Source organism: Chloroflexota bacterium (assembly GCA_016875535.1).
Lineage (GTDB): Bacteria > Chloroflexota > Dehalococcoidia > SHYB01 > SHYB01 > VGPF01.
In genome coordinates, this window is the sequence record VGPF01000013.1 from 1 (window position 1) to 47,778 (window position 47,778).

The window sequence follows — 47,778 nt, forward strand, 5'->3', positions numbered from 1 at the left end:
GAGGTGCTCCTCGGACAGTGGAGGCGAATCTACAACGAGGTCCGGCCCCACAGCGCCCTCGGCTACCGCCCGCCAGCGCCTGAGGCGATGTTGCCACGACTGGCGTTCAGCAGTTCCGCCGGACTAACATAGCGAGTGGTACAAAGTCTGGGGGCAGGTCAGAGGAGAGCGATGGCAGCACAACAAGCGCCATCGCGGTGACCAGAAGGCCTCCGACGACAATGGCCACGCCTATCAAACGCAGGCCAAGCGATCCTTCACCCGACCTCTGGGCTACCTCCACTGGCTGTGCCATTTTCCCTTTCGCCTACGGCCAACCGAAGTCGCCCCCTGCGACATAAGGCAAGCCGTTGAAATACCGTAGATCCCTGTCGGTTTTACTTTCCTAACGTACCGCCATCGCCCGGAAATGAATAGCCGCCGCCGGTAGCGGAAGCGATACGCTTCGGTAACGGGTTAGTAACAAGTAGAGATACGTCAACTTCCTCTCCTGTCACCGGTAGCTCCTCCCTGGCTGCCGTGGTATCCTCCCCTCCATGCGCTCCATCTCGCTGCATCCCTGGAACCTCTCACTTGAGCAGGCCGTCGCCGTTCAGCGCGATCTCGCTTCCAAAGTGCGCAAGGTCAACCGCCTGCCCGCGCACATCACCCACATCGCCGGGACCGATGTCTCCGGCGTGGACAAAGACGGCGAAGTCCGTGCCGTCGTCGTCGTGCTGGCCTATCCAGGGCTGAAAGTCGTCGAGGTCGCAAGCGCTCGCGAACGTCCCGCCTTTCCCTACGTTCCCGGATTTCTCTCCTTCCGGGAGACACCCATCCTCCTCAAAGCCTTCGAGCAGCTCAAGCTCACGCCGGACCTCATCATCGTTGACGGCCAGGGGACTGCCCACCCTCGAAGGTTCGGCATCGCCTGCCACCTAGGACTGCTCCTGGATGCGCCAACCATCGTTTGCGCGGAGTCCATCCTCACGGGGCGCTATGGAAGACTGAGCAACGCCAAAGGCTCCACAGCGCCGCTCATGGATAAAGGCGAGGTCATCGGCTCGGCTGTTCGCACCCGCGATGGCATCTCTCCCGTCTACGTCTCACCGGGCCACCATATAGATATGCCCACAGCCGTCGAATGGGTCCTCAACTGCGGCAAAGGCTACCGACTACCAGAGCCGACGCGCCTTGCCCATCACACCGCCACAACACTCCTGAAGGATGGCGCCTCCCGCCTGCTCTAGCGCCGCGCCCTCAGGCCGTTGAGAAACAGCCGCGAAAGCTGCTCGCCCAGCTCCTGCGGCGTCAGCGAGCCGCCGGGGTCATACCACTCATAGACCCAGTTCGTCATCCCCATGATTGAATGCGTCGCGACTCCGGGGTTCGTGGGCGCGAATGCCCTCCTCGTGATACCCACGACAATCGCCTCACGGATCAACCTGCGAAACCTGCGGTGCAACGTCGTCACCGCCTGGAGCTGTCCAGGAGCAAGGTGATGTCTGTCCTTCGTGAGCACGGCAATCACATCAGCATGCTCGCAAGCAAACTCGACTCGTCGCCTGATGCCGTGAGCGATAAGTCGCTCTGGGTCGGTCGCCCCGATCGCCTGCATCTCGCCCGTCGTCCTTTTCAGATAGGCAATAGCGATCCCTGCAACGTGCTCGAGTATCTCCTGCTTGCTGGAGATGTGGTTGTACAGGCCGCCCTTCCGCATGCCGACGACGGCGGCGATGTCCGCCATGCTCGTCGCCGCATAGCTCTTCTCCCGGAACTGCCGTGCGGCCTTCTCGAAAATTTCCACGCGTCGGCCGTTCGATGAATGGCCGTTCATAGCAACAGCTTGGCGCTTCATGGCCCTTCCCCGCAGTGACGACGTTGTGCGCATCGTGAAGGTACAGCAGTATAGCGCACGGCTGTGCCTCTCCGTCACTCCGGGGGTTCGCCTTAGGTACTGAAGTGGTCCAGCTTCAGATTCGGGGCCGTCCGGCATTGACACATCCCAAGGGTGACGCTATAACTACCTCGCTGCAGATGAACGATTGTTCACATAGAGGGGCGTATGACCAAACTGTTCAAGAGAGGCTTCGGCTTTGTGCTCCTTGCGCTCGTTGCCATTCTGGTCATCACCGCCTGCGGCGGCGATGAAGCCCCCACCGCCACGCCGAACCCCCAGGTTCCCAAGCGCCTCGATGGCAAGCGCGGCGGAACGTTGAACCTCCGCGTGCTCAACCTCCCGCGCTCTTGGGACACTTATGACACCGTCGGCCAGGTGGACCTCCACAACCTCGGCCCCATGCTCAACAACCTCGTCTGGCCCGATCCCTATGGCGATGGCTTCAGCCTTACCGGCGACCTTGCCCAAAGCTGGCAGGTCAGCAGCGCAGGCGATACCGTCACCTTCCGTCTGCGCCAGGGTGTGAAGTTCCACGATGGCTCCGCCCTCACCTCAAAGGACGTCGCCTATAACCTCACCCGTGCCTGGAAGCCGCGCGCCCCCACTATGACCTACTACCAGGCCCGCGTCGCCGCCGTCCAGGCTATTGACACCCCGGACGACCTCACCATCGTCGTGAAGCTCAATGCTCCCAGCAACGCCTTCCTCCAGGGCATCGGCATGGCTGGCGTCCTCATCTATCCTGCGGCCATTCCCTTCCCCGAACAGTTGGAGACCTGGAAAAAGTCACCCATCGGCACTGGGCCATACAAATACAAGGGCTCCACCGCCACCACGATGGAGTTCGTCCGCAACGATGCCTACCACGTCTCCGGCCTGCCCTACGCCGATGCCATCCAGTTCGCCGTCATCGCCGATACCACCCTCTCCGTCGCCGCCTTCCGCGCCGGGCGTCTCGATGCTTCGAACTTCGATACCAGCGCCATTGAGATTTCCTACCAAGACCTCCAGCGCGAGCAGAGGTTCGTCACCAAAAAGGTAAACATCGGCCTCTACTTCCTGCACCCTGCGCAAAAGGCTCCCTGGTCATATCCCTCCGTCCGCCAGGCTATCTCCCTCGCCATCAATCGCCAGGAAATCATTGACGGCTGGCTCAAGGGCCTCGGTGATCGCGCCGCATCCCCCCTCATGCCTCCCGAGCTCGGCGGCCAGTGGGGCCTCGCCTCCAGGGACATCCTTGCCAGGCCCGGCTTCTCGGAAGACAAGACAGCCGATCGCGCCCGCGCCCGTCAGCTCCTTACCCAGGCCGGCGTCGTCCCCGGCGATATCACCGTCAGCATCCTCGCGGCTCAGGGCGGCGATGGGCTCTACGGCGAGATCGTCGAGCGCAGCTTCGCCGCCATGGGCTTCAAGACCAAGCTCGACCTTGTTGATCGCGCCAATCTCGTGCCCAAGCTCCTTCGCGGCGAGTTCGACTTCGCCGCCCGCGCCCAGGCCATCAGCTTTGATGACCCTTCGGACTACCCTTCGCTCTGGGTCCTCACCGGCGGCGGCCAGAACTACGGCAAATGGTCCAATCCCAGGCTGGACGCCCTTTACACCGAACAGGACCGCACCCTGGACACCTCGCGCCGGAGACAGCTCCTCGCCGAGTTCCAGGAAATCATCCTGCAAGATAACTTCATCATCCCCGAGTTCTACCGCTTCGGCTATATGGGCCACATGCCCTGGGTGAAGAACTACCCCTCGCTCCCCTTCCTCTTCTCCCCCTGGTATCGTTGGGAGCAAGTCTACGTGGAGCGCTAGCCGAACAAGGCCGATACCACCGTATAGAAAAGGCACACATGGCTTATTCCACCTACGAAACACTCCTCCTTGAGCGCGATGGGAATGGCATTACCACCCTCACCCTCAACCGTCCCGATCGCCTCAACGCCGCCAGCCACAAGATGGTCGCCGAAGTTCCCAAGGCTATCTTGGAAGTCGGCGAAGATTTGGACTCCCGCGTCCTCGTCATCACGGGCGCCGGCCGCGGCTTCTCTTCCGGCCAGGACATGAAAGGCACGCCGCAAGACGTCCCCGGTCTCCGCAAACGCTTCATGCCCCGCACCCCGGAAGACAGCTTCACCTTCGCCATCCGCAAGATCCCCCAGCCCGTCATCGCCTCCGTCAACGGCCCTGCCGTCGGCTGGGGCCTCTCCCTGGCGGCGGCGGCCCAGATCCGCATCGCCTCAGAGCAGGCCCGCTTCGGCGCCCTCTGGGTCGCTCGCGGCCTCCCGCCGGAGGCCCAGGGCGGCTATCTCCTGCCGCAGATCATGCCTCTGCCCAAGGTCTTCGAGATGGTCTTCCTCGGGAAGATCTTCGACGCTAAAGAGGCGAAAGAGGCCGGCCTCATCAACATCCTCGTGCCCCACAGCGAACTGAAAGCCAAAACCCACGAGATCGCCCTCCAGCTTGCCAAGGGTCCGCCCATCGCCCTCGCCATGGCCAAGCGCGCCATCTATATGGGCCTGCGCCAAGACCTCGACTCTTTCGTCCAGTACGAATCGCTCACCTTGCGCGTCGCCTTCCAGAGCGAAGACCGCCTCGAAGGCATCCGCTCCTTCGTGGAGAAGCGCGAGCCGCGCTTCAAGGGCGAGTGAGCCGGACGATTGCGCCCTCGCGCAACGCAGACGCGCGGGTCTCGTAGGAGGAACGTGTGGAATTTTCCCTGCCTCAAGATGTAAAGGCATTGCAGACCCTCACCAGGGACGTCGTCCGCAAAGAGTGCATGCCCCTCGAATCCAAGTACCTTCCCCTGGACATGTACGAAGAGTACTTCCCGGAGGATGAGGCGCACCTTACCAAGATCGCCAAAGAGTCCGGGCTGTGGGACGCCCATATCCCCAAGAACTTCGGCGGCGGCGGCCAGGGCTACCTCGCCAACCTGGTCGTCCGCGAAGAGCTCTACTATTCCGCCGTCATCCTTCCCCAAGCCGAAATCATCCCCAGCCTCTTCGAAGCTAATGCCTACCAGCAGGAGCGCTTCCTCTACCCCGTCCTGCGCGGCGAAAAGCTCAGCGCCTTCGCCCAGACGGAGCCCGATTCCGGCTCCGATCCCGGGAACTCCATGAAAACCCATGCCGTGAAGCGCGGCGATACGTGGGTCATCAACGGCCGCAAGATGTTCACCAGCTACTCCGGCGCCTGCGACTTCTGGCAGCTTCCCGCCGTCACGGATAGGGCCAAACGCCAGCACGGCATCACCATGTTCCTCGTGGAGAAAGGCACGCCCGGCATCTCCTACCGCGAGATCCCCACCTGGCAGTACCGCCGCACGCCCAAGCGCGCCACCTACGAGCTCTTCCTGGAGAACGTCGAAGTGCCGGAGAAGCACATCCTCGGCGGCATCGGCCGCGGCTTCCAACTCGGCCAGAAATGGCTCACCGATTATCGCCTCATCCGTGGCGGCACCTCCCTGGGCCAGATGCAGCGCGCCTTCGATATCTGCGTGGACTGGGCCAAGCGCCGCCACAGCTTCGGCAAGCCCATCGCCACGCGCCAGGCCATCCAGCACAAGCTCGTGGAGATGCACATTGATATCCTCGCCCTGCGCTCCCTCTCCTACCAGGCCGCCAAGGATGCCGACGAGGGAAAAGACCTCCGCGAGGATGCCTCCCTCATCAAGCTCATCGCCGCCCGCTGGGGCCACCACTGCCTGGATCACGCCATGCAGATCATGGGCGGCATCGGCCTTACCCTGGAACTGCCCATCGCCCGCTTCTACCGCTGGGTGCGCACTGCCCGCATCGTCGGCGGCACCGATGAAATGCATACAATGGTGCTGGCGCGCGATATCCTCGGCCGCGAGTACGTAGACCCGTACACCAACACCTAGCCCCGTGCGCCGCCAGGGGACCATGCAGCCCTTCGCAGCCGCGCGCATCCTCGATCTCACCAGGGGCGTCACCGGGCCGTACGCCGCCAAGCTCCTCGCCGATCTTGGCGCGCCCGTCATCAAGGTCGAATCGCCGCCGGACGGCGATCCTGCCCGAGCCATCGGCCCATTCCCCGGCGACACGCCCGATGCCGAAACAGGAGCGCTCTTCCACTACCTCAATAGCAACAAGCGCGGCATCACTGCGGATCTGGAAAGCGCCACAGGCCGCTCACTCGTCGCCGCCCTCGCGCGCTGGGCCCACGTCATCATCGAAGACTTCTCCCCAGGCCGACTGGCCGATCTCGGTCTCGGCTTTCACCGTCTCTCCTCCCTGAACCCCTCCGTCATCCTCGTCTCCATCACACCCTTCGGCCAGGTGGGGCCGTACGCCTCCTACGCCGCCACGGAAGGCGTCCTGGAAGCTATGGGCGGCCCTGTCATCGGCAACGGTACTTCGGATAGGGAGCCGTACAAATACCCCGAGCACGTCATGGAGCTCTACGCAGGCTCCGCCGCGGCCGTCGCCATCGCCGCGCCTCTCTTCGGCGTGCTCTTCGTCCAGCCCGGAGGCGGTCAGCCACTTCATCTCGATCTCTCCGTCATGGAGACCTACCTCGCCAGTGCCGATCGCCGCTCCGCAGCCCTCCTCGCCTACCAATACACCGGCGAACTCATGATGAAACGCCGCGCCTTGGGGGAACTCCGCGTCGGCCACGGCATCCGTCGCTGCAAGGATGGCTACGTCAGCATCCATGCCGGCGGCCCCCGCCTTCCCAGGCTGCTTGCCATGCTTGGCGAGGGCTCCAGCGCCCCGATCCCAAGCGCCGCCGAAGCGAAGACCGAAGCGAGCCGCTCCCGGATAGAAGAGGCCCTCTGGCAGTGGCTTAGCATGCGCACCCGTGGTCAGGTCTGGGACGCCGCCCTGCGCCACAAAGTCCCCTTCGCGCCCGTTCGCACTCCGGTGGACATCGCCCGCGCTCTGAGCGCATCGTTTTCGGACTCGATCCTTTGCACGCCGCCCTTCGAAGCGCCCAAGGGCTACTGGCGGCACACCCGCGCGCCGCGCCTCGGCGAACACAATCAGGAAATCTACACTGGGCTCCTCGGGCTTTCCGCCTACCAGCTGGCTCGCCTTCGCCAGGCGGGAGCCGTCTGATGTCTACACAACCCTACGCGCTCCCCTTGCGAAACATCCGCGTCGTCGAGCTCACCACCGTTTGGGCCGGCCCCTTCACCAGCGCCCTCCTCGCCGATTGGGGCGCCGAAGTCGTCCGCGTCGAATCCACGCGCAACCTCCTGGGCGGCCGCGGCCCCGTCATCGCTCCAAACCCGGCTCTCGTCAACAGCCTCCGCGCCGGAGGCGAGTTCTACTTCGCCTACCCCAACTGGGAGGCTGGCGAGCGGCCCTGGAACCGCTGCGTCGTCTTCCAGGTCCACGGCAAAGATAAGCGCAGCGTCACGCTGGAGCTCACCGAGCCTGAAGGCCGCGACGCATTTGATGCCCTCCTTCGCGCCAGCGACGTTCTCATCGTCAACCTCGCCCCCGACTCTCTAGATGCGCTCGGCCTCACCTTTGAACGACTCCGCAGGGTGAAGCCCGATCTCGTCGTCGTCCGCATCGCCGCCTTCGGCCACACGGGAAAGGCCAAGCATGCCCGTGGCCTCGGGGCGGAGGCGGAAGCTCATGCCAGCTTCACCGCCCTGCGCGGCCATCCCGGCGTGGACCTGATGTTCAAAGACAACGTCGCCTTCGCCGATGCCGCAGGCTCCATGGCCGCCGCCCTCGGTGCCATCTCTGCCTTGGCCCAGCGCGCCCAAACCGGTAAAGGCCGGCTCATAGACGTCTCCCTCAGCGATGCCGTCGTGAGCCTGCTCACCCCAAGCTTCCTCGATGCTCTGCTGAACGCCCGCGAGCGCACGCCCCAAGGCAACGCCCACGCTTCGATGGCTCCCCACGGCTGCTACCCCTGCAGCGGCGACGACCGCTGGATCGTCATCACCATCCGCCACGATGCCGATTGGCGAAACCTTCGCCAAGCTATGGGCGATCCCGCCTGGGCGCAAGACCCGTCGCTGCAGAGCGCCTTCGGCAGACTGCGCAGCCGCGAGTCCCTCGATCGCCTCCTCGCCTCGTGGACCGCAACCCGTGACGCCCATGAAACGATGGCTCTGCTCCAGCAGCACGGCATCCCGGCCGGCGTCGTCATGAACGAGCGTGACGTCATCGAAAGCGCACACATCAAGGAACGCGGCTTCCTCCTCCCGCTTCGCCACCGCGATACCGGCTCACACCTCTACCCCGGCTACTACTGGAAAACCTCGCCCGCGCCCTCACGGACCGTCCGCGCTCCATGCGAGCTGGGTCAGGAGAACGCCTGGACCTATCGGGATCTCCTCGGCCTTTCCGCGCCGGCATTCAACGACCTCGTCAATCGAAGGCTCATCGGGACCACGCCCCACGGGTAGCATTGAAGGCTGGGTCGAAGGCAATTCGTTCTTGCTGGCCTCCTCGGCGACATTTTCTTGCACAGCGACAGCAAAACTTCTCTGGAATGACGAAAAGCGGGTAGTGTTGACTTGTGCTTCAACCAGGTATATAACGTGGCTACTCAGCGAAGTGCTCATAGCTGCAGGATAGTTGGAGGAGGAGGCAATGGGATTGAAGCTAAAGACACTTACAGTTGCCGCGGGACTCTTCATTCTTCTCACCCTGATTGTGGCTGCTTGTGGCGGTGACGAGCCCCAGCCAACCACATCGCCAACCCAGACTCCCAGCCAGCCAGCCCGGACGGCTGCCATCGCACCCACCCAGTCGCCCGCCGTGGCCTCAACGCCCACTCCCGTCCCATCGCCGACGCCTACCTCTGTGCCGACGCCTACACCACGGCTGGCGAAATACGGCGGCACTCTTACCATGCGCGTCTCAACAACTTCACTTCTGGACACCTCCGATAGTAACAACACATCCGGCGCTGCTGCAGTGATATGGCTCCAAAATGCGCTGAACAATCTCATACACCTCAACTCCAAGACGCCGCGTATCGTCGAGCCTGACCTGGCGGAGCGGTGGGAATACTCCGATGGCGGTCGTGTGCTGACCCTTGCTCTGCGGCGGGGCGTCACCTGGACGGATGGCAAGCTGTTCACCGCCGCGGATGCGAAATACAGCCTTGACCGTGCGGCGTTCGGAACTGACCCCCAGCTCAGCTTCAACCAGTCGCGCCTCTCGGCCCTCACGCGGGTCGTCGCCGTTGACGAAGCGACCCTCCGCCTGGATCTCAAGCAGGTGAGCGCCTCCTTCCTCGGAGGACTCGCAGCGCCCTACATCCTCATGTATCCAGCCCACATCCCATTCCCGGAGAAAGCGGCCGATTGGGCGCAGAACCCCGCGGGGACCGGGCCGTATAAGGTGAAAGAGTGGAAGCGCGGCATCTCCCGAGAGATGGAACGCAATCCCGCCTACTTCAAGAAGAACGCCGCCGGCCAGCAGCTTCCCTTCGCCGACCGCATTCAGATCTTCTTCATCCAGGACCAGCTCGCGACCCTGGCCGCATTCCGCTCCGGCAATATCAACTGCGCCTGCGGTTACGGCACCGACCTCATCGTAGATCAGATCAATGAGGTCAAGCGAGACGTGCCGAACGTAAAAGTCGCCTTCGCAAGCCCGAACGTAGCCAATCTGCAATTCAGCAACAAGGCCCCCTCTAATGATGCGCGCGTCCGGAAGGCGCTCAGCATGATCATTGACCGTGTGCAGTTGAACAAGCTCTATCGCGATAACTCCGGCTTTTACCCGCCGGGCTATCTCCTCGGCCCGGAACAGGGCGGTCAATGGGGCCTGCCTAAAGAGGAGATACTCAAGGTTCCCGGCTTCCGCGAGCCAAAGAGCGCGGACATGCAAGAGGCCCGGGCGCTCTTCGCCGCGGCGGGTGTTGACCTCGCCGGTACGACCTTTGACCTCCTGGCGGTCACTCCCACGTATGCCGATCTAGGCGAAGCGCTTGCAAACGTCCTCATAAACGCGGGCGTCAAGATCCGTCTCCAGCTCCAGGCTTCGGCCGCCCTAAACCAAGCCGTCTCTCAGAACAATTTCCAACTCTATCTGAGTCCTTCCGGTGCCGTAGAGGACGATCCTAACGGCCTCCTCCTTTTGATGATCGCTCCAGGCGCCGCCCGTAACTACAGCAAGTGGGAAGACCCGGACGTGACACGTCTCATCGCAGCCCAAGAAACCACCGTTGACCCGGCGCAACGCAAGGGGCTCTTGGAGCAGCTCCAGCGCGCGATGTATGATCGGCTCTGGGTCTCGCCCCTCATCAGCGTCTCCGTCGTCTGGGCGGCGGCGGCGCATCTCGAGGATATCGAGCTGGAGCGGCCCTTCTTGGCCAGCTCGTTCCATCGCATGGAGCGTGTCTGGCTGAATCGGTAGCCCTTGCCGCTATCCGGCGGAGGAGCGGGGCGTGGCGCCCCAGCCTGATATGGTGCCGCGCCCTCCGCTATAATTCTCTGCGATGTCTCCCCCTCGCCAGGCCGCTACATCGTCCCTCTCCGTCATCGCCATAGACGGCCCCGTCGCCTCCGGTAAATCCACCGTCGGCCTGCGCGTCGCCGCCCGCCTCGGCTACCGATTCCTGGATACCGGCGTCATGTACCGCTCCGTCACCCTCGCGGCGCTGGAGCGCGAAGTATCCCTGGAGGATGCGGCGGCATTGGCCCGCGTCGCCGAAACACTGCCCCTGCGCCTGGGCGAGATCGGCCCGGATGGAGCGCCGCCTCATGTTTATCTCGATGGCCGTGATATCACTAAAGCCCTTGTCGCCCCCGCCGTAGACCGCGCCGTCTCCCAAGTCTCCGCCGTTCCCGGCGTGCGAAAGGCCATGGTCGAAAAGCAGCGCCGGATGGCGAAGGCCGGCCGCATCGTCATGATCGGCCGCGATATCGGCACCGTCGTCCTCCCGGATGCGCCGCTCAAGTTCTACCTCGTCGCCTCCGCCGAAGAGCGCGCCCGGCGTCGCTTCGAGGAGCGCCGCCGGCGCGGCGAGCGCGTGGACTATCAAGCCGTCCTGGACGACCTCAAACGCCGCGATAGGCTCGATAGCGAACGCGCCACATCCCCCCTCAAGCCCGCCTCTGACGCCAGCCACCTCAACACCGATGGACTCTCCATTGACCAAGTCGTGGACGCCATCTGCGCCCTGGCGGTCCGTCCATGAAGCGCTTCTACGTGCCCCCTTACTATCGCTCGTTTCTGATAATGGTCCGCACCCTTCTCTTCTGCTTCGCCCGCTTCAGCATCACCGGCAAGGAGAACGTCCCGCCGCGCGGCCCCCTCATCGTCGTCGCCAACCACATCAGCAACTACGATCCGCATGTCATCGGCACGGCGATCCCCCGGCGCGTCAGGACCGTCGCGAAGGTGGAGCTCTTTCGCCACCCCCTCACGGCCCTCATCGTGCGCGGCTGCGACGCCATTCCCGTAAACAGGGAAGGCATCGCCAAAAGCACGCTCGAGGAAATCGTCGCCACCCTGGCCCGTGATGGCGCGGTCGGCATGTTCCCGGAGGGTAGCCGCTCCAAAAGCGGGCTGGCCCGCCCCAAACCCGGCGTTGCCGCCGTGGCAATCAGGACAGGCGCGCCGATCCTCCCCGTCGCCATCACCGGCACCAACAAGATCAAGTCCCCTCTAAGCCTGCTCAAGCGCCACAGGATACAGGTCACCATCGGCCAAGCCTTCACCCTCCCGCAACTGGAAGGGAACCTCGGGAAAGCCCAGGTCACAGCCCTCTCCGATATGATCATGGAGCGCATCGCGGCCCTTCTCCCTCCTGAGAATCGGGGCGCATACCCCCTTTCTTCCGGCAAGCAGCCCTGACCTATGCAAAATTGTGGCTGGGGTGCTGTATCATGCTCCTAGTCCCGCCCTGCGCATCACATCGGCTTTGAGGGGAGTCCATGTGCGGCATTATCGGTTACGCGGGCGATAAGCTCGCCGTCCCTATCATCCTGAACGGCCTCAAGCGCCTGGAATACCGGGGCTATGACAGCTCGGGTGTCGCCGTCATCGAGCCGAACGGCGAACTGGTCATCCGCAAAGGCGAAGGGAAGCTCAGTCAGCTCATCGCCGTCATGGGGAACCCCGGCCAAAGCACCCTCGGCATCGGCCACACCCGCTGGGCCACCCACGGCAAGCCCAACCAGGAGAACGCCCACCCGCACACGGATCATCGCGGCAACATCGCCGTCGTCCACAACGGCATCGTCGAAAACTACCGCGAGATTAAAGAGCGCCTCCAAGCCGAAGGCCACCACTTCAAGTCCCAGACCGATTCAGAGGTCATCCCGCACCTGGTCCAGAGTCTCATGGACAAGGGCGATAGCTTCGAAGAGGCCGTTCGCAAAGCCGCGCGGCAGTTTCACGGGGCGCACGCCATCGTCGCCATCAACACCAAGGAGCCGGGAAGGATAATCGGCGTGCGCATCGGCCACGCAGGCGGCCTCGTCGTCGGCTACGCCTCGGGCGAGATGTACCTCGCCAGTGATCTCGCCGCCATCGCCCCCCAGATAAAAGAGGCTGCCTACCTCCACGATGGCGAAATGGCCGTCCTGACGCGCTCCTCCGCTCGCTTCCTCAAGCTCGATGGCTCCGCCATCGGCAAAGACCCACAGCCTGTCACCCACGACCCTGTCTCCGTCGCCAAAGGCCCCTACCGCCATTTCATGCTTAAGGAAATCATGGAACAGCCCGAGACGCTCATGAGAGCCCTCCGCGATCGCATAGACTTCCAGTCCTCAAAAGTCGCCCTTCCCGGCTTCCCCTTCAAGCAAGCCCAGATCAGGGCTATAGATCGGGCCGTCCTCCTCGGCATGGGCACCAGCCTTCACTCCGCCCAGATCGGCGGGCGCATGATCGAGCGTCTGGCTCGCATCCCTTGCGAGGTCGAAAACGCCTCCGAGTTCCGCTACCGCGATGCCATCCTCGGCCCCAACACCCTCGTCATCTCCGTCACCCAATCAGGGGAGACGGTAGACACCCTGGTCGCCATGGCGGAGGCCAAGACCAAGGGCGCCCTCCAGATCGCCATCACCAACGTCGCCGGCTCTGAAGCCACCCGCAAGGCCGATTACTCCCTCCTTATCAACGCCGGCCCAGAGATCGCGGTCGCCAGCACCAAGACCTTCGTCGGCTCTATCGCCTGCCTCTACCTCTTGGGCCTCGCCCTTGGGGAGGCGCGCGGTATCTTGGGCAAGGACTCCGTTCGCCAGCACATAGACCACCTCGTGAAGCTTCCCGAACAGCTGGGCGAAGTCCTCCAGCAGGCCCCGCATGTCGAAAGCATCGCCCGGGACCTCTTTAAGAAGTCCAATTTCCTTATCCTGGGCCGTGGCATCCAGTTCCCCGTCGCCATGGAAGGGGCCCTGAAACTGAAGGAAGTCAGCTACATCCACGCCGAAGGCTACCAGGCCGGGGAGATGAAACACGGCCCCATCGCCCTTATAGACGAGCACATGCCAGTCCTGGCCATCGCCCCTAGGGACCGACTTTATGACAAGATGATGAGCAACGTAGAAGAGGTGCGCGCCAGGGAAGGCTGCCTCATTGCCCTCGCAACCAAAGGCGATGAATCAATTGGCGAGAAGGTCAAAAATGTGGTATTTCTACCGGAGACTTCGGAGCTGCTGTCGCCCTTGCTGACTGTCGCGCCGTTGCAATTGCTGGCATACTATATCGCCGTGAGGCGGGGCGCAGACGTTGACCAGCCTCGAAATCTAGCCAAGACAGTCACCGTCGAGTGACGCTGTATCTAAGGAGGAACCAATGCCGAAGGCGAAGAAAAAGAAGGCAGTTGCAAAGAAGGCCGTGGCCAAGAAAGCTGCTGTCAAGAAGTCCGCGGTGAAGAGGGTCGCGCCGAAAAAGAAGGCCCCTGCGAAAAAGGCCGCGCCCAAGAAGGCTCCCGCGAAAAAGGCCGTGGTCAAGAAGGTTGCCCCCAAGAAGGCTCTCGCCAAGAAGGCAGCCCCTAAGGCCGCCGCGCCCAAGGCTGAGCCGAAAAAGAAGTGGGGCATCGAGGTCTGGCCCAAGGACGGCAAGTTCGGCATCTACATCAACGCCGCCGAAAGCAAAGTCGTTCGCATCAACTCGCCCTACTGGTTCCCGCCGCCTCCCGCCTGGCAGTTCCTCACTCCTGAAGTGAACATGACCCTCCTCGCCATCCGGGAACTCGCCGGCAAGCAGGGCCTTGCGAGCAACCCCGAATCGGTGCAGTGGACCTCCATCCCCCTGCTCGATTAGCCGTCATCTCCTAAGAAGGCTCTGGGAAGCGGGGACGCAGGTCCCCGCTTCCCGCTTTTCTACGATAGCTCCTGGAGCGCCACCATGGCCGACTATCTGAAGCCGGTGCCCACTGCAGACGTCGAAACCAAGCCCTACTGGGATGCCTGCAAGCGTCACGAGCTTGTTTTGCCCTGGTGCGCCGGCTGCAAAAACTACTTCTTCCCGCCCCAGGCCATCTGCCCCCACTGCCTCAAGGCAGACATAGAATGGCGCAAGGCCTCTGGCAAAGGCGTCGTCTACAGCATGTCTGTGGTGCACCAGAACAAGTCGCCCGGCTTCCGCGAGCAAGGGCCGTATGTCCTCGCCTATGTGCGGCTCGATGAAGGGGTGCAGATGCTCACCAACGTCCTCGCCGCCGACCCCTATACCGTGAAGGTGGGCACGCCCGTCGCCGTGACCTTTGAGGATGCCACGCCCGAAGTCAGCATCCCCAAATTCACCGTCCGCTCCTGAGGGCTGCGCGCTCTATCCCTCCAGCAGCCGGGCGAACCTCGCCTCTCCCTTGTACGGCCCCACCACGCCCAACAGCGCCCGCTCCCGCGCAAATAGCCCCTTCGCCACGCGCTGCACATCGTCCGCCCTCACCGCATCTATGCGCCGGACGATCTCGTCCATCGTCTTGATCTCGCTGCGCAGCGTCTCCTGCACGCCGTGCCACGCCGCCATGCTGCGCGTATCTTCCGTCTGCAAGAGCAGACGGCCCTTGGTCATCTCCTTCGCCTTGTGCATCTCATCAGCGGTGACACCCGCTATGACGCCGTCCACTTGCTTGAGGATGCCTGTCACCGCCTCATCAATGCTCTTGGCATCAACGCCCGCGTAGATAGTCACCGCGCCGTCGTCCATGAAATGGCTCACGTAGCTGAACACCTCGTAGCACAGGCTCCGGTTCTCCCGCAGGTCAATGAACAGCCTGCTGCTCATGCCGTCGCCAAGGATATTGTTCAGCAGGTCCAGCGCGTAGCGGTCCTCGTGCGTGGCGGAAAGGCCGTGGTAGGAGATGCAGAGGTGCGCCTGCTCCGTCTTCTGGCGCCGAACGCCCACCTGCGGCCGCCGTCTGCCGTTCACCGCCGGGAACCACGCCCGGGGCTTCGCCCGCTTCCACATGCCGAACCGACGCTGCAGCGAGAGCACAACGTCCTCATGCGCGAAGTCCCCGGCCACCACGGCCACGGCATTGTTCGGGGCGTACTGCGTCCTCCTGTACCCAAGCATCCGCCTTCGCGAAACGGTGCTCACCGCCTCCTTCGTTCCTCCCGGATCCCGGCCCAGCGGCTGGTCGGGCCATAAGAGCCTGTCTATCAGCATGTCCGCCAGCTGCTGCGGTGAGTCGTTGATCGAATTGATCTCCTCGATGATCACCTTCCGCTCGCTCTCGATGTCCTTCGCGCGGAAGAGCGGCGTCAGCAGCATATCGCTCAGCAGGTCAACCGTCGTCTCAAAGGCGGGCTTCGGCACCTTCGCCCAATACGTCGTCAGTTCCCGCCCCGTGTCCGCGTTCAGGTAGCCGCCCACCCGCTCGATCGTCTCAGATATCTGCTGCGGCTCCGGACGGCGCTCCGTCCCCTTGAAATGCATATGCTCGATGAAATGGGAGAGGCCCGCCTCTTCCCTCTTCTCATAGCGCGACCCTGTTCCGATGTAGATCGCCACCGTCGCCGAGCGCACCTGGGGCATCGGCACCGTGATCACACGCAACCCGTTCGCCAGCGACGACTTTTGATAGAGGCCGTGCAGTGGTGAAGCCGTCATGCCCTTAGTCCCTCAGCCACACGATATCGCCGTGCAGGTCCGGCCTGTGCGTCCGGCTCTCGAAGTCGCGGAACTGCTCCTTCTCCCGGGCAAGCGCCGTGCTCCGCCCGTGGCCCGGATAGACCGCCACATCGTCCGGCAGCGTGAAGATCCGCTCCTTTAGCGAGGCGACCAGTTGCTTGAATGCCTGGGGACTCCACGTCTTTCCCGGGCCGTCCGGAAAGAGCGTATCGCCCGCAAAGAGCTGATTGCGCCACAAGAGGCATGTCCCGCCCGTCGTGTGTCCGGGAACATGGATCGTCCGCAGCGTCACCCTGCCGAAGCTGACCGCTCCCTCATGCCGGAAGTGATGCTCCGGCGGGAGCGGCAGCAGCCCCGCCTCCGATTCGTGGACCCATACCGGCGCGCCCGTCGCCTGTTTGATCTCCGCATGCCCCGTGATGTGGTCCCCATGGCAATGCGTCATCAGAATCGCCTTCACCATCGTCCCCTTCGCCGTCGCCAGCGCCTTCTCCGGCTCCGCCGGCGTGTCAACGATGACGCTCTCCTTCGTCTCCGGGCAGACAAGCACATAGCAATTGTTATCGTACGGCCCGCAGGAGGCCTGCCGGACTTCGAGATTTTCAGTTTTGTAAAGGACCTTCACCGCAAGACTTCCCGAACTAAGCTCACATCCCACTCTGAGGCCCACCGCCTCTTAAGGACTTAAGTTGCACTGTGTACCTTCTCATCGCCTGAGAATAGCGAATCATCTGCATGGTGACAGCCTCAAGTCTCGGAACGTCTCGCGTTTTTCCTCCAAATTTTCTCGCAATCCAATCCCTGTTTCTTACAGGCCTACCTTCAAGCATCCGCCTAACACTGAATGAGTTTCGTCTTAACCATGCGGAAATTTCTTGCCATTCAACTCCCTCTTTCCGAGCAACATGAACGGTAAATCGTAGCGCTTCATCCGGAAGCGCAAACAGCACATAACCATTTAGCCCAGGAAGACCGTTGTTGTGGTGAGGGCTAACCGCTTATTACCATACACCAAACAGTGATTCTTTATTAGCGACCTCATTAGAACTGCTGCCTTGTCGTGAGTTGTTCGAAGCAAATAGCGACCATTGAACATCTGCTGTGGTGTAGCCAGGGCCGATTCCAAAAGAGCTTTACCGTGCTTATCGCCCAGATACTGAAAGGCTGGTAAGGGGTCAGGGTAATCCGGGTAGAACTGCGCGGCGAGTTGGTATATTACTTCCTCAACGTGCGCTAATGTAACGAATATGTAGCGACGTCTAGTAACGCTCCAACTCCTTTAGGGCATCTCTGTGTATTGCGATTGCCAGTTTCGCCGTTTCGCGCACAAGTTCCGTTTTTGCTCTCTCTACACTTTGCGGTGCCACTTTTTGCTTAACCAGCTTCGCTTTTCGCTTCGAGACTCCTTTGCGCCTTGGTATTGCCATTGAGTTAACTCCCGCGCTCAGTCTATCACGCTCGACTCTCCCGCTACCTTTCCCCTACAATGGTTTCCCCTGAAGCCCACGCCCATGCCTCCCCCGCCACCCGCCAAGAAGCGCGCCGTCATCTTCGATATGGACGGCGTCATCACGGATAGCGAACCCTTCTACGCTGAGGCCATCAACGTCGTCCTTGCCGGCCACGGCCACGTCCTCACCAGGGACGATCACCGCGCCATCATGGGCAGCAACATAGACTACACCTGGGACTATGTCGTCCGGCGCTTCAAGCTGGGCGGAGACATCGCCGGATGGAAGCGCCGCTACGATAGCGCCGTCGTTGAGATCCTCAGCAAGAAGCCGGAGCCGTCGCCCGGCCTCTACTGGCTCCTGGACGAGCTGGACAAGCGCAAGCTCCCCGTCGCCCTCGCCACCTCCTCCCTGCTCAACTGGGCGCAGACCGTCACCCGCAGGCTCAAGGTCGAACACCGCTTCCGCTTCATCGCCACCGCCGATATGGTCCCCCACGCCAAGCCCGCTCCCGATCTCTACCTCTTCGCCGTCGCCAAGCTCGGCCTCTCCCCCGCCGAATGCCTCGCCCTAGAGGACTCCCCTCGCGGCATCGCCTCAGCCACAGCCGCAGGCCTCACCACTATCGGCATCCGGACGCCCCATACCGTCGGCATGGACCTCTCCAAAGCAGACCGCTTGATCAACTCCTTACAGGACTTCGATCTCTCCTGGCTCGGCTGACCTCCTCTTAGGCTCTTCTGAGCGTTTCTCTGCTATACTTTATCTGCCCAGGGTAGCGGCATTCCATAGAGCCTCGCTCTCGCGGGGCGCCCTGAGAAGAAAGGACCCGTCACCAGATATGAGCTGGATAAAGACGTTCAGCTTAATCATCGTTCTGACCGTGCTCGTCATCCTCGCCGGCGGCGCCTTCGGCGACATGCAGGGCCGCATCATCGCCGCCATCTTCGCCGGGCTCATGAACTTCATCGGCTTCTGGTTCAGCGATAAGCTGGCCCTCACGATGGCCGGCGCCAAGCCCGTCACTGAAAAGGACGAGCCGCGCCTCCACGCCATGGTCGCCGATGTCGCCCGCATGGCCGGCCTGTCCAAGCCCCGCGTCTACCTCATCAACAACGATTCCCCCAACGCCTTCGCCACCGGCCGCAGCCCCAGCCATTCCGTCGTCGCCGTCACCACCGGTATCCGCAGCCTCCTCTCGGAAGATGAGCTTCGCGGCGTCATCGCCCATGAGATGGCCCACATCAAGAACCGCGATATGCTCGTCATGACCACCGTAGCCGTTCTGGCGGGCGTCATCGCCTTCCTCGCCACCATGGCCCAGTGGTCCCTTCTCCTCGGCGGCGGCCGCCGCGATAGCCGCGAAGGCGGCAACGCCCTCGGCATCGTCGCCCTCATCGCCACCATCATCCTCCTCCCCCTCATGGCCACCCTCATCCGCTTCGCCATCTCCCGCACCCGTGAGTACGCCGCCGATGAGACAGGCGCGCGGATCATCAGCAACCCCCACGCACTGGCCGCAGGCCTGGAGAAGCTCGGCAGCTTCACCAGCCGAAAACCCATGCAGGCCACCGCCGCCAATGAGGCCATGGCCCACATGTACATCGTCAACCCCCTGGGCGCTGCCGAGATGCACGCCAAGGAGACCGGCGGCGGCATGGTCAACCTCTTCTCCACCCACCCGCCTATCCAGGAGCGCGTCCGACGCCTCCGCGCCATGACCCTGAGCTAAGCCAGGAAGCACAGCTCGATTCAAGGCCGCCCCGAGTATCGGGGCGGCCTCTTTTTTGCCTGAAGCCAGGCGTACCACCCGTGCTATAATCCGCCCGGCTCCGAACACTGACCCGCCTGCCGCCCGGCGCGGCATCGCACAGGAGGTCCGTATGCCCATCGTTCGAGTGGAGATGTGGACCGGCCGCACCCAAGAGCAGAAGGCCGAACTCGCCAAGGAAATCACGAACGCCGTCGCCCGCATCGCCAAGACTTCGCCCGACCACACCATCGTCATCTTCGATGACATAGACAAGTCCAACTGGGCCGAAGGCGGCATCCTCGCCTCGGATGGCAAATAACCGCACACACCAGCTATGCGCCTCCACGGCAAAACAGCGATCATCACCGGCGCGGCCGATGGCATCGGCCGCGGCATCGCCATCAAGTTCGCCAAGGAGGGCGCCGATTCCCTTCTGGTGGACCTGAACAGGGCCGGCGTGGAGGAGACCGCCCGCCTCGCCGGAGCCCACGGCTATACGCCCAAGACCATGGTGGCTGACGTCAGCAATCGCTCGCTCCAGGGGCAGATCATCCAGCGCGCCGTGGACGAATTCGGCGTCCTGGATATCCTCGTCAACAATGCAGGCGTTGTCTTCGTCGCCCCCTTCCAAGACTTCCCTGTGGACAAGCTCCACCGCATCATGGAGGTCAACCTCAAGGCGCCGTTCCTCCTCGCCCAGCACGCTGCGCGCTACTGGATCGCCAATAAGCGCGGCGGGCGCATCGTCAGCACCTCCTCCATCAATGCGGAATCCATTCAGCCCAACTCCGCCGCCTATGCCGCCTCCAAGGGCGCCATCCGCATGCTCACCAAGGCCATGGCCTTCGATCTCGGCCCCCACAACATCACCTGCAACGCCGTCGGCCCCGGCCATACGCGCACCGGCATGACCCGGCCGGGCCTCGCCGCCGACCCGAACCGCGAGCGCTTGAATGCCTCCGTCATCCCCATGCGGCGCATCGGCGAGCCCGAAGACATCGCCAACGCCGTCGCCTTCCTCGCCTCGGACGAAGCCTCCTACGTCACCGGGCAGACCATCTATGTGGAAGGAGGGCGCATCATCTGGGCCTAAGACAGCCCGATGAGCCAAACAGCATGCGCCTCCACAACAAGATCGCCATCATCACCGGCGCTGCCGATGGCATCGGCCGCGGCGCCGCCATCAAGTTCGCCAAGGAAGGCGCCGATTCCCTCCTGGTGGACCTGAACGAAGCGGGCCTCCGCGAAACAGCCGCCTCCGTCGCCAAACTCGGGCGCAAGGCCACCATCCTCGTGCAGGACATCACCACGCCCGACGCTGCTGAAAAGATCGTTCAGCGCGCCGTCGCCGATTTCGGCAGGCTGGATATCCTGGTAAACAACGCCGGCGTCTCCATGGGCGGCTTCTTCACCGATATCCCCCCGGAAATCCTGGACCGCGTCATCGCCGTCAACCTCATCGCCCCGTTCGTCATCTCCCAGGCCGCCGCCCGCTACTGGATCGCCAACAAGATCCACGGGCGCATCGTCAGCACCTCCTCCATCAATGCCGAGACCGTGCAAGGCAACTCCACCGCCTATTGCGCCTCAAAGGGCGGCGTGCGTATGCTCACCAAGGGCGCCGCCGTGGACCTGGGCCCGCGCCAGATCACCGTCAACGCCGTCGGCCCCGGGCACACCATCACCGGCATGACGCGCAAACACATGGGCACTCAGTGGGAGCGGGAAGGCATCGAGCGGTCCGCCCTCAAGCGCCTCGGCACGGCCGAAGATATCGCCAACGCCATCGCCTTCCTCGCCTCGGATGAGGCCTCCTATGTCACCGGCCAGACCCTCTATGTGGAAGGCGGCCGCACCATCCAGCCTCCGCCATACCCCGCAAGCTGACCCCTCTGCCTTGCTCCCCTCGCCGCTCTTCCCTATACTCCACCTATTACTGAGCTAGGTATCGTCCCTGCCAGGGGAAAGCGTGGCTGAACGCCTCTCTTCTCCCATGAAAGCCATCTTCAACGGGAGCATAGCCGTGGCGGCAAAACTCAAGCTCATAGACTCTGACGCCCATGTCATCGAGCCCCCGAACTTGTGGACCGACTACACGGAGAAGAAGTTCCTCTCTCAAGCCCCTCGCGTCGTCAGCGATGGCGCCGCTGATCGCTGGCTCTGCGAAGGCGTCACCATGCACACCACCCGAGAGCTCGTCGGCGTCACCCGCGACTTCACGGACCGCCGGAAGACCGGGAAGTACGGCGAAGAGATCGCCCAGAGCGGCTACGTGCCGGAAGCGCGCCTCAAAGCCATGGCCAAGGATGGCGTCTGGGCTGAAGTCGTCTATCCCACCGTCGCCCTCCGCCTCTTCATGCTCAAAAGCGCGCCCCTCAAGGCCGCCCTCTTCCGCGCCTATAACTCGTGGATCGCCGATTTCTGCAAGGCCCGCCCTGACCGACTGAAAGGCCTCGGCTGCCTGGCCATAGAAGATGTGCCTGGGGCCGTTAAGGAGCTGGAGCGCTGCAAGAGGCTCGGCCTCGTCGGCGGCCTCATCATCCTCGAAGGCCTGGAGCATGAAGACCCCCGCTACTATCCCTTGTGGAACGCCTCCCAAGAGCTGCACATGCCCATCAGCATGCACGTGGAGACCGGCAACGTCATGTCCACCACCACCCGCGTGGACCTCATCACCTATGCCACCCACATCCAAAAAACCCTTGCCTCCATGGTCTACAGCGGCCTCTTTGATCGCTTCCCCAACTTCAAGCTCGTCTCCGTGGAGAGCGATGCCGGCTGGGCCGGCTACTTCATCGAGCGCATGGACTTCTTCTACAACCTCCACGGCTCGCGGCGCAAGGAGCGCGGCATCCTGTGCGAGCGCCCCCCCAGCGAGATCTTCCACCGGAGCCTTTACTACACCTTCATTAACGACCTCTCCGGCGTCGCCGCGCGCAACATCGTCGGCGTCAACAACATCCTCTGGTCCAGCGACTTCCCCCACTCGGGCAGCACCTGGCCCCACTCCCGGCAGTCCGCCGCCAGGCACGTCGCGGGCATCCCCAAGGCCGATGCCGATAAGATTCTCTGGAAGAACACCGCTAGGCTCTACGGCTTCAGCATGTCCTAACTGCCGGACGAACCCTCTGTAGAAGGAATCTCCCCATGCGTTTCTTTGTCTTCCAACTCATGCAAAGCTCCGGCGCCCACCCGGACGCGGAGGTCTACAAACGCGAGCTCGACCTGATGGTGGAGGCCGAACAGCTCGGCTTTGACGCCGTTTGGATCGCGGAGCACCATTTCAACTCCTATTGGAGCATCACTCCGGAGCCGCTTCTCGTGGCTGCGCACCTGGCCGCCAGGACCTCGCGCATCCGCGTGGGGAGCGCCGCCAACATCGCCGGCATGCCCCACCCCGTCCGCATGGCGGAGATGGGCGCCATGCTGGACGTCATCTCCGGCGGCAGGGCCGATATCGGCCTTGCCAAGGGCTTCGGCCCCAGGGAGTTCGCGGGCTATGGCGTCAGCGTGACGGAGCTGAACGAGCGCTTCCGCGAAGGCGTTGAGATCGCCATCCAGGCCTGGACCCAGCCGGACTTCTCCTACACAGGCAAGTACTACAGCGTGCCCAAAGTCTCCCTCCGCCCGCGCCCCGTTACCAAGCCCCATCCCAGGGCGTGGATCGCCACCACCGGCAGCGCGGAGACCCTTCGTCTCGCGGCCCGCTATCGCCTTCCCTTCTACTTCGGCGCGCGCGACCAAGCCCAACTGGAGAAGGTCCGGGGAACCTTCTTCGAGCAGGCGCGCGCCGAAAACCTCCCGGACGGCGAGGCCCAGCGTGTCTGGAGTCAGACCGCCGTCATCCAGCACGTCCACCTCTCCCATAGCCGGGACCAGGCCTATGCCGAAGCCTGGGCCGGTATGCAGGGGACCAAGGCCTCCCTGGGCGCCCTCGGCATCCAGCCCGCCCCCGGCGAGCCCACGGGCCTCGGCCCCGCCTGGTCGGCGCCGCCCTTTGAGCAGAGCAAAGCCCTGGAGCACTACCTGAACGATGCCATCGCCGGGGAGCCTTCGCGGGGGTTGGAGCGCATCCACCAGTTCAAGGCCATGGGCGTCCAGAACCTTCTGCTGAGCTTCAGCTTCGGCGGCCTTCCTTATGAGGCCGCTCGACGCTCCATGGAGCTCTTTTCCCGAGAAGTTCTGCCCCGAGTCCGGTAGCGTATTGTGGTACACTTTGCGTGTACACGCATTCGGGAACAGCCCTCTGCCCAGCCGAAATCCACGGGGCGCATGACGCCAAAAGACGCTCGTATTGCGGGTGCGGCAGATAAGGGGAAACTCATCTTGACACCCCTAAACCCTTCTGCTAGATTGCTCCCCACTTGTGGAAAGATATGGGCCGCTAGCTCAACGGTAGAGCAAGTGACTCTTAATCACTAGGTTACAGGTTCGAAACCTGTGCGGCTCACCACTCTTTACACCGGTCTCGCCTCTTGCCGCGCCAGGCGCGGGGGGAAGTGTCGGAACTGGCAGACGAGCAAGACTTAGGATCTTGTGCCGCAAGGCGTAGGAGTTCGAGTCTCCTCTTCCCCACCAGGTGGCGGACAGCGACTCGGACGCAGGATCCGTATAGCGGCTGATGGCAATCTTCTCGCGAGAGGGGGCTGGAGTGACAACAAACGGCTCGGGAAATCTCCTCCTGGATGTCCAGGACCTGCGGACCTATTTCTACACCCACGCGGGCACCGTGAAGGCCGTGGACGGCGTGAGTTGGCAGCTCAACGAAGGTGAAACCCTCGCCCTCGTGGGCGAAAGCGGCTCGGGCAAAAGCGTCAGCGCCCTGAGCGTCATGCGCCTCATCCCATCGCCGCCGGGAAAGATCGTCAGCGGCAAGATCCTCTTCCAAGGCAAGGACCTCCTGAAGTTGGACCAGAAGGGGATCCGGAGCGTTCGCGGTAACAAGATGGCCATGGTCTTCCAGGAGCCCATGACCTCCCTCAACCCCGTCCTCACCATCCGCCGCCAGCTCACGGAGACCTTGGAGCTCCACCTGAATATGAGCAAGAAGGCGGCTAAGGACCGGGCCATCGAGCTCCTCGGAATGGTCGGCATTCCGGACGCCGCCCGCCGCGTTGACGATTACCCCCACCAGTTCAGCGGCGGCATGCGCCAACGCGTCATGATCGCCATCGCCCTGGCCTGCAATCCCAAGCTCATCATCGCCGACGAGCCCACCACCGCGCTCGACGTGACCATCCAGGCCCAGGTGCTGGAAGTGATCAAGAACCTCTCCGAGCGCTTCAACACCGCCGTCATGATCATCACCCACAACCTCGGCATCGTCGCCCGCCACGCCGATCGAGTGAACGTCATGTACGCCGGCCATATCATCGAGACCGCCTCCGCCAAGGACACCTACGCCGACCCGGCTCACCCATACACCCTGGGCCTCCTCCAATCCGTCCCCCGCCTGGACGAGCCGCGCAAGCACCGCCTGGTCCCCATCGAAGGCTCTCCCCCCGATCTCACCAACCTGCCGAAAGGCTGCCCGTTCCGCCCGCGCTGCACCTTCGCCGTTGACCGCTGCGCCGAAGAGAACCCCGCCCTCATGCCCGTCGGCGATAAGCACTGGGCCGCATGCTGGGTTGATGTAAAAACTAGGAGGCCACGCCCGTGACCACCCAAGCGCCACCCAAGCCGCTTCACGGCGGCGATTCCGGGAAGACCAAGCTCGGCGATACGCTCCTTGAGGTGCGCAAACTCAAGATGTATTTCCCCGTCACCCAGGGCATCGTCTTCCAGCGGAAGATCGCGGACGTCAAGGCCGTGGACGGGATTGATTTCACCATCAAGAAGGGCGAAACCCTGGGCCTGGTGGGCGAAAGCGGCTGCGGCAAGACCACCACCGGCCGCGCCGTCCTCCAGCTCCATCGCCCCAGCGGCGGAGAGGTCCTCTTTGAGGGCCAAGACCTCACCAAGCTCAATACCAAACAGATGCGCTCCCTCCGCCGCCAGATGCAGATCATCTTCCAGGACCCCTACGGCTCCCTGAACCCCCGCATGACGGCGGGTGGCATCATCGGCGAGCCGATGGTCATCCACGGCCTGGCCGCCTCCAAGAAAGAGCGCCTGGACCGCGTGGCCGAGCTGCTCACCACCGTCGGCCTTGCACCCTATATGCGCGATCGCTATCCCCATGAGTTCAGCGGCGGCCAGCGCCAGCGCATCGGCATCGCCCGCGCCCTCGCCGTCAACCCATCCTTCCTCGTCTGCGATGAGCCGGTCTCCGCCCTCGATGTCTCCATCCAGGCCCAGGTCATCAACCTCCTGGAGAAGCTCCAGGAAGAGCTCCATCTCACCTATCTCTTCATCGCCCACGACCTCGCCGTCGTCCGCCACATCAGCGACCGCATCTGCGTCATGTACCTGGGAAAAACGATGGAGCTTGCGACCCGGGAAGAGATCTACGAGAACCCCCTGCATCCCTATACCAAGGCTCTCCTCTCCGCCGTTCCCATCCCCGATCCGGTGGCCGATTCCAAGCGCGAGCGCATCATCCTTACCGGCGATGTGCCCAGCCCCCTGCGCCCGCCCGCCGGGTGCGTCTTCCACACGCGCTGCCCCATCGCCATTGACCAGTGCAAACAGGCCATCCCCGAATGGCGCGAGGCGAGCCCCGGCCACTTCGTCGCCTGCCACCGCGTCTAAGCGCGCAACGGTACGCTCCTTCAGAGGCCCCGGTGTGAACCGGGGCCTCTTTGTTTGCCCATGGACTCGCTTCCAGTGCTTGACACTTCCGACTATCACATGCTATATATAGACGTGTAAGCCTTCGCCAGGACAGCGAGCCGGGAAGGTGTGACCGCTAAGGCGCGCGGCCGTGCGCCCAACGCAGTCATGCCTTCCCTTTTTCTTTGTCCGGCGTTGTGCGGGCGGTCGCGGTGCGCCGCGCCTAGGAGGCGTGCCGTTGCAGTCTGAGCAAGGCTTGCGCGAAACGTCGGTGGTAGTAGAGGTGTCGCGAAGAGCGGTCGGTCGGATAGCGGCGCGATGCGCGTCCCGCCCGTGAGCGGGGCGGGCGAGGAGGCATGACGACTACATACCCGTAGGCTCACCGCGAGCGTGACCGGCTGACACCAGCGTCGCCGAGGAAGCTCCGAGCGCCAACCCTGCATCCCTACAAACCTCGGAGCAGTGGGCCTGCCCATCCTGTAGCAGTGGGAACTGCTACGTTAAACGCTCGCAAATCTCGTCCACGTCCCTCCCCTAGACCGTCCGCACAACGCTTCCCACCGCGACACCTCACCAACCAAAGCGACAAGCAACAAAAGACAAAAGGAGGCGAAAAATAAAAGGCAGATCCGCCACAGAAGCATAATGCTGACAACCCTTGGCAAGTCGGGCAAGTGCCTCTAGCAACCAAGAGTCGGATATGGGGTCTCCGCATCTCCCCCTGTGCTACACTGGAATCCCATGCAGCAGTCCCATATCCGTAACTTTTGCATCATCGCCCACATTGATCACGGCAAGTCCACCTTAGCCGACCGTCTCCTGGAAGCCACCAACACCATCGAGCGGCGGCGCATGATGGACCAAGTGCTCGATTCCATGGACCTTGAGCGCGAGCGCGGCATCACCATCAAGATGCACCCCACGCGCATGCTCTACCGCGCCAAGAACGGGCAAGACTACCAGCTCAACCTGATAGACACGCCGGGGCACGTGGAGTTCTCCTACGAGGTCTCGCGCAGCGTGGCCGCCTGCGAAGGGGCGCTCCTCATCGTGGACGCCTCCCAGGGCAGCCAGGCGCAGACCCTGGCCAACGTCTACCTGGCGCTGGAGTCCAATCTGGAAATCATCCCCGTGGTCAATAAGATTGACCTGCCCGGGGCGGAGCCCGATCGAGTCGCCCAAGAGCTGCAGGACGTCTTCGGCTTCAAGGAGTCGGAGATCCTCCGCATCTCGGGGAAGACGGGCCTGGGCGTGCCTGAGCTCCTGGAGACCATCATCGAGCGCGTCCCGCCTCCCGCAGGCAAGCCGGACGCCTCCCTTCGCGCCCTCATCTTCGATTCCAAGTACGACCCGTACAAGGGCGTCATCGCTTCTGTGCGCGTGGTGGACGGCTCCGTCTCCGCCCCTGGGAGACGCCTGCGCTTCATGGCCACCGGGCGCATCATCGAACCCCTGGAAGCGGGCGCCTTCAAGCCCGATTTCCTGCCCCTTCCAATCCTGGAGACGGGGAGCGTCGGCTACATCGCCACCGGGCTTAAGACGGTTGAGGATGCCAAGGTGGGCGACACCATCACCTGGGACGAGAGCCCCGCCGCCACGCCGGTCGCCGGGTACAAAGAGCTGAAGTCCATGGTCTTCGCCGGCCTCTTCCCGGCGGACGGCCAGAACTACCTGCCTCTGCGCGAAGCCCTGGAGAAGCTCAAGCTGAACGACGCCGGACTCGTCTTCCAGCAGGAAAGCTCCGGCGCGCTGGGCTTCGGCTTCCGCTGCGGCTTCCTCGGCCTCTTACACATGGAGATCGTGCAAGACCGCCTGGAGCGGGAGTACAACCTGGACCTTTTGGCCACCGCCCCGAGCGTCGCCTATCAGGTGGTGAAGACGGACGGCGAAGTGGTGGAGGTGGATAACCCGGCGAAGCTCCCCGCGCCGAACTACTACGACGAGATCAGGGAGCCGTGGCTGGAAGTGACCATCATCGTGCCGAACCGGTACGTGGGCGGCATCATGGACCTGGTCTCCAACAAGCGCGGCGAGTTCAAGAAGATGGATTACCTGGACTCCCGTCCCGCCAATACGGCCAAAGATGCCCAGGAGCCGTCCAAAGACCCGCGCGTGATGCTGGTCTACCACATCCCCCTGGCGGAAGTCCTCATAGACTTCTACGACCAGTTGAAGTCGCGCACGCAGGGCTATGCCACGATGGACTATGCCTTCCTGGAATACCGCCCCGGCAACCTGGTGAAGCTGGATATCCTGGTGAACGGCAAGCCGGTGGACGCCCTTTCGCTGATCACCCACCGGGACAATGCCTATTACCAGGGGAAGGCGCTGGTGGAGAAGCTCAAGGACCTCATCCCGCGCCAGATGTTCGAAGTGCCGCTCCAGGCGGCCATCGGCAGCAAGGTCATCGCCCGGGAGACGGTGCGCGCGATGCGGAAGAACGTCCTGGCCAAGTGTTACGGCGGCGATGTGACGCGCAAGATGAAGCTCTTGCACAAGCAGGCGGAAGGGAAGAAGCGGATGAAGATGGTGGGGTCGGTGGAGATCCCGCAAGAGGCCTTTTTGGCCCTGTTGAAGTTGGAGAAGTGACCGGACCGCCCAGCCCACGGAGCGGCCTTAGGCCAGCCCCCTACCAGGAAGGAAAAGGCTCGCTGGCTCACCTACACCCGGGTACGCTGTTTGCGTTTGTACCGCCAGACGGCAAAGGCGATGGCGAGCAACGCCGGAAGGATGAAGCCCAAGAGCAGGGCGTTCACAAAGGCCATGCCGGAAAGCCACAGCGTAAAGGTCAATACGGCGCAGGCGAGCCAGTAGACCACCGAAAGCATCGTCCCCATAGCCGCACCTCTGCCAAGGAGCCTACCGCTTGCGCAACAAGTCCTTAAGGTAAGCCCGTATATCGTCCCGGGTATCCTCGCGCTCCAACGCCATCTGGACGGAGGCCTTCAGCAATCCCAAGGGCGTGCCGGCGTCTAACAGCGTCGCCTGGTATTCCAGGCCGTAGACGGCCTGCTCCCGGGAAAGGGTGTCAATCGCCTCCGCCAGCTGGATCTCGCCGATTGCCCCAGGCTTCTGCTTCTCGAGGATCTCAAAGATCCGGGGATGCAGGATGTAGCGCCCCATGGAGGCCAGCCTGGAAGGCGCCTGCTCCATCTTCGGCTTCTCCACTACGCCGGTGATCTTATGGAGGCCCACTCCGGCCTTCGCCGCCTTCACGATGCCGTAGCGCGTCACGTCCTCCTTGGCGACTTCGGAGAGCGCGAGGACGCTCGCCCCGTGGCGCTCGTGAACGTCCAGCAGCTGCCGCAGCACCGGCTTCTTCGCCGCGACGTAGACATCGTCCGGCAACATGACGGCGAAGGGCTCGTTGCCCACGATGCCCTTCGCCATGAGAACGGCGTGGCCCAGGCCCTTCTGCTCTCCCTGGCGCACGGCGTAGATGTTGGCCATGCCGAAGAGCGCCTGCACCTGGTCGAGCCGCTTCGTATCGTTGCGCCGCTCCAGGATCGCCTCCAGCTCAAAGGTCCTGTCGAAGTAATCCTCGATGGCGCGTTTGTACTGGGATGTGACCAGCACGATTTCCTTGACGCCCGAGGCGACGGCCTCTTCCACGGAATACTGGATGACCGGACGGTCAATGATGGGCAGCAGCTCCTTGGGGACGACCTTGCTGGCGGGAAGAAAGCGCGTTCCCCAGCCTGCGGCGGGAATGACGGCCTTGCGTACGGTGGAGGGAATGGCGGCTCTCCTGAGTGGGGCTGGCTCGATTATAGCCAGGGCCGTGGAATAAGAAAACCTCGCTACCGGCGCGCCATCCGCCTCATCCAGCGCCGGGCGTGCTTGATCCCGGGCCAGATGCCGAAGGTCCAGATGGCCGTCTCCGAGACGATGCGCAGGCGCACCAGGTCGGCGTAGATGGAGCAGATGAGGGCGCCGATGAGCATGATGGCGGCGGCGACGTAGAGCCAGCCGAGGAGGACGGCGACAGAGGTGAAGGAGCCGTAGATCGGCGAGGTGTTCAAACGGCTCCGGGTGTAGTAGAAGAAGGCCCCGAGCGCGATCTCGAAGGAGACGGCGGCGATGAGTCCACCGAAGAGCGTCTCTTTGAGCCGCACCTTGCGGTTGGGAAGGAAATAGTAAATGACGACGAAGGAGACCCAGAGGAGAAGGACCGATAGGAAGAAGAGCCACGGGGGGCCGGTGAAGAAGCCGACGTCCTCCACGTCCGTCTCCGCGAAGGAGCGCACGACGGTGGTGGTGAGGAGCAGGCCCAGGAAGAGCATGCCTGCGCCGAAGGTGATGCTCAGGTCAATGATGCGCTCCTTGACCCAAGCGCGGGGGCTGCGGATGTTCCATGCCGTATTGATGCCCTTGCGCAGGGTGGCGAAGACGCCGGTGGAGCCCCAGACAAGACCGACGATGGCGGGCGGCGCGGCGACGGCCTTGGAATCGGCGGCGGTGCGCACCGCATCGGCGATGACATCCTGGCTCACCGGGATGAAGGTGGCCAGGGCGCGCACCAGGTTGGCGTTCTGCACCGCCGTCTGGTTCACGAAGAGGTCAAAGGAAAGGATGATGAGGATGGAGAGCGGGAAGATGGAGAAGAAGGAGTAGAAGGCGACGGCCGCCGCCATCTGCATGCTGTTGTTCGTGAGGAACTGCTGGGTGGCGCGGGCGCAGAAGACCACGAAGGCCTTGCCGCCGGTGCCGAGCCCCGCCGCCAGGGGATTCACCACCGCCACCGGCTGTTCCCACACGCGCTCTTGCTGAGGCGTCGTCGCCATCTGCGTGCGCCCTACCGGGGGCCGGCCCCGTGAATCGCGATCGCCTGGCAGACGCCAAGCTCGCGGATGCCGCGCCCAGCCAGGTCCAGCAGCCCGTTGAGACGCTCTCTGCTGAAGGGTTCGTCCTCGGCGGTCCCTTGGACTTCCACGAAGTCGCCCTTCCCAGTCATGATGACGTTGAAGTCCACCTCGGCGCGCGAGTCCTCCTGATAGCAGAGGTCGAGCATCTCCCGGCCGTCCACTACGCCGACGCTCACGGCAGCGACGGATGTGGTGAGGGGCATGGAGGCAAGGGCGCCGCTCTTCACCAGCTTCTCCATCGCCTGGTAGAGGGCGACGTATGCTCCGGTGATTGCCGCCGTCCGCGTGCCGCCGTCCGCCTGGAGGACATCGCAGTCCACGGTGAAGGTGCGCTCGCCCAAGAGACCCATGTCGGTCACGGCGCGGAGGGAGCGCCCGATGAGCCGCTGGATCTCCACGGCGCGGCCATCGGGCTTGCCCTCCGGGCGCGGCGTCCGCGTGTGGGTGGAGCGCGGGAGCATGGCGTACTCCGCCGTCACCCAGCCGCGCCCGGAGCCCTTGAGGAAGGGCGGCACTTTCTCCTCGATGGAGACGGCGCAGAGGACGCGCGTCAGGCCGGCCTCAATGAGGGTGGAGCCCTCAGCGAAGACCTGGCCGCCGGGGCCGATGCGGACAGGGCGAAGCTGGTCGTTCCTGCGGCCGTCAATGCGCGGCAGAGGCGTCTCCTTGGCGAGGGTTTGAGCGATTATATCAGGAGCAAAGGCCGCAGCGAGCGCCCTTCAACGGCCGATCCAGACTCGCCTGCCATCGCTCGTCACTGCGGCGCGCCGGCCATCTTGCAGGGAGACAAGCCGCTCCTGCGGCACCGCTCGGGCGGCCGCCGCGGCGATGCGCTCTTCGCCAAGCTCCCCTCTTCCAGGCGTCAGCACGATCGCCTGGGGCGCTGCGGCGGCGATGAACCGCTGATGGGCGGCGGTCGCCCTGGCATCGGCCATCACGAGCAGACCTGGGAGGCCGGAGACGGCTTGGGGAGGGACGCGCTCCAGCGTTTCGCTCCGAGCCGTCGTCGCAACAAGCATCGCCGCTCTGCGGTAGCGGACCGCGAGGACGAGCGCATCGTCCTCCATCGCGGAAAGGGCTGTGGGGGCGTGCAGCACCTCTATGGTCACTTCGCCCAGGCGAATGACATCACCCGGGCGCGCCGTCCGCCGCGCCACGCCTCGCGCCGCCAGCGCCCCCTCCAGCGCGGCATAGGCCGCCGACGTGCCTTGGGCCGTTGGGGCAAGAAAGGTCGTCACGCTATAGCGTCGCACCGCCTCCGCCATGCCGCCGATGCTCTGCGCGCGGGGGCTTGTGGCAATGGCAACGTCTACCCGCCGCCTCAGGCCGAGTCGCGCGCCAAGGGCCTGCGTGGCCGCCTGCCCATCGCCGCCGGCGTCTATGAGCGCCACATGTCGCGAGGGGGTTTGCACGATGATCGCCGTGCCGCCGTCGCTCACTGCGATGGTGACGTGCATGTGCCGCGGTGAGGGCCAGAGGGCGGCAGTCCAGATCACCGCACCGAAGGCGAGCAGCACGAGCATCGCCCACCAGAGGCGGGAGAGTCGCGGCCCTTCGATGGCAGGCAGTCTGGGCAGAGGAACGAGGAGCGAACGCCCGGCGACCTTCGCCGTCCTGAACAGCCAGGCGAGCAGAGCAAGGCCTGCGTAATACCCCCCAAGCACAGCCCTGCCGACTTCCCCAACGGTCACCGAGGAGAGCGGGAGGCTTGCGAAGAGGTGCGCCACCGCCGCCGTGTAGCTGAGGCTGAGCCAGGCCAGCCAGCCGAAGAGCCACGCGCCGCCGGAGGAGACGAGGCCGATGAAGGCGGCCAGGGCGGAGGCAACCATCGCCACTGGGAGGGCGGGGCTAGCCAGGACCGTCGCGGGGATGGTCGCCAGGGAGACGCGGTGGAAGTAGAAGGCGATGGCAGGCCAGGTGAAGAGCGCCGCCGCTACGGACATGGCGCTTACGACGGCGGCCCATCGCAGGAATTGGGAGAGCAGGGTGCGCTTGGGCGAATCGAAGGCGGGCGCGAGGGAGTCCTCGGCCCAGGGCATGAGGAGGACGATGCCTGCCATGGCGAGGAAGCTCAGGTGGAAGGAGACCTGCCAGAGGGCAGACGGCGCGAAGAGGGTGATGACGACGGCCGAAAGGAGCAGCGATTCCAGGCCGTGGCGCTGTCGCCCGAGGAGCATAGCTCCGATGTAGAGGCTGCCCATCACCGCCGCGCGGAAGGCCGATGGCGGCAGGCCAGCCAGGAGGGCATAGCCCCAGACGAGGGCGAGGGCCGCCAGGTAGACGCTCCGCCGCGAACGATGGAGAAGCGTCACGCCGAAGAGGAAAACGGCGGCCAGCAAGATGCTGACGTTCTGACCGGAGATCGCTAGGAGATGCGTCGTGCCGCTTCTGTTGAAGTCCTCCTCAAGGCTTTCGGGCATATCGGAGCGGATGCCTAAGAGGATCGCCTTCGCCAGCCCGCTCTGCGGCTCCGGCAGGGCCGCCTCCAGCGACTCCGCCAGGCGGCTCCGCAGGGCGAAGAGCCCCCTATCGAACCGGGGGCCTGCGCCCTCTTCGATGACGGTGAGGCGTGGGAAGCTCAGCACCGAGCGAACGCCCTGCCGGTCAAGATAGGCAGGGAAATCGAAGTCGCCAAGGGGTTTCGGCGCTTCGAGAGCGCCCCGGAGCGCCAGCCGATCGCCGGTGTGGAAGTAGGGCGGGTCGCGACGGTCCACCAAGGCTCGCGTCTGCCGCGCCGTAACCAGCACCCGTCCGCTGACGCTTCGCCAGGCCCCATCGGCAAGGAGGTGCTCAGCCTTCAAGCGGAACTGCGTCACCGACCCTCGTTCCTCGGGATAGGAGTCAATGACGCCTTGCAGCTCTACCTCGCCCCGGCCGTTGAATGCCGCGAGAATCTCTGCCTCGCGCGAGGCTTCATGCGCCTCGTAGCGAAGGAGTCCCGCGAGGAGGCCCAGCGCGGCGAAGCCGAGGAGCAGGAGGCGCCAGCGGCGGCGCAGGAGGAAGAGCGCCGGGAGGAGGAGGACGATGAGCGGAATCGCGGCTGCGATAGGAAGGTCGCTGAGGGAAGCGGCGTAGAGGCCCGCGAGCCAGGCCGCCGCGAAGGAGATGAGGCGCATCGCTACGGCACGTCCACGAAGGGCCGCAGGCGCGCCAGCGTCGTCGGGCCGATGCCGCTGACATCCAGCAGCTGCTCTACGGAGGTGAACCTACCCAGCCTTGCCCGGTGGTCCAGGATCGCCTTCGCCAGCACCGGCCCGATGCCCGGGAGCGCCTCCAGCTCCTGCTGTGTGGCCGTGTTGAGGTTCACCCGGGCGGCAGGTGCTCCGGCAGTCGAAGTCGGCGAAGGCTCGCTCACACGCGAAACGTGGATGTGGTCGCCATCGCGGAGGAGGCGCGCGCCGTCCACTCGCGACCTATCGGCATCCGCCGTAAGCCCGCCTGCGGAGGCGATGGCGTCCGCGACCCGGTCGCCATCGCGCATGGAGAAGAGGCCTTCGCGGCCGACGGCGCCGGTGACGTAGACGACCAGTGGCTTGACGGGGCTCGCCGTGGGCGCGATGAAGGCGACTTCGCCATCCGGCGAAGCGCTGCGCACGGCGAGGAGCACGACGCCGGTTATCACCAGCGCCAGCACCAGGGCAAAGGCGGCGATCCACAGCGCCGCCGGAGTCACCCGAAAGATCCGCACACAGCCTCCCATCTCCCCTAAAGAACGGGCAGATTCTGTTCGATTGCTAGAATGGTGTCAATCGCCTGGGCCGCACCTATGAACCACGACCCGCTTCGCAAGCCGCTTTCCACTAAACTCCTCGCCTTTATAGGCGAAGGCGTCGGCGGGCCGCGCGATAAGTCGCGCTTCAACGCCCTGGCGATGGAGGTCTTCGCCTACCAGTTCGCGCGCAACCCCGTCTACGCGCGCTTCTGCCAGGGGCGCGGCGTGACCCCGGCGACGGCGAAGGGCTGGCAAGAGATCCCCGCCGTCCCCACGACGGCGTTCAAGGAGCTGACCATCGCCTGCTTCCCCGTGGAGAGGGCCGCCGCCGTCTACCAGAGCAGCGGGACGACGGGCGCGAAGCGCAGCAGGCACTACCTGGCGACGCTGGAGCTGTACGAGGCCTCGCTAAAGCCGAACTTCCAGGCGCATCTCCTGCCCGATGGCGCGCGCCTCCCGATGCTCATCCTCGCCCTGCCGCCGCGCCTTGCGCCCCATTCATCGCTGACGCACATGCTGGAGGTGGTCATGCGCACCTGGGGCGCCGAGGGCTCGCGCTACTACCTGGACGAGGACGGCCTCCAGCGCGAAGCCCTCCTCGCAGACCTGCGCCGCTATCAGCGCTTGGGACAGCCTGTCGCGCTTCTCGGCACCGCCTTCGCCTTCGTCCACCTCATTGACCACTGCCTGGAGCAGGGGCTTTCATTCAGTCTTCCGCCAGGCAGCCGCATCATGGATACCGGCGGCTACAAGGGGCGCTCCCGCGAAGTGCCGAAGGAGGAGCTCTACCGCCTCTACGACTCCGCTCTCGGGATCCCCGGCCATGACGTGGTGAACGAGTACGGTATGACGGAGATGTCGTCGCAGTTCTATGACACAGTCCTCTTGGACACATCGCGCGGCCGCTCGCGCCCGCGCTGCAAAGTCGGGCCGCCCTGGGCGCGAACACTCGTCATCAACCCGGAGACGATGGCGCCTGCGAAGCCTGGCGAGATCGGCCTCCTGCGCCACTTCGACCTGGCGAACCTGGATTCGGCGATGGCGATCCAGACGGACGACCTGGGCAGGGAGATCGGCGAGGGCTTTGAAATCATCGGCCGGGCGAAGGGGGCAGAGGCGCGGGGCTGCTCCATCGCCGTGGATGAGCTGCTCTCGAAGGCGCAGGGCTAAGATGACGGTCCAGCAGTGGTGGCTTCCGGGCATCGAACCTGCCGCCTTCGCCGATGTCCCATCCGGCGAGACGGCGCTTCACGTGCCCATTGCCACGCCCGAGCTCGTTCGCGAGACCGCCGCCCGCGCCGTCGCCGCCCGCAGGCGCTCCCTCTCGCGGATGCCCGCGCTCCACATCGCGAACGTCCTCGCCGAGGCCGTCGCCAAGTGGCAGGACCACAGCTACCGCCTGCGCCGCTACGCCGAAGCTTTGCTGCCCGAGATTACCGGCTACTCGCCCGCCATGATCCGTCACGGCCTGCCCTATCTCCTCTCCACCTTCACCAGCGATGGCCTCCTCGACCTTATCCGCACCGAAGTCGGCGATCCCTCAGCCCTCGATGAGCGGGCCATCGCAGGCCCCGAGCTGACGCTGCACATCCTGGCGGGAAACATCCCGGCCGTCCCTGTGGAGACGATGGTCCGCGCTCTCCTGGTCAAATCGGCGTGCCTGGTGAAGCCCTCCTCGCGCGACCCCCTCTTTCCCGCCCTCTTCGCCCGCTCCATCGCCGAGGTTGACCCCCAGCTCGCCGAGGCCGTTGCGGTGCTCTGGTGGAAGGGCGGCAAGCGCGCCATAGAAGCGGCGGCCTTCGCCAGGGCCGATGCCGTCATCGCCTATGGCGGCGCCGAAGCGATCGCCGCCGCGCGGCAGCAGGCCCCGCCGGGGGCAATCTTCATCGAGCACGGGCCGAAGGTGAGCTTCGCCGCCATCGCCCGGGAAGCGCTGACGCATGAGGCGCTTCCGCACATCGCACGGGCCGCCGCGTGGGATGTCTCTCTCTTCGACCAGCAGGGCTGCGTCTCGCCACATGCCGTCTATGTGGAGCGCGGCGGGAGCCTTTCGCCCATCGCCTTCGCCACGCGCCTCGCCGAAGAGCTCGCCGCCATCGACCGCACGCTGCCGCGCGGCAGGCTTTCGATGGACGAAGCGGCGCAGGTGCAATCGGCGCGCGCCGCTGCCGAGATGCAGGAGGCGGCGGGCAGGCGTGTGACGCTCTTCCGAAGTCAGCAGACGACGGCATGGACCGTCATCTTCGACGCGGAGAGCCTGGCGCTATCGCTTTCATGCCTCAATCGCGTCGTCCGCGTCATCCCGGTGGACGACCTTACGGATGTGCCGGGGTTCGTGCGCCCGCTCGGGCCGTACCTGCAGTCGGTCGGCGTCGCCGTCCCGGAGCGGCGACTGCCTGCGTTCGCGAAGGCTCTGGAGGCCGTCGGCGTCACGCGCATCTGCGAGCTCGGCGAGATGCAGCGGCCGGCGCCCTCATGGCGGCATGACGGGAAGGCGAACCTGCTGGGGCTATTGCGGGGCGCGGAGTAACCGGCCATCGCGCCGCGCCCGTCCTCACGCGCCTTTGCTGCGTACCCACTCGGCCCCTTCGGCCCAGACTTCCTTCTTCCAGATGGGCACCAGCTCCTTGATGCGCTCCACGGCGTGCAGGCAGGCGTTGAATCCCTCGCGGCGGTGCTTGGAGGCGACGGCCACGATGAGGCTCGTCTCGCCGACGTGCAGCTTGCCGATGCGATGGACGATGGAGACGTCCTCCACCTGGGGCATCTTCTTCACCTCTTCCGCGATGGCGCGCATCTGCTCCTCCGCCATCTCCGGATAGGCCTCATAGTCCAGGTAGTCCACCGTGCGCCCTTCATTGTGGAGCCGCACCGTGCCCATGAAGGTGGTCACGGCGCCGTGCTCCTTGATGACCAGGCTCTTGATGACCGGCTCGGCGATCAGGGGATCGCGGGTGATCTTGATACGCATCACGCGCCTCCGCTCACAGGGGGGATCAGGGCCGCCTCGTCGCCGTCTTTGAGCGCGTGGGCGTGGTCCACATAGACGCGGTTCACGGCCACCACCACGCGCGAGGGATCGGGGCAGAAGTTGGGATGGCGGCGCATGATGGCCGCCACCAGGTCGCCCACAGCGGCGGCGGCGGGCAGGTCAAAGGACTCGGTGTTGCCGCCGACGCGTTCGCGATAGAGGGCAAAGTATCGGGCGCAGACCTTCACGGAGAGGCATCCTTTTAGAGTCGGGAGTCAAGCGCGGCGTCTGCTTGCGTGCAGGATCGTATAGCCGACGAGCTTCTTCCCTTCGTACCGCATGATAACGTCGTCATCGGTCAGCTTGCTATCGGTCGCTCGGCTCGGCTTCTTGAAATTGATATAGAGCGTATCGGCCTCGACATCGTAGCGCGACCATAGCATACCCGTCGGCGAATGCCTCACCGCGGGAATCACCTTCACGTAATCGCGGACATCTACGACGGCCACACCTGTCTCCTCTTCATCAGCGACCGCACCCTCGTGGTCAGAAAGGCCGTGATGACAAAGCCATCATCCGACATTTCCCTGTAGACCGCAACCTCAAGAAGGACCTTCGAGCGCGGCAAAACGCCGCCTACTTCAGCACGTCCCGCTTCGCCATGTCTTGGACCCGGCTTTCAGGCAGCCCCAGCATCGAAGTGAAGAAGCGCACGTTGTCTATCCCGTAGGGCTGGCCCATGCGCCGGAGGGCGCCCGGCGTCCGGGTGAGCCGCCAGGGGATGCCGTAGGTGATCTGGTCCTTGGTGATGGTGTTGTCCAGCACCGTGATGTTCGTGCGGCGGTAGGCATCATGCGGGTCCAGGAAGGCATCGCCCACCGTCATCACCCGCGCCGCCGCCACGCCGTGCGCCTGGAGCAGTTTCACTGCCTCGTCCGGCGGGCGCTGCCGCGACCATTCCTGGATGAGCGCATGGAGCGCCGCGCGGTTCTTACGCCGCAGGTCGAAGGTGCGGAAGCGCGGGTCGTCGGCAAGCTCGGGTCGCTGGAAGGCCTTGCACAGCCCGCGCCACTCTTGGTCGGTCTTCACCGCGATGGAGATCCACGCATCGTCGCCATCGGCCCGGTAGACGCCGTGGGGCGCCATCACCGGGTGCGCGTTGCCGCGCAGGGCGGGCAGCCTGCCCCACATCTGGTACTCCAGCATCGCCTCGCCGATGAGTCCCGTCAGCACTTCAAAGAAGGAAAGGTCAACCAGCTGGCCCTCACCCGTGGCCTGGCGGTGGTAGATGGCGAGCAGCACGCCGTAAGCCCCCGCCACGCCCATCACCGGGTCCGGGTCCCAATAGCTGGACATCAGATCTCCCGTTTCCGGGTAACCGACCAGGCTATCGCTCCCGGCGACTGCGTTGACGGAGGGCCCAAAGCCCACCAGGTCTTTGCGGGGGCCGGTCAACCCCGCCGCCGAGATCGTGGCCATAACGATGTCCGGGCGCAGGGGGCGGATATGCTCATATGTGAGCTTCAGCTTCTCCATCGCCCGGGGAGCGATATTGCAGATGAAGACGTCCGCCGTCCGCACGATCTCCCGGAAGAGGTCGTGGCCCTCAGCCGTGCCCAGGTTTATCGAGATATAGGAGTCGCGGCTGCGCGGGTGGCGGTGCAGCTCCAAAAAGGCCCGCAGGGGGCTGCGCTCAACCTTGGAGAAGCGCCCGAAGTCCGTCCCCAAGGCCGATTCGACGCGGATGACCTCCGCGCCCATATCGGCAAGGCAGGAGCAGAGCTGGGGCCCGGCCCAGACCTGGCTGATCTCCACAACACGCAGGCCTGCAAGTGGGAAGTCGTTCATAGGACCTTGGCCCGCTTCAGCGCCGCGAGCTTGGCTTTTGAGAGCTTCGCCAAGCCGCCGAAGACTTCATCGGTATGCCGGCCCAGGCGCGGCGCATCGCCGAAGGGCCGGGCCGGCGTGCGGCTCATCTGCGCGACGGGGCCGGGAACGGTCCAGGCCTTCCCCGAGCCATCGCGCACCTGCTGCCAGTAGCCACGCGCTTTCAGGTGGTCCCACCGCAGGGTCTCGTCCACCCGCTGCGCCGGATGCCACGGGATCCCGCGCGATTGGCACATCTCCCATAGCTCCGCCTTGGTGTGCTTGGCGAGCCACGGCTTCACAAAGGCGTCCACCTCATCCGGATACTCGTAGCCCATCTTGTAGCGGTCCTGGTAGCGGGGCTCCTTGCTCCAGGCCGGGCTGCCCATCAGCTCCACGAACCTGTCCCAGTGGTGCTGGTTCGCGATGATGAGGGCGAAGTAGCCGTCCTTGCAGGGCAGGATGGTATAGGGGTAGAGGTTCTGCACCCGGTGACCCCGGCGGCTGGGCACCGCGCCGCTCTCCATATAGAGGATCGTCTCCATGCCGTTGCAGAAGGTGTTCATCGCCTCGACTGCCGAGAGGTCTACGTGCTGTCCCTTGCCGTCCCGCCGCCGCGCGATGAGCGCGAGCATGGTGGCGGGGGCGGCGTTCAAACCACCCCAGTAGTCGCCGCGCTCATAGGGCATCGCCAAAGGGTAGCTCTCCGGCAGGCCGATGCGGTGGGTCGTCGCGCTGGCGGCTGTGGCGTTGATGGCGTAGCCCTTGTAGTCGGCGTAGGGCCCCTCCTGGCCGAAGACGGTGACGGAGGTGAAGACCAGCCCGGGGTTGACCGCTTGGGCATCCTCATAGCGGAGGCGCAGCGCCTCCAGCTCCCTGGGCAGGTAGTTGTGGACCAGCACATCGCACTTGCGGATGAGGGCGTCCAGCAGGTCGCGGCCCCGGGGTTTGGCGATATCCAGCGTGACGCTCTTTTTACCGGCGTTGAGATAGAGGAAGAGGCCGCTGCGCTCCGGGTCGGGCCGCTTGCCGGGGAAGGGGCCGTGCCTGCGCGCCGAATCGCCGGCGAGCGGCTCGATCTTGATGACCTCCGCGCCGTAATCGGCCAGGAGGCGCGCGCAGTAGGCGGCGGAGACATAGTCGCCCAGCTCAAGGACGCGGATGCCATGCAGGATCTGTGGGGGAGGCATAAGGCCCGGCAAGGCTAGCATCCCAGGAGAAGGCGCGTCAAGGGAAGCGGCGGCTCGACAGCGCCGAGCATCGCTTGACGCCGATCCCAGAGCCTGGTACGTTCGCCCCGAGGCTAGTTAGACAAGGAGAGCCCATGCGCATTCCCGCGCGATTCCTGGCTGTTGTTCCTCTTCTCGTTACGGCTCTTCTTATCGCGTGCGATGAGGAAGAGCCTCCCGCGCTCGAAGGGCGGACATGGCTCCTCACCGCCATCGAGACCAGCGGGACTCAGCAGCCTGCCCTCACCGGAACGGAAATCACCGCCACCTTTGACGCGGCCAAGGGCCAGGTCACCGGCTCGGCCGGATGCAACAACTACTTCGGCGGCTACAAGCGGCAGGGGAACGCGCTCTCCTTCCCTCCGGCCATGGGCGCGACGAGGAAGTTCTGCGGCGAACCCGAAGGCATGATGCGCCAAGAGCAGGACTACCTCACTGCCTTGGGCGCGGCCCAGGGCTACACCATCAAGGGCGATAGCCTTCGCATCACCGGCCCCGGCAAGGCGCTGGTCTTCAAGCTCAAGTAGCCGAGGGAGGCCCCTCAGTTCCCGATGAACTGCGTCATCACTTCTTTGCGGAACTTATCGATGAGGCGGCGATCAAAGGGGCGCGGCGTCATGATGATGAAGTGCGTCACCCCGGCGGCCACATAGGCGCGTATCCGCGCGGTGACCTGCTCTGCGTTCCCGATGAGGGCATTGGCCATCGCGCGCTCCTCCACCGGCTCGCCCCCCAGCGCATTGCGCGCCTGCGCCAAGACAGGCCGTTTCTTCGCATCGGTGATCCGCGCGATGCCCGCCTCCAGGGTGCGGCGGACTTCGCGGGCGTCGTCGCTCAGAAAGATGCTGGAATACTGGGCGCATTCGATGGCCGCCGGGTCGCGGCCTATCGCCCGAGCCTTCGCGGAGAGGAGCGCCACGCGGTCCGCCGCAAAGGCCGGTGTGACCACGGCGCACCACATCTGGGCGTGCCGCGCCGCGATCTCGATGCCGGCCTCGCCCACTGCGGCCAGCATGATAGGCGGGCGCGGCTTCTGCACCGGCCCCGGCGAGACGACGGCATCCTGCAAGCGGTAGTGCTTCCCCTGATAGGAAAAGCTCGGCCTGGTCAGCAGGCCGTCCAAGATCTCCACCGCTTCGCGGAGGCGCTCCTGCCGCTCGGCCAGGGGAGGGAAATCGAGGCCGAAGGCGAGATGGTCGTCCTTGGACCATGCGCCGCCGATGCCGATATCCAGGCGGCCGTTGCTCACCACGTCCACCGTGGAGGCGATCTTCGCCAGCATGGAAGGGTGGCGATAGGTGACGCCGGAGACCAGAACGCCGAAGCGCAGTCGCTTCGTCGCCGCCGCCAGGGCCGTGATCAGCGTCCACGGCTCCATGGCGGGGATGTCCACCGCCATGCTGGAGACGCCGAGCATGTGGTCGGAGGCGTAGAGCGTGGTGAAGCCAAGCTCTTCGATGGCGCGGGCGCACTCAAGGGCCTCCGCGAAGGTGCGGAAGCCCATGGTCCCGCCCATGCTGAAACGAACTGCTCTGGACGGCATAGTCGTGGACTTTTCAGCGCCGAGGCTAGTTCTTGGAGGGGCCTTCGTCCGGCTCTTTGCCCTTGAGCAGGCGGTCTATCTCCTCGGCAAAGACGCGCGGCAGCTCGGGGACCGTGGGACCCTGGGCCTGTTGCTCCTGCTGGGCGGCCAGCTCGCCATCGAACTGCTGCTCCAGGCGCTTCACGTAGGTGCTCAGCTCCACGCTGGCCGCCACCATCTTGGTCGCCTCCGTCTCAAAGGCCGAGGCCTGCAGGGCGATGGGTTCCATCGGCAGGTTCAGGCCGAAGGTTGCGTTCACCTGGCGCACCAGCGCGGCCGCGACCTTGTAGTTGGGCAGGCGCTCCACATAGTGCGCGGCGTGGCCCCAGATATTGATGTGCCCCAGCCCGCGCTCCTTGCAGGCCTCCACAAAGATGGTGTTGATGCCCACCGGCCCCTGGTAGGAGCTCTCTGTAAGCTGTATGCCAGGCAGGCGCGCCTTGAGCTCTTCCCGGCTGACGATGCCGGAGATCGGCGCGTCCCGCGTGTGCGGCGCGGCGGCAAGGAGGCTGCCCAGCGTGATAACGGCATCCATCTCATAGGGGGCCATGACGCGCTGCAGCAGGCCGATATAGGTGCGCCAGCGGAGGCTCGGCTCGCTGCCGAGGAAGAGGATCAGGTCGCGGACGCCCGCCGGATCGGACCAGTAGTAGAAGTCGTTGGTGGGCCAGCGGATCACGCGCTGGCCCTGGGCGTTGTTGTAGACGATGGGCCGGACGGAGGTGAAGTCGTAGAACTCCTCCGAATCTATGGAGGCGAACTTGGTGGCGTGCAGGTGGTGGACGAGATAGCGGATGGCGCGGGTGGCGCCCTCCTGGGCATCCGTGAAGCCCGCAAAGGCCCCGATCCATGCGGGGTTCCGCAGGCCAGGCCGCTCCGTGATCTGCAAGTAGTCCACACGCTCCTTCGCCTTCGCGGGAGTCTAGCACCAGCATATCAGGGAGAACAAGAAGGCCCTTCCGCGACGCGGGAGGGCCTTCGATCACACGCGGGGCTGAAGGCGCTAACTTGCCAGCCAGATGACCTCGACGAGGTGGCCGCCCTGGTGGAAGGCCTCGCCGCCGCCGGACTGCTGGTAAGCGTTGCGCAGGCGGCCGCTGTAGACCACGTAGCGCGCCTCCGTCGGCAGGACGAAGCGCTTCGCCTCAGCCTTCTCGATGTTCCAGACCTCGCGGGAGATCTCGGCCAGCTTCTCGCGGGTCACACCGCGCGAAGCCTCGGCGACCAGAGCGTTGATGCGCGGGATGTTGTATTCCATCAAGTTCGCCTGGTTGCCCGGCGTAAGGGTCTGGAGGTCCAGCGCCGGGTTCGGCAGGATCTGGTTGAAGAAGAGCGCCATGCTCTCAAAGGTCTGGTGCTGCTGGCCGGGGTTGTAGCCGATGGCCGCGTAGAAGACGTTGATGTCGGAAACCTTGTTCAGCGTCACTTCGATGCCAAGGTTCTTTTCAAGGTCGCCCTTCACCGCCAGCATCTGGTTCGTGATGGTGGGGCTGTACTCGTTGTAGATGAGCGTGTGCTTCTCGCCGGCCCTATGGCCTGAGGCCGCCCAGAGCTCCTTCGCCTTCGCCGCATCGAAGATCCAGGGGTTATCATCCCGGTTCGCAAAGCCCTCCGCGATCTTGGCGACTCCCGGCGGCTCATCGTAGAGCAAGCCCGTCACCACCGTCGGCGGGGCCAGGGTCGCGGCGCCGCCGTGGATGTTGTTGATCATGGTCTGCCAGTCAATGGCTTTGGCGATGGCGAGGCGGGCGCGCTTATCGGCGAAGGGGGCGTTGGCGCCCTCCGTCCTCAGGCCAAGGGAGAAGATGCCCTTGGCGCTGAAGAGCTCCGTGATCTGGCAGGCGGAGCACTGCCGGCCGAAGTTCACCGCGTCCGCCGGGGTGGAGATGCCCACGGTCTGGGCGCTGTCCAACTGGCCGGTGGTCATGCCGGAGCGAAGGAGGGAGACGGCGGTGATGACGTTGATGACGTGCTTGTCCAGGTATGGCAGGGGTCTGCCGTCGCCGCCGTTCTTCCAGAAGTTGGGGTTGGCGGTCATCTCCACCTTGGTCGTGCGGTCATAGGTGGCAATCATCATGGAGCCGCTGCCCACGATGCGCTTGGTGTAATCGCCGTCCAGCTGGAAGACCTCAGGCGGCAGGATGCGTGATTGGAAGTCGGCCAGAAGGAGCGTCGTGTAGGGATCGGGGCCCTTCAGCTGGATCTCGATCGTCGCGGCGTCAACGGCGCGAACATCGGAGAGGTTGTTCCACTGGGGGCCCTGGGCGATGGTGGGCTGAGGCGAGCCATCGGCCTTCCTGAGCTTGCCGAGCCAGTAGTTCATGCTGTGGACCACATCCGCAGCCACCACCTGGCGTCCGTAAAGGGGGGCAAGGCGCGCATCATACCCATAGGCCGCCTGCGGCAAGTTCTGCCACTTGGCCGCCGGGTTCAGCTTCAGCGTGATGACCTTGGCGTCTTGGGACATCGTCCAGCTGGTAGCCAGGTCCGGCTCCTCCGCGCACAGACCGATGTTGCCGACCTTCTGGTTCGGCGCCGGGGTGCAGCGGATCAACTGGCTATAGATGGGCGTCGCCACCGTCATGGTGGTGAAGGAGCGGCTGATGATGGGATCCGTGGAGGCGGGCGGCGAGTTGAAGCCGTAATTGTGCGTGCCGCCGCGCCGGGGCGGGACGCGCCAGTTGGGCTGGTTCTGGATCCACCGGAAGCCGATGATGTTTTCCGTCTGCGCGCCCAGGCCCGGCTGGGGCGTCGGCGTGGCCGTCTGGACGATAACCAGGGGCGTCGGCGTGGGCCCCGTGGTGGGCGTCGGGCGCGGCGTCGGTGTGACAACGATGACCTGCGGCGTGGCAGTGGGCCCAACCGTCGGCTCATCGTCATCTCCGCCGCCGCAGGCGGTGACCACAAAGACCGCCGCCATGAGCAGCACGCCAAAGAGACCGACTCTACGGCGCTGTCGTACCAGGTGCTTCATTCTGTGCTCCTTCATCTGCTGATGCCTTGAGTACGCCGCGGCCTCACCCGCAGATTCCCGCTTGGCCGCACCAAGTTTCGGCCTGGGCGCGGGACACGACGCCCAAAAGACAGGTTTGCGAAGTGGCGGGAGTATAGTCCCGGCGCGGCAAAGACGCAAAGGCAAGGGGCACGTAAGCGATTACGAAGGGCTGACGAATTTCGTCTAGGCGCCCGTCCACTTGGGAGGCCGCTTCTCGACGAAGGCCTTGGCTCCTTCGATGATGTCATTGGTCTTGGCGGTGACGCCGTTGAGGTAAAGCTCATACTCCACGGCGCGCGTCGCCTCGGCCTCCATGCCCCGGCGCAGGGCGCGCTTGGCCAGCCGCACCGCGATGGGCGATTGCAGGAGCATCTTTTGGGCCGTATCCATGGCCGCCTTCTCCACCGCCAGGTCGCCGATGACTTTGTTCACGATGCCCAGCCGCAGGGCCTCCTGAGCGTCAATCTGCTCGGCGAGGAAGCTCATCTCGCAGGCCTTGGCATAGCCCACACTCTGGATGAGGAAAAAGGTGGCGCCCGAATCGGGGACGAGCCCGCGCTTGGTGAAGGTGGCGGCAAAGCGCGCGTCCGGCGCGGCGATGCGGATATCGCAGGCGAGCGCCAGGCAGAGGCCGCCGCCCACGGCATGGCCCCGGATCGCCGCGATGGTGGGCTTTTCGATCTCCCAGAACCGCAGGGCGCTCCAGCCGATGTGCCCCTGGCGATCCACCGCCGGCGCGGCCCCCTTGGTGATGCGCCCGGAGGTGATGCCCTTCAGGTCGTACCCGGAGCAGAAGGACTTCCCATTGCCCGCCAGGATGACGACCCACACCTCGCCATCGCGCTTCACCTTTTCGATGGCCTCATCCAGCTCCAGCGCCATATCGTTGCTCACGGCGTTCAGCACGTCCGGGCGGTTCAGGGTGATGGTGGCGATATGCCCGTCTTTCGCGTAGAGCACCAGTGGGTCCGGCATAGGGGCCTCCTTGCATCTCCGCCGCACATTGTAGGCGACTCATGACAAGAGAGGAACGTAGGGACGGACGCCTTGCAGGGTTGCCTCAGCAATCGCCCTCTGCAACAATGCCACCACCGTCACCCTGGAGGCACGTTATGCGAGAGTTGGAAGGCAAAGTCGCCATCGTCACCGGCGCGGGACGACTGCGCGGCATCGGGAGGGCCGCCTGCGTGGCCCTGGCCAAGATGGGCTGCGCCGTGGCGCCCACCGGCACCGGGCGCAAGCCGGAGACCTTCCCGCCGGATGAGAAGGCGGCGGGCTGGCGGGACATCGAAAGCACGGCGGAGCAAGTGCGCACCGCCGGGGCGAAGGCCCTGCCCCTGGTGGGCGATGTAACCAGCGCCAAGGATGTGGCGCGTTTCGTCCAGCAGACGCTGGATGCTTTCGGGCGCATAGACATCCTGGTGAACAACGCCGCCTTCGCCCGGGGCGAGGACCGCGTCACCGTGGATAAGCTGGACGAGGCGCTCTGGCGCAAGGTCCTGGACGTGAAGGTCACGGGCTCCTTCCTCATGTCCAAGGCCGTGGCGGACGTCCTCCTGCGGCAGAAGCAGGGCGGGCGCATCGTCAACATCTCCTCCATCGGCGGCAAGCGCGGCAATGCCGTCAGCCCCGCCTATTGCACCGCCAACTTCGCCCTCCAGGGCTTCAACCAGGTGCTGGCCCAATGGCTCGCTCCCTACGGGATCACCAGCAACGCCATCTGCCCCGGCATCACGGATACCTCCCGCATGGACGATGTGGGCTACCCCCGCGGCGCCGCCTGGGACCGCATGGTCCAGCTCATCCCTATGAAGCGTCCCGCCACGGACGATGAGATCGCCGGAGTCATCGCCTTCCTCTGCACCAAGGCGGGCGGCTACATCACCGGCCAGGCAATCAACGTGGATGGCGGCATGGTCATGTGGTGAGGGGGAAACCCTGGGCGACCATATAAGGTCGCCCCTACATGCGGATGTGCGTGTCTGCGGCTTGATTCTCCGCATCAAGATGCCATCGCTCGGGGTTGCGCCGGATGTATTCACGAATCGGTCCCAAGCCGTCAGCGCGGATGATGTGTTCGTAGAAATCCTGCTGCCAAAGCCGTCGAAAGAACGGCGTCCAATTCGATTCACGAACCCCACGGGCATATTCAGCGGTGGTCATTGTCTTGAACCACCCGATGACGCCTCCCAATGTAGGGGCGATCCTATGTGGTCGCCCGGGGTCTATATCAAAGACCCCCTGTGGCCCATTGACGCGGACCCGCGTCCACGCGCCGTGCGTGAGAACAAGGATTGCGTGAATGTGATTTGGCATGACGACGTACTGGTCCAGCAGCACCCCCGGATATTTATGCGGGATCTCCTTCCACCACCGCTCGATCATCCGGCCCGCATCGTTCAGATTCACCGGTCCGTCGCTGACGCTCCCAAGCAATAACTCTCGTTGTTGAATCACAAGCGTGATGAAGTACCCTCCAGGCAGGCTGTACGACCGGCCTTGCAAACGCAGGGAAGGCCGCCCCTGCCATTCGTCACCCGCATCTGTCACTTGCATGCTGCGATGATGCATCAGCAAGACCGTTCGCGATAGGGGCGGTTGTCACTTCCTGCCATCGTCCGGTTATGCTTTGTCGCGCAGACCGCTATACTTGAATCGAATCCCTAGTACGCCCCCTATGCCTGACCAACAGCCTGAAAGTCACGGTCCGCTTCCGCCGCCCCAGGGCACGCCCTCCGGCGGG

The 47,778-nt window shown here is 64.4% G+C and carries 45 protein-coding genes, 2 tRNA genes and 1 pseudogene; 29 read left to right on the forward strand and 19 right to left on the reverse strand.

The window, feature by feature from the left end:
• Together FJ039_05435 and FJ039_05440 are read left to right on the forward strand one after the other, a co-directional pair.
• Positions 1-132 (forward strand): transposase (locus FJ039_05435; protein MBM4405613.1); only part of this gene is annotated, 132 nt, incomplete at its 5' end.
• A 404-nt stretch (positions 133-536) separates the two neighbouring features.
• Entirely contained in the window at positions 537-1,229 is a 693-nt protein-coding gene (locus FJ039_05440; GenBank protein MBM4405614.1) for a deoxyribonuclease V, read from the forward strand.
• Here FJ039_05440 and FJ039_05445 read toward each other — a convergent pair.
• On the reverse strand, positions 1,226-1,975 hold the full coding sequence (locus tag FJ039_05445; protein ID MBM4405615.1) for a TetR/AcrR family transcriptional regulator: 750 nt from the start codon (positions 1,973-1,975) through the stop codon (positions 1,226-1,228). The genes FJ039_05440 and FJ039_05445 overlap by 4 nt on opposite strands.
• Positions 1,976-2,044: 69 nt before the next feature.
• Here FJ039_05445 and FJ039_05450 point away from each other — a divergent pair, with 69 nt between their 5' ends.
• The 11 genes and pseudogenes from FJ039_05450 (at position 2,045) to FJ039_05500 (ending at position 14,580) form a co-directional block, all read left to right on the forward strand.
• Positions 2,045-3,685: an ABC transporter substrate-binding protein gene (locus FJ039_05450; GenBank protein MBM4405616.1), complete on the forward strand. Its 1,641-nt coding sequence runs from the start codon at positions 2,045-2,047 to the stop codon at positions 3,683-3,685.
• Positions 3,686-3,723: 38 nt separating this feature from the next.
• Positions 3,724-4,521: an enoyl-CoA hydratase/isomerase family protein gene (locus tag FJ039_05455; GenBank protein ID MBM4405617.1), complete on the forward strand. Its 798-nt coding sequence runs from the start codon at positions 3,724-3,726 to the stop codon at positions 4,519-4,521.
• Positions 4,522-4,577: 56 nt separating this feature from the next.
• A complete protein-coding gene (locus FJ039_05460; protein MBM4405618.1) occupies positions 4,578-5,756 on the forward strand; it encodes an acyl-CoA dehydrogenase in 1,179 nt (392 codons plus the stop codon).
• A 22-nt stretch (positions 5,757-5,778) separates the two neighbouring features.
• Positions 5,779-6,954: a hypothetical protein gene (locus tag FJ039_05465; GenBank protein MBM4405619.1), complete on the forward strand. Its 1,176-nt coding sequence runs from the start codon at positions 5,779-5,781 to the stop codon at positions 6,952-6,954.
• A complete protein-coding gene (locus tag FJ039_05470) occupies positions 6,954-8,264 on the forward strand; it encodes a CoA transferase (GenBank protein MBM4405620.1) in 1,311 nt (436 codons plus the stop codon). The genes FJ039_05465 and FJ039_05470 overlap by 1 nt, the downstream gene beginning before the upstream one ends.
• 187 nt (positions 8,265-8,451) lie before the next feature.
• Positions 8,452-10,227, forward strand: coding sequence for an ABC transporter substrate-binding protein (locus FJ039_05475; GenBank protein ID MBM4405621.1), 1,776 nt, complete (start codon positions 8,452-8,454; stop codon positions 10,225-10,227).
• Positions 10,228-10,309: 82 nt separating this feature from the next.
• Positions 10,310-11,011, forward strand: coding sequence for a (d)CMP kinase (locus FJ039_05480; GenBank protein MBM4405622.1), 702 nt, complete (start codon positions 10,310-10,312; stop codon positions 11,009-11,011).
• Positions 11,008-11,670 (forward strand): 1-acyl-sn-glycerol-3-phosphate acyltransferase, encoded by a 663-nt coding sequence (locus FJ039_05485; protein MBM4405623.1) that lies wholly within the window; start codon positions 11,008-11,010, stop codon positions 11,668-11,670. Before FJ039_05480 ends, FJ039_05485 begins: the two co-directional genes overlap by 4 nt.
• A gap of 80 nt (positions 11,671-11,750) precedes the next feature.
• Positions 11,751-13,592 carry a glutamine--fructose-6-phosphate transaminase (isomerizing) gene (gene glmS / locus FJ039_05490; protein ID MBM4405624.1) on the forward strand — a complete coding sequence of 614 codons (1,842 nt, stop codon included), beginning with the start codon at positions 11,751-11,753 and terminating at the stop codon, positions 13,590-13,592.
• Positions 13,593-13,632: 40 nt separating this feature from the next.
• Positions 13,633-13,824, forward strand: a pseudogene (locus FJ039_05495) (histone H1).
• Positions 13,825-14,169: 345 nt separating this feature from the next.
• Positions 14,170-14,580 carry a Zn-ribbon domain-containing OB-fold protein gene (locus FJ039_05500; GenBank protein ID MBM4405625.1) on the forward strand — a complete coding sequence of 137 codons (411 nt, stop codon included), beginning with the start codon at positions 14,170-14,172 and terminating at the stop codon, positions 14,578-14,580.
• Positions 14,581-14,592: 12 nt separating this feature from the next.
• Here the strand turns inward: FJ039_05500 and FJ039_05505 are convergent, their stop codons facing one another.
• The 3 genes from FJ039_05505 to FJ039_05515 form a co-directional block, all read right to left on the reverse strand.
• Entirely contained in the window at positions 14,593-15,879 is a 1,287-nt protein-coding gene (locus tag FJ039_05505; GenBank protein ID MBM4405626.1) for an insulinase family protein, read from the reverse strand.
• 4 nt (positions 15,880-15,883) lie between these two features.
• Entirely contained in the window at positions 15,884-16,570 is a 687-nt protein-coding gene (locus tag FJ039_05510) for an MBL fold metallo-hydrolase (GenBank protein MBM4405627.1), read from the reverse strand.
• Between the two features lie 288 nt (positions 16,571-16,858).
• Complete coding sequence (locus FJ039_05515) at positions 16,859-17,149, reverse strand: hypothetical protein (GenBank protein ID MBM4405628.1); 291 nt, start codon at positions 17,147-17,149, stop codon at positions 16,859-16,861.
• 262 nt (positions 17,150-17,411) lie between these two features.
• On the opposite strand from FJ039_05515, the gene FJ039_05520 reads away from it, so the two are divergent.
• The 12 genes from FJ039_05520 (at position 17,412) to lepA (ending at position 28,404) form a co-directional block, all read left to right on the forward strand.
• Positions 17,412-18,074: an HAD family phosphatase gene (locus FJ039_05520; protein MBM4405629.1), complete on the forward strand. Its 663-nt coding sequence runs from the start codon at positions 17,412-17,414 to the stop codon at positions 18,072-18,074.
• A gap of 118 nt (positions 18,075-18,192) precedes the next feature.
• Complete coding sequence (locus FJ039_05525; GenBank protein MBM4405630.1) at positions 18,193-19,083, forward strand: protease HtpX; 891 nt, start codon at positions 18,193-18,195, stop codon at positions 19,081-19,083.
• A gap of 151 nt (positions 19,084-19,234) precedes the next feature.
• The gene (locus tag FJ039_05530; GenBank protein MBM4405631.1) at positions 19,235-19,423 is read left to right on the forward strand and encodes a 4-oxalocrotonate tautomerase; all 189 of its coding nucleotides are present in this window, start codon (positions 19,235-19,237) and stop codon (positions 19,421-19,423) included.
• A gap of 15 nt (positions 19,424-19,438) precedes the next feature.
• Positions 19,439-20,197: an SDR family oxidoreductase gene (locus FJ039_05535; GenBank protein MBM4405632.1), complete on the forward strand. Its 759-nt coding sequence runs from the start codon at positions 19,439-19,441 to the stop codon at positions 20,195-20,197.
• 23 nt (positions 20,198-20,220) lie between these two features.
• Positions 20,221-20,991 carry an SDR family oxidoreductase gene (locus FJ039_05540; GenBank protein ID MBM4405633.1) on the forward strand — a complete coding sequence of 257 codons (771 nt, stop codon included), beginning with the start codon at positions 20,221-20,223 and terminating at the stop codon, positions 20,989-20,991.
• 82 nt (positions 20,992-21,073) lie between these two features.
• On the forward strand, positions 21,074-22,216 hold the full coding sequence (locus FJ039_05545; GenBank protein MBM4405634.1) for an amidohydrolase: 1,143 nt from the start codon (positions 21,074-21,076) through the stop codon (positions 22,214-22,216).
• Positions 22,217-22,251: 35 nt separating this feature from the next.
• Positions 22,252-23,304, forward strand: a complete 1,053-nt coding sequence (locus FJ039_05550; GenBank protein ID MBM4405635.1) for an LLM class flavin-dependent oxidoreductase — start codon at positions 22,252-22,254, stop codon at positions 23,302-23,304.
• 178 nt (positions 23,305-23,482) lie between these two features.
• A tRNA-Lys gene (locus tag FJ039_05555) sits at positions 23,483-23,557 on the forward strand.
• A gap of 40 nt (positions 23,558-23,597) precedes the next feature.
• Positions 23,598-23,682, forward strand: a tRNA-Leu gene (locus FJ039_05560).
• A gap of 43 nt (positions 23,683-23,725) precedes the next feature.
• On the forward strand, positions 23,726-24,763 hold the full coding sequence (locus FJ039_05565) for an ABC transporter ATP-binding protein (GenBank protein MBM4405636.1): 1,038 nt from the start codon (positions 23,726-23,728) through the stop codon (positions 24,761-24,763).
• Between the two features lie 89 nt (positions 24,764-24,852).
• Complete coding sequence (locus tag FJ039_05570) at positions 24,853-25,794, forward strand: ATP-binding cassette domain-containing protein (GenBank protein MBM4405637.1); 942 nt, start codon at positions 24,853-24,855, stop codon at positions 25,792-25,794.
• Positions 25,795-26,556: 762 nt separating this feature from the next.
• Positions 26,557-28,404 (forward strand): elongation factor 4, encoded by a 1,848-nt coding sequence (gene lepA / locus FJ039_05575; protein ID MBM4405638.1) that lies wholly within the window; start codon positions 26,557-26,559, stop codon positions 28,402-28,404.
• A 270-nt stretch (positions 28,405-28,674) separates the two neighbouring features.
• Here the strand turns inward: lepA and galU are convergent, their stop codons facing one another.
• The 5 genes from galU to FJ039_05600 all read right to left on the reverse strand — a co-directional run bounded on the left by galU (position 28,675) and on the right by FJ039_05600 (position 34,380).
• Complete coding sequence (gene galU, locus FJ039_05580; protein ID MBM4405639.1) at positions 28,675-29,553, reverse strand: UTP--glucose-1-phosphate uridylyltransferase GalU; 879 nt, start codon at positions 29,551-29,553, stop codon at positions 28,675-28,677.
• Between the two features lie 62 nt (positions 29,554-29,615).
• Positions 29,616-30,599 (reverse strand): YihY/virulence factor BrkB family protein, encoded by a 984-nt coding sequence (locus FJ039_05585; protein MBM4405640.1) that lies wholly within the window; start codon positions 30,597-30,599, stop codon positions 29,616-29,618.
• A gap of 11 nt (positions 30,600-30,610) precedes the next feature.
• Positions 30,611-31,336: a ribonuclease PH gene (locus FJ039_05590; protein MBM4405641.1), complete on the reverse strand. Its 726-nt coding sequence runs from the start codon at positions 31,334-31,336 to the stop codon at positions 30,611-30,613.
• A 63-nt stretch (positions 31,337-31,399) separates the two neighbouring features.
• Positions 31,400-33,796: a DUF4131 domain-containing protein gene (locus FJ039_05595; GenBank protein ID MBM4405642.1), complete on the reverse strand. Its 2,397-nt coding sequence runs from the start codon at positions 33,794-33,796 to the stop codon at positions 31,400-31,402.
• A 2-nt stretch (positions 33,797-33,798) separates the two neighbouring features.
• The gene (locus tag FJ039_05600) at positions 33,799-34,380 is read right to left on the reverse strand and encodes a ComEA family DNA-binding protein (GenBank protein ID MBM4405643.1); all 582 of its coding nucleotides are present in this window, start codon (positions 34,378-34,380) and stop codon (positions 33,799-33,801) included.
• Between the two features lie 39 nt (positions 34,381-34,419).
• On the opposite strand from FJ039_05600, the gene FJ039_05605 reads away from it, so the two are divergent.
• Positions 34,420-35,562 carry a long-chain fatty acid--CoA ligase gene (locus tag FJ039_05605; GenBank protein ID MBM4405644.1) on the forward strand — a complete coding sequence of 381 codons (1,143 nt, stop codon included), beginning with the start codon at positions 34,420-34,422 and terminating at the stop codon, positions 35,560-35,562.
• Entirely contained in the window at positions 35,534-36,922 is a 1,389-nt protein-coding gene (locus FJ039_05610; GenBank protein ID MBM4405645.1) for an acyl-CoA reductase, read from the forward strand. The genes FJ039_05605 and FJ039_05610 overlap by 29 nt, the downstream gene beginning before the upstream one ends.
• 24 nt (positions 36,923-36,946) lie before the next feature.
• Here the strand turns inward: FJ039_05610 and FJ039_05615 are convergent, their stop codons facing one another.
• The 5 genes from FJ039_05615 to FJ039_05635 form a co-directional block, all read right to left on the reverse strand.
• Positions 36,947-37,363, reverse strand: a complete 417-nt coding sequence (locus FJ039_05615) for a molybdenum cofactor biosynthesis protein MoaE (protein ID MBM4405646.1) — start codon at positions 37,361-37,363, stop codon at positions 36,947-36,949.
• Positions 37,363-37,611, reverse strand: coding sequence for a molybdopterin converting factor subunit 1 (moaD, locus tag FJ039_05620; protein MBM4405647.1), 249 nt, complete (start codon positions 37,609-37,611; stop codon positions 37,363-37,365). The genes FJ039_05615 and moaD overlap by 1 nt, the downstream gene beginning before the upstream one ends.
• A 27-nt stretch (positions 37,612-37,638) precedes the next feature.
• Positions 37,639-37,872, reverse strand: coding sequence for a DUF2283 domain-containing protein (locus FJ039_05625; GenBank protein MBM4405648.1), 234 nt, complete (start codon positions 37,870-37,872; stop codon positions 37,639-37,641).
• A 127-nt stretch (positions 37,873-37,999) separates the two neighbouring features.
• Positions 38,000-39,211 carry a CoA transferase gene (locus tag FJ039_05630; protein MBM4405649.1) on the reverse strand — a complete coding sequence of 404 codons (1,212 nt, stop codon included), beginning with the start codon at positions 39,209-39,211 and terminating at the stop codon, positions 38,000-38,002.
• Entirely contained in the window at positions 39,208-40,440 is a 1,233-nt protein-coding gene (locus FJ039_05635; protein ID MBM4405650.1) for a CoA transferase, read from the reverse strand. Before FJ039_05635 ends, FJ039_05630 begins: the two co-directional genes overlap by 4 nt.
• 113 nt (positions 40,441-40,553) lie before the next feature.
• Here FJ039_05635 and FJ039_05640 point away from each other — a divergent pair, with 113 nt between their 5' ends.
• Positions 40,554-40,985, forward strand: coding sequence for an META domain-containing protein (locus FJ039_05640; GenBank protein ID MBM4405651.1), 432 nt, complete (start codon positions 40,554-40,556; stop codon positions 40,983-40,985).
• A gap of 14 nt (positions 40,986-40,999) precedes the next feature.
• On the opposite strand, the gene FJ039_05645 is transcribed toward FJ039_05640, so the two are convergent.
• The 4 genes from FJ039_05645 to FJ039_05660 all read right to left on the reverse strand — a co-directional run bounded on the left by FJ039_05645 (position 41,000) and on the right by FJ039_05660 (position 46,010).
• Positions 41,000-42,001, reverse strand: coding sequence for an LLM class flavin-dependent oxidoreductase (locus FJ039_05645; protein MBM4405652.1), 1,002 nt, complete (start codon positions 41,999-42,001; stop codon positions 41,000-41,002).
• Between the two features lie 25 nt (positions 42,002-42,026).
• The gene (locus FJ039_05650; GenBank protein ID MBM4405653.1) at positions 42,027-42,938 is read right to left on the reverse strand and encodes a PAC2 family protein; all 912 of its coding nucleotides are present in this window, start codon (positions 42,936-42,938) and stop codon (positions 42,027-42,029) included.
• Positions 42,939-43,043: 105 nt separating this feature from the next.
• Positions 43,044-45,029 carry an ABC transporter substrate-binding protein gene (locus FJ039_05655; protein MBM4405654.1) on the reverse strand — a complete coding sequence of 662 codons (1,986 nt, stop codon included), beginning with the start codon at positions 45,027-45,029 and terminating at the stop codon, positions 43,044-43,046.
• A gap of 189 nt (positions 45,030-45,218) precedes the next feature.
• Entirely contained in the window at positions 45,219-46,010 is a 792-nt protein-coding gene (locus tag FJ039_05660) for an enoyl-CoA hydratase/isomerase family protein (GenBank protein MBM4405655.1), read from the reverse strand.
• A 41-nt stretch (positions 46,011-46,051) separates the two neighbouring features.
• On the opposite strand from FJ039_05660, the gene FJ039_05665 reads away from it, so the two are divergent.
• Entirely contained in the window at positions 46,052-46,963 is a 912-nt protein-coding gene (locus FJ039_05665; GenBank protein MBM4405656.1) for an SDR family oxidoreductase, read from the forward strand.
• Positions 46,964-46,997: 34 nt separating this feature from the next.
• Here the strand turns inward: FJ039_05665 and FJ039_05670 are convergent, their stop codons facing one another.
• Positions 46,998-47,591: a transposase gene (locus tag FJ039_05670; GenBank protein MBM4405657.1), complete on the reverse strand. Its 594-nt coding sequence runs from the start codon at positions 47,589-47,591 to the stop codon at positions 46,998-47,000.
• Positions 47,592-47,778 lie beyond the last annotated feature (187 nt).

Excerpts from the sequence above, each read along its gene's own strand:
- FJ039_05440 (MBM4405614.1), top strand. The coding sequence starts at position 537 with ATGCGCTCCATCTCGCTGCATCCCTGGAACCTCTCACTTGAGCAGGCC.
- FJ039_05445 (MBM4405615.1), bottom strand. The coding sequence starts at position 1,975 with ATGCCGGACGGCCCCGAATCTGAAGCTGGACCACTTCAGTACCTAAGG.
- FJ039_05450 (MBM4405616.1), top strand. The coding sequence starts at position 2,045 with ATGACCAAACTGTTCAAGAGAGGCTTCGGCTTTGTGCTCCTTGCGCTC.
- FJ039_05455 (MBM4405617.1), top strand. The coding sequence starts at position 3,724 with ATGGCTTATTCCACCTACGAAACACTCCTCCTTGAGCGCGATGGGAAT.
- FJ039_05465 (MBM4405619.1), top strand. The coding sequence starts at position 5,779 with ATGCAGCCCTTCGCAGCCGCGCGCATCCTCGATCTCACCAGGGGCGTC.
- FJ039_05470 (MBM4405620.1), top strand. The coding sequence starts at position 6,954 with ATGTCTACACAACCCTACGCGCTCCCCTTGCGAAACATCCGCGTCGTC.
- FJ039_05475 (MBM4405621.1), top strand. The coding sequence starts at position 8,452 with ATGGGATTGAAGCTAAAGACACTTACAGTTGCCGCGGGACTCTTCATT.
- FJ039_05480 (MBM4405622.1), top strand. The coding sequence starts at position 10,310 with ATGTCTCCCCCTCGCCAGGCCGCTACATCGTCCCTCTCCGTCATCGCC.
- FJ039_05485 (MBM4405623.1), top strand. The coding sequence starts at position 11,008 with ATGAAGCGCTTCTACGTGCCCCCTTACTATCGCTCGTTTCTGATAATG.
- glmS (MBM4405624.1), top strand. The coding sequence starts at position 11,751 with ATGTGCGGCATTATCGGTTACGCGGGCGATAAGCTCGCCGTCCCTATC.
- FJ039_05500 (MBM4405625.1), top strand. The coding sequence starts at position 14,170 with ATGGCCGACTATCTGAAGCCGGTGCCCACTGCAGACGTCGAAACCAAG.
- FJ039_05505 (MBM4405626.1), bottom strand. The coding sequence starts at position 15,879 with ATGACGGCTTCACCACTGCACGGCCTCTATCAAAAGTCGTCGCTGGCG.
- FJ039_05520 (MBM4405629.1), top strand. The coding sequence starts at position 17,412 with ATGCCTCCCCCGCCACCCGCCAAGAAGCGCGCCGTCATCTTCGATATG.
- FJ039_05525 (MBM4405630.1), top strand. The coding sequence starts at position 18,193 with ATGAGCTGGATAAAGACGTTCAGCTTAATCATCGTTCTGACCGTGCTC.
- FJ039_05530 (MBM4405631.1), top strand. The coding sequence starts at position 19,235 with ATGCCCATCGTTCGAGTGGAGATGTGGACCGGCCGCACCCAAGAGCAG.
- FJ039_05535 (MBM4405632.1), top strand. The coding sequence starts at position 19,439 with ATGCGCCTCCACGGCAAAACAGCGATCATCACCGGCGCGGCCGATGGC.
- FJ039_05540 (MBM4405633.1), top strand. The coding sequence starts at position 20,221 with ATGCGCCTCCACAACAAGATCGCCATCATCACCGGCGCTGCCGATGGC.
- FJ039_05550 (MBM4405635.1), top strand. The coding sequence starts at position 22,252 with ATGCGTTTCTTTGTCTTCCAACTCATGCAAAGCTCCGGCGCCCACCCG.
- FJ039_05565 (MBM4405636.1), top strand. The coding sequence starts at position 23,726 with ATGGCAATCTTCTCGCGAGAGGGGGCTGGAGTGACAACAAACGGCTCG.
- FJ039_05570 (MBM4405637.1), top strand. The coding sequence starts at position 24,853 with ATGTATTTCCCCGTCACCCAGGGCATCGTCTTCCAGCGGAAGATCGCG.
- lepA (MBM4405638.1), top strand. The coding sequence starts at position 26,557 with ATGCAGCAGTCCCATATCCGTAACTTTTGCATCATCGCCCACATTGAT.
- FJ039_05585 (MBM4405640.1), bottom strand. The coding sequence starts at position 30,599 with ATGGCGACGACGCCTCAGCAAGAGCGCGTGTGGGAACAGCCGGTGGCG.
- FJ039_05595 (MBM4405642.1), bottom strand. The coding sequence starts at position 33,796 with ATGCGCCTCATCTCCTTCGCGGCGGCCTGGCTCGCGGGCCTCTACGCC.
- FJ039_05600 (MBM4405643.1), bottom strand. The coding sequence starts at position 34,380 with ATGGGAGGCTGTGTGCGGATCTTTCGGGTGACTCCGGCGGCGCTGTGG.
- FJ039_05605 (MBM4405644.1), top strand. The coding sequence starts at position 34,420 with ATGGTGTCAATCGCCTGGGCCGCACCTATGAACCACGACCCGCTTCGC.
- FJ039_05610 (MBM4405645.1), top strand. The coding sequence starts at position 35,534 with ATGAGCTGCTCTCGAAGGCGCAGGGCTAAGATGACGGTCCAGCAGTGG.
- FJ039_05615 (MBM4405646.1), bottom strand. The coding sequence starts at position 37,363 with ATGCGTATCAAGATCACCCGCGATCCCCTGATCGCCGAGCCGGTCATC.
- FJ039_05630 (MBM4405649.1), bottom strand. The coding sequence starts at position 39,211 with ATGAACGACTTCCCACTTGCAGGCCTGCGTGTTGTGGAGATCAGCCAG.
- FJ039_05635 (MBM4405650.1), bottom strand. The coding sequence starts at position 40,440 with ATGCTAGCCTTGCCGGGCCTTATGCCTCCCCCACAGATCCTGCATGGC.
- FJ039_05640 (MBM4405651.1), top strand. The coding sequence starts at position 40,554 with ATGCGCATTCCCGCGCGATTCCTGGCTGTTGTTCCTCTTCTCGTTACG.
- FJ039_05645 (MBM4405652.1), bottom strand. The coding sequence starts at position 42,001 with ATGCCGTCCAGAGCAGTTCGTTTCAGCATGGGCGGGACCATGGGCTTC.
- FJ039_05655 (MBM4405654.1), bottom strand. The coding sequence starts at position 45,029 with ATGAAGGAGCACAGAATGAAGCACCTGGTACGACAGCGCCGTAGAGTC.
- FJ039_05660 (MBM4405655.1), bottom strand. The coding sequence starts at position 46,010 with ATGCCGGACCCACTGGTGCTCTACGCGAAAGACGGGCATATCGCCACC.
- FJ039_05665 (MBM4405656.1), top strand. The coding sequence starts at position 46,052 with ATGACAAGAGAGGAACGTAGGGACGGACGCCTTGCAGGGTTGCCTCAG.
- FJ039_05670 (MBM4405657.1), bottom strand. The coding sequence starts at position 47,591 with ATGCAAGTGACAGATGCGGGTGACGAATGGCAGGGGCGGCCTTCCCTG.